This window comes from Rouxiella badensis (genome assembly GCF_002093665.1).
In the GTDB taxonomy this organism is placed as follows: domain Bacteria; phylum Pseudomonadota; class Gammaproteobacteria; order Enterobacterales; family Enterobacteriaceae; genus Rouxiella; species Rouxiella badensis.
The window spans coordinates 1-44,336 of record NZ_MRWE01000040.1; the positions used below are offsets into that span (position 1 = coordinate 1).

The 44,336-nt window shown below is 57.7% G+C and carries 14 protein-coding genes; 13 read left to right on the forward strand and 1 reads right to left on the reverse strand.

Annotated features, from left to right (window positions below; genetic code table 11):
* Window positions 1-666: 666 nt before the first annotated feature.
* From BS640_RS19050 to solL, 13 genes are all read left to right on the forward strand, one after another.
* Window positions 667-16,422: an SDR family NAD(P)-dependent oxidoreductase gene (locus BS640_RS19050; protein WP_084913149.1), complete on the forward strand. Its 15,756-nt coding sequence runs from the start codon at window positions 667-669 to the stop codon at window positions 16,420-16,422.
* Entirely contained in the window at window positions 16,419-17,438 is a 1,020-nt protein-coding gene (locus tag BS640_RS19055; RefSeq protein ID WP_017494073.1) for an NAD-dependent epimerase/dehydratase family protein, read from the forward strand. Before BS640_RS19050 ends, BS640_RS19055 begins: the two co-directional genes overlap by 4 nt.
* Before the next feature lie 21 nt (window positions 17,439-17,459).
* Window positions 17,460-18,704, forward strand: coding sequence for an aminotransferase class I/II-fold pyridoxal phosphate-dependent enzyme (locus BS640_RS19060; protein WP_084913150.1), 1,245 nt, complete (start codon window positions 17,460-17,462; stop codon window positions 18,702-18,704).
* 25 nt (window positions 18,705-18,729) lie between these two features.
* Window positions 18,730-18,996, forward strand: a complete 267-nt coding sequence (locus BS640_RS19065; protein WP_017494070.1) for an acyl carrier protein — start codon at window positions 18,730-18,732, stop codon at window positions 18,994-18,996.
* 38 nt (window positions 18,997-19,034) lie between these two features.
* Entirely contained in the window at window positions 19,035-20,906 is a 1,872-nt protein-coding gene (fabD, locus tag BS640_RS19070; RefSeq protein WP_084913151.1) for an ACP S-malonyltransferase, read from the forward strand.
* Between the two features lie 3 nt (window positions 20,907-20,909).
* Window positions 20,910-27,764 (forward strand): non-ribosomal peptide synthetase, encoded by a 6,855-nt coding sequence (locus BS640_RS19075; protein WP_084913152.1) that lies wholly within the window; start codon window positions 20,910-20,912, stop codon window positions 27,762-27,764.
* Window positions 27,765-27,867: 103 nt separating this feature from the next.
* Window positions 27,868-31,359: a solanimycin non-ribosomal peptide synthetase SolG gene (solG, locus tag BS640_RS19080; protein WP_084913153.1), complete on the forward strand. Its 3,492-nt coding sequence runs from the start codon at window positions 27,868-27,870 to the stop codon at window positions 31,357-31,359.
* Window positions 31,356-37,040 carry a non-ribosomal peptide synthetase gene (locus tag BS640_RS19085; RefSeq protein WP_084913154.1) on the forward strand — a complete coding sequence of 1,895 codons (5,685 nt, stop codon included), beginning with the start codon at window positions 31,356-31,358 and terminating at the stop codon, window positions 37,038-37,040. The genes solG and BS640_RS19085 overlap by 4 nt, the downstream gene beginning before the upstream one ends.
* A 31-nt stretch (window positions 37,041-37,071) precedes the next feature.
* Window positions 37,072-38,352 (forward strand): solanimycin biosynthesis cytochrome P450 SolI, encoded by a 1,281-nt coding sequence (solI, locus tag BS640_RS19090; protein ID WP_084913155.1) that lies wholly within the window; start codon window positions 37,072-37,074, stop codon window positions 38,350-38,352.
* Window positions 38,353-38,421: 69 nt separating this feature from the next.
* Window positions 38,422-39,687, forward strand: coding sequence for a glycosyltransferase (locus tag BS640_RS19095; RefSeq protein WP_084913156.1), 1,266 nt, complete (start codon window positions 38,422-38,424; stop codon window positions 39,685-39,687).
* Entirely contained in the window at window positions 39,684-40,382 is a 699-nt protein-coding gene (gene solJ / locus BS640_RS19100) for a solanimycin biosynthesis MBL-fold hydrolase SolJ (protein WP_084913157.1), read from the forward strand. The genes BS640_RS19095 and solJ overlap by 4 nt, the downstream gene beginning before the upstream one ends.
* An 85-nt stretch (window positions 40,383-40,467) precedes the next feature.
* Complete coding sequence (locus BS640_RS19105; protein ID WP_017491080.1) at window positions 40,468-41,010, forward strand: MaoC family dehydratase; 543 nt, start codon at window positions 40,468-40,470, stop codon at window positions 41,008-41,010.
* Between the two features lie 46 nt (window positions 41,011-41,056).
* Window positions 41,057-42,445, forward strand: a complete 1,389-nt coding sequence (gene solL / locus BS640_RS19110; RefSeq protein ID WP_084913158.1) for a solanimycin export family MATE transporter SolL — start codon at window positions 41,057-41,059, stop codon at window positions 42,443-42,445.
* Between the two features lie 67 nt (window positions 42,446-42,512).
* On the opposite strand, the gene BS640_RS19115 is transcribed toward solL, so the two are convergent.
* A complete protein-coding gene (locus BS640_RS19115) occupies window positions 42,513-44,282 on the reverse strand; it encodes a GMC family oxidoreductase (RefSeq protein ID WP_017491082.1) in 1,770 nt (589 codons plus the stop codon).
* Window positions 44,283-44,336: the final 54 nt, after the last annotated feature.

The window sequence follows — 44,336 nt, forward strand, 5'->3', positions numbered from 1 at the left end:
ATCTTAGTGACATTTAAACTACAAGCCTGCCTCTCCCAATCCAGACTTAGAGGTTGCGAAAAAACCGCTATCTTTGTGTGCCGGAGGGGTAAAAAAGCCATCACACTTCGATTTTATCTCTGTAATAAATAATTCTTTTTAGGAACATAATGGTCTCGCAAGGCATTGTCATTATGCTTCGTAGGGTAAAGTCATTGCTAAAACTTATGACGCAAGCGCGTCGGGCAATCCTTAGTACAATGTGAATAAAAATCAAATGTATATCTATTATTTGTCTGTACGCAAGCTGTCATAAATAACGGGAATGGCGCCAGGGGGAGTGAGTTTTTCTATGCAAAAAATGCAGTTTTGGTCAAAAGGAAATTCAATAAAAATACTGATAATCCCAGCCGTGGCGCGGCCCGTGGCGCATTTTCTCTTATTCGTTAAAGGCATTTCCCCGTATTGTCTAACCCTGCTCGCGAGTGTCTAAATGCAACTCATTTTCATCATGGCTCCCCTCAAAAAAATAAATTAATTTGTCAGCATAATTATGGTTGTGATAGAAACTCTAATATGTTTAATATTAATGAATTGTTGATTTCTATTTAACCTACCGATGTGCCAAGCGTTGAAGAAGCGATTTGGGAGTGATAGTTACATCAATTTTCGAGAAATTAAAAACATATGGATATTGCAATTATCGGCGTTTCCTGTCAGTTCCCTGATGCCAAAAATTACATCGAATTTTGGGGCAATATCGTTAATCACCGTAATTCGGTCACTAAAGTTGCCGCCGTTGATAAAGAAACGGCATCGCTGAGTCGAGAGTCATTACAGTGGCCTGATGCCAGTGAAAATCGATGGGCGGCCTTGGTTAATACCGTGGACGGTTTTGATAACCAATTTTTTGGCATTATTCCCAAAGTCGCTGAAACAATGGATCCGCAGCAGAGGATTATGCTGGAACTTACGTGGTCCTGTTTGGAAGATGCCGGGATAATGCCGTCGACCCTGCGCGGCAATAAAGTCGGCGTTATTATTGGTGTGTTCAATAACGATTATAAAGAACTCCAGGAAAATGCTAATAATCCAGTCGAGGCGCATCATTCGACAGGAACTGCGACCTCCATAATTGCCAACCGTATTTCACATTTCTTTGATTTTCATGGTCCTAGCATTGCTATTGATACCGCCTGTTCAAGTTCGCTAAATGCGATGCACGCGGCTATTCAGGCAATAAACCAAGGCGACTGTGAAATGGCCATTAGCGGTGGGGTTAATCTCATTTTGACCTCAACCCGGCATCAGTCTTTTGCCAAAATGGGCATGTTATCGCCTACCGGTGCCTGCCACTCGTTTGATAGCAACGCCGATGGTTATGTCCGTGGGGAAGGGGCCGGCGTTTTATTATTGAAGCCACTGGAAAAGGCCTTGGCCGACGGCGATGTCATTCACGGCGTGGTGAAAGGCAGTGCAATCAACCACTGCGGAACGTCGTATACGTTAACGTATCCCAGCGCCGACGCGCAGGCCGAAGTTATTGTGGCCGCCAATACGCAAGCCGGCGTACCGGTCAACTCCATTGGTTTGGTTGAAGCGCATGGGACAGGCACACCTAAGGGCGATCCGATTGAATTTGAAGGTCTTACCCAGGCATTTAACGCACTGGCGCAGCAGCAGGGCGTGACGTTGGATGACGCTTTTTGCGGCTTAACCTCGGTCAAAAGCAACATTGGTCACCTCGAAGCGGCGGCCGGTGTCGCGGGCGTTATTAAGATTTTGCAGGCCTTTAAGCACCGCAAGCTGCCCCCGCTGAGAAATTTTACCACCCTAAATCCGCGTATCGATGCCGCTTCAACGCCGTTCTATTTCGTTGAACAAGAAAAAGACTGGCAACGCATCGACGCCGCTACGCCGCGCCGCGCAGGCGTAAGCTCATTTGGCTTTGGCGGAACCAACGCTCACGTTGTGTTGGAGGAAGCGCCAGAACCTGTGCGCCGCAGGCCAGCAAAGGGCAAATCTGCCTCGCGCAACGGGTATTTTATTGCGCTTTCTGCCAAAAGCCCGGCGGCGCTGTTACAGCGTCAAAAAGATTTGATCCAATGGCTGCGCGAAAATCCTAAAGCCTCGCTCGGTGATGTGAGCGCGACACTGTTAACCCGTCGCGAACATTTTGCTTATCGTTATGGCTGCGTGGGTCAAGATATTCATAATATTATCAATGAGTTGGAAAAATCCGTCGCCGAGGGGCCGCTAAGTCTGGAACACCCTGCGGCGGCGGATCAGGCACAAAAAGCCGCAGCCGAAGCTGCCGTTCTGTTTGAGGCTATCAGTACCACGGACGCCTCTGCGGTAACCCCGCTGTTGCTCAAGATGAGTGAATGCTATGCCCGTGGCGCGACGTTGGATTGGTCGCCGCTATTCAAGGGTGCTGACCCGCAGTGTGTTGCGCTGCCGACCTATCCGTTTGTTCACGCACCTTTCTGGATAACCCCGAGGGATAATGCAGCCAGTCCGCAACCTGCACTGCGTGCCCAGCCGCAGCGGGTCGTAAACGTCGGCAGTTCGCGTTATAAGACCGTGCTGCAAAGCGATGAATTTTTTATTGCCGATCACCAGATTGACGGTCAGGCGATACTGCCGGGCGTGATGTCTCTGGAATGGGTTCGCGCGGCCTTCGCCGATGCGCTGACTCTCGCCGATGCCAGCGCATTAACCTTCTCTCAGGTGACCTGGTTGCGACCCTTTACCTGTCAGGGTAAGGCGGCGGATATCATTATCCAGCTCGACCCACACCCGTCGGAGGAGCAGCGGTTATTCCAGCTCCTCGGCAGCGATGACAAAATTTACTGCCACGGCACGGTGGGTCTTTCCTCAGAGGCGAGGCCCGCAGTGCCGGTGGCGACGATGGCTGACGACGCCCGCACGCTTGATGAAACGGCTTGCTATCAGCGGCTCGAAAGTTTGCAGATGTGCTATGGCGCAGGCATGAGGTCGATAAGCCATCTGACGTTTGATGAGCATGCCGGCGTCGCCAATTTGACGCTGCCTGCCGCACAGCCTGCCGACTTTATCATTCATCCTTCGATGGCAGACGGTGCCGTGCAGGCCGCCGTGGTTTGGGTGAGTGAAAAGCTGCGCAGCGGGCAACAGGCGACTGAGCAGGGGCCTTTAGTCATTCCTTTCTCACTGGAAGCACTGGCGTTGTTGCAGCCTTGCAGCGCAGCGATGACGGCGACCGTTACGCTGGCAGGCGAGACGACGCTGCGTGACGAGGTGATCAAAGTGGATATTCACCTGACAGAAGCCCACAACCCTGAAAATACCGCTTTGATATTCAAAGGTTTATGCCTGCGCGTGCTCAATGACGGTCTGGCCGCTAAAGAACCGACGAAAACCGTGCAGCGGTCAAACGTTCCCCCGCAGGGAGCCCACCTTTATCAGCCTCACTGGGTTGAAAAAGCGCTGCCAGAGGCCGATGCATCCGTCGAGCAAATTGTGCTGGTAGGCAGCGAGCAGGACGTTGAGCGGTTTGCCAGGCTTATCGCGCAGTCGCAGGCGGCGACGCGCATCCAGCGGATCCTGTTTGCCGCCGCGCCCCAGATCAACGCTGACCCACAAACTGCGCGCGTTCGTCCGGGCAACAGCGACGATTTCGTTGCCGCCGTGGACGCACTGCTGGCACAGGGTGCCACCTTCAGGCAGGTGCTTTGGGTGAGTGCGGAGCTGGCCAATGACGATTTCGCGCTTCGCCTCAGTACCGGTCCTTACAGCCTCTTTGCCCTGACCCAGGCGCTGATGCGCAAGGTCAAGAAAGTGAATTTTGTGCATTTCCACCAGGCCGACGCGAGCCTGCCAGACGTCGCTGCCATCAGCGGTTTTTACCGTACCCTGCGCGTCGAAAAGCCCGATTATATCGGCCGCGTGGTTCACTGCGATAATGACTTCAATCTTCACCCGCTGCCGGCGCTTATCTACCGTGAATTCGCCGATGTCTCGAAAGATGCCGACGTGCGCTATGTCAAGGGAACGCGTCAGGTGCGCCGATTTGTGGCGGCTGCGAACGCCGCCGGGCTCAACCTTTCAGGCTCAGCGCCTGCGGCTTTGCGTCCGCAGGGTATTTACCTCATCACCGGCGGAATGGGGGCGTTGGGGCTAATTTTTGCCCGCTTCCTCTGTTCAGCCTACGGCGCAACGGTTTACCTGAGCGGTCGTTCTGCACTGGATGAATCTCGTCAGCAGCAGCTTGATGCGCTAAGTGAACTGGGCGGTAAGGCGCTGTATGTCGCGTGTGACATTGGCGATGCCGCCAGCGTGCAGGCGTTGTTAGAAACTATTCGTGCAGCTGGCCATCGCCTGAACGGGATTATCCATTCCGCTGGCGTCATCGAAGATAACTTTATTCTGCGCAAGAGCCGCGAGGCCTTTGAGCGGGTCGTCACCCCGAAGACCCTCGGGACTTGGTTGCTGGATCAGGCGACGCGCGACCTGCCGCTTGACTTCTTCGTGCTGTTCTCCTCGGTTACCGGCGTACTGGGTAATATGGGGCAGTGCGATTATGCCTTTGGCAATGCGTTCGAAGATGATTTCTCCCGCGAGCGTAACGCGCGACAGCAGCGCGGCGAGCGTAGCGGCAAGGCGCTTTCGCTAAACTGGCCGTACTGGAAAGACGGCGGCATGCGTCTTACCGACAAAGAAGAAGGCTTCCTCAAGAACCAATTCGGGATTGTCCCCCTGCTGACCGACGACGGTATTGCCGTCTTTAACTATGCGTTGCAAAGCGGGGCGTCACAGATGGTGGTGATGCCGGGAGAGGCCGCCCGCATCAACGAGGTTCTGGGCGTTGTCGATATTACCCCGTCAGAAGAGGCTGTGCGCGCAGACAGCGGCCAGTCGCAGCAGGACATCGTGATTCGCTATTTGTCCGAGCTGTTCGCCAGAAAGTTACAAATCCCGGCGCATTTTGAACGCCATGGTTTCTTCCGTGATTACGGCTTCGATTCGGTGGTGGTGATTGAGCTGGTCAACGAGCTGAAGAAGACGTTCGGCAGCAGCTTGCCGATGACGTTGTTCTTCGAACATCAGACCATGGAGGAACTGAGCCGCTTCCTGCTGGAAAACTATGATGAGGTTTGTCGCGGGCTGGTGGGCGCACCTTTAGCGTCTTCTCGGGTTATACCGGCTCAGCGTGCCGCAACGCCTGCCGTTGATTTCGTGCGCGAAGTTTCTCCCGGCCAGTCGGGTGTGCAGAATAACGATGACGATATCGCGATTGTCGGTATCGCCGGACGTTATCCTGAAGCCGATAGCCTTGAACAGTTCTGGAATAATTTGGCGCAAGGGCGTGACTGCGTCATCGAGGTGCCTGCCGAGCGCTGGAACGCGCGTTGGTATAAAGAAGGGGCCGCAACGCCTGGGAAAAGCTACAGCCGTTGGGGAGGATTCCTTTCCGGCGTTGAACGTTTCGATCCGCGTTATTTCAATATTTCGCCGAAAGAGACGGAAATCATGGATCCCAACGAGTGGCTGTTCCTCGAGACGGTCACTCACGCGATTGAAGACGCTGGCTACACGGCAGACAAATTGACCCCCTCAACGGCCGGACGTGAAAATCGCGTCGGCGTGTATGTTGGCATGATGTGGGGAGACTATCAGCTCCACGCCCACGCCAGCCCTGAGGACCAATGGACAACCTCCCATTCATCCTATTGGTCGGTCGCCAACCGCGTTTCGCATTTCTTTAACTTCTCAGGCCCGAGCATGGCACTGGACACCGCCTGTTCATCCTCCCTGACGGCGATTCACGTTGCCTGTAACGCCATTCGTAGCGGCGATGTGCCGGTCGCTATCGCCGGTGGCGTCAATCTGTCGCTGCATCCTTACAAATACCACCTGTTATCGAATATGCACTTCCTCTCCTCGGACGGTCGCTGCCGCAGCTTTGGCGAGGGCGGAACCGGCTACGTACCGGGAGAGGGCGTGGGTGCCGTGGTGCTGAAGCCGCTTTCACAGGCGCGAAGGGACGGTGACCATATCTATGGCATTATTCGCGGCACCTCGGTCAACCACGGTGGAAAAACGTCAGGCTTTACCGTGCCCAACGCCAAGCGTCAGGCTGACCTCATTGTGGATGCGCTGACCACCGCCAAGGTTAATCCGCGTCACATTAGCTACGTTGAGGCGCACGGGACCGGCACCAAACTCGGCGACCCGATCGAAATCAGCGGCTTGAACAAGGCTTTCTCGATTGCCGGTGACAGCACCAAATACTGTGCCATCGGCTCGGTGAAAGCCAATATCGGTCATCTGGAGGCAGCGGCGGGCATGTCGGCCCTGACCAAAGTGCTGCTGCAAATGAAACACCAAACGCTGGTGCCGTCCATCCAGTCGAAGGCCGTGAACCCGTTTATTGACTTCCAGAGCGGACCGTTCCGCATTCAGCAATCGCTGGAGCCGTGGCCGCGTCCGGTTCTTGCCGTGACCGAGTCCAGCGGCTCGACGGTGACCAAAGAAATTCCTCGCATCGCGGGCATCAGTTCGTTCGGCGCGGGCGGGAGCAACGCGCACCTGATAGTCGAGGAGTACATTGAGCCGAAGGCCGACCCTGCCGACGAGGGAAAACCTGCGTTAATCGTGCTTTCTGCCCGTCGTGAAACGGCGCTGCGTACCATGGCCGAACAGCTGGCAGACTTTATGGCACAGCACGCCGACCTCTCGTTGCAGGACATTGCTTACACCCTACAGGTCGGGCGCGTGGCGCACGAATACCGCGTGGCCTTGGTCGCGGAAGTTGCCGCCGATGCCGTTAACCTGCTGCGGGCTTATGCCAGACAGCAGCTTTCCGGAATCATGACCGGCCATCGCGACAATGCCCGTCAGGCGACGGACACGCCTCCGCTGGCCGAATGGATCACGCTCGGCCGCCTCGGCGCGCTGGGCGAAGCCTGGGCCAATGGACACGGGGTTGACTGGGCTCAGCTGCATGCGGCACAGCTGCGCCGCCGCGTTTCATTGCCGGGCTATGCGTTTCAGCGTCAGGACTGCTGGGCACCGACCTTGCCCGCCGAACGTACTGATTCGTTTTTGCCGGGTGCCGCCGCGCTGCACCCGCTGATCGACAGCAATGTCTCCACGCTGGCCTCGCAGGCGTTTCGCAAATCATTACGCGCCAGCGAGTTTTTATTGAACGATCACCGTCTTGGCGATAATCGAATTCTGCCCGCTGCGGCCTTTATCGAGATGGCATTGAGCGCCAGCGAGCTTGCCCTGCTGGGGAATGTGCTGCCGCAGGCCGGTGCTAAACCTGTGCTGTCGCGAGTCCATGACCTGACATGGCGTCAGCCTATTCTGGTGAGCGGCGACGCGCTGGAGATTGAGATTGCGCTGACTCCGTCGCAGGGCGGTCTCGATTTTGACATCTACCGCCACGAGGGTGAGAAGCGTCATGTCTTCGGCAGCGGTCGCCTGTGTGAAGAGACCGCGCCATCACCAAAACCGGTCGAACTGCAACGCCTGCTCACGCGCGGTCAGCTTTACGAGCGTGACGATATTGAGGCGGCTTTTAAACAGCGTGGCTTTAGCTTCGGTCCGGCGTTTCAGGTGATTGAACGCTTGTATACGCAGGCCGATGAGGCACTCTCGGAGTTGAAATTCCCTGACTATCTGCAAATCACTCCGCTGGTTCAGCCCTTTATTCTGCCTCCGTCACTTCTCGACGGCGCATTCCGCACCGCGCTCGGCATCGGTGGTCTTGACGCTGGCGTGAAAACGCTCGAAGTCCCGGTCGCGTTGGCGGGCTTGCAGGTTTGCAAACCGGTGGCGGGTATCCGCTACGCCTATGCCCGTCGTAACGTCGAGCCTGGCGCGGCGGCGATGACCGCGAGCTACGATATCTGTCTGCTGGACAGCGTCGGTGACGTGGTGGTCAGCATCACCCGGCTACAAACTCAGGCGGTGCCTCAGTTAGGCATGAAAGTGAGCGCCGTGGCGCAGAGTGCCAAACCTGCGGCTCAGTTTACCGCCAGCCCGGTCTCTGCCCAGCCTCTCGCAATATCTTCACGCGAGGCGTTGATTAACACGCTGATTAGCCACGTTATTGATGTCACCAGGCTGGACGCGGGCGACGTCAGCGCTACCGCGCCGCTCGCGGAATATGGTCTTGATTCGATGATGATCCTGGCCCTAAACGAGCGGTTGTCGAGCGCCTTTGAAAACCTCTCTCAGACGCTGTTCTACGAGTATCAAGACCTCGCATCGCTGGCCGATTATTTGCTTGAACAACACCCGCAATATGACGCGCCTTTAACGGAGACAGCCTCGCTGCCGAGCAACGTTAATGCCCCAGTCAGCCGTTCGGTGCGTGACGGCGTGCTGGATTACTTGATTGCTGGCGTGATTGCGGTGACCCGACTCGACGAGGACGAGGTACAACCGGCCACCGAACTGGCGAATTACGGCCTCGACTCAATGATGATTTTAGCCCTCAACGAGAAGCTGGCAGCCACTTTTGGCGAGGTGTCGCAAACCCTGTTCTACGAATATCAGGATATCGACTCGTTGGCAGATTTCCTCTGCGAGAGCTATCCGCGGCAGGCCGCAGCCTTGCAGCCAGCGACGGTTGAGGTGATTGCAACGCCACCGTTGCTGCCAGATAGCGGCCAAGCTGCTACCAATATGGCGGATGCGCAAGAGGTGTCGGCAATCAGCGATAGGCTGTTCGACAGTCTGGTAACCGCCATCGGTGCGGCAGCGGCAAACTGCTCTGCGCTGATGCCGCTGCATCAATGGCCGCTGGATACCGTCAGCCAGATGCGTTTGCAGCACGAGCTGGACGCCCGTTTCAATGGCGTCAATGCCCGTTCGGTCTTCCTTTATAACACCCTGGTCGAGTGGGCCATGGCCCTTCAGGCAACGCAGGCACCTGCGGTGATGGCGCAGCACCCACAGCCGCCGGTGCAGCCAACGTTGGCGAGCCTGCTTAACGGGTCACGTCTCGATGCCGGTCAGCGCCGTCCCCAGGGGGCGTCGAATGCGGAAAATACGCAGCACGATATCGCCGTTATCGGGCTAAGCGGCCGTTATCCTGGTGCCAAAAACGTTGAAGAGTTTTGGGCCAATCTGACCGCGGGCGTAGACAGCGTCACCGAAATCCCGCTGTCCCGCTGGGACTACCGCAAACATTATTCCCCGCAGCGTGGGCCTAAAGACAAGGTTTACAGCAAGTGGGGCGGTTTTATCGATGATATCGAGCAGTTCGACAGCCAGTATTTTAATATTTCCCCGCGCGAAGCGGAGCTGCTCGACCCTCAGGAACGCCTGTTTTTACAGACCGCCTGGGAGTGCGTGTCTGACGCGAGCTATTCGCGCCACTCGCTGAGCCAGTCGCGGGTCGGGGTGTATGTCGGTGTGATGTGGGGTCAGTATCAGTTTATTGAAACCACCGCCGAGCAGTATCAAACCGGCTTCCCGATGTCGTTGCACTCCTCGGTGGCGAACCGGGTGTCATTCTATTTCAATCTGAATGGCCCGAGCGTTGCGCTCGACACCATGTGTTCGTCGTCACTCACCTCACTGCACATGGCCTGTCAGGCTATTCAGAGCGGCGACTGCAAGATGGCTATCGCCGGTGGCGTCAATCTTATTGTGCACCCGATGAAATACTATCAACTCGGGCAGAGCCAGTTCCTGTCGAGCGACGGTCGCTGCCGCGCCTTTGGTGAAGGCGGCGACGGCTATGTGCCGGGCGAGGGAATGGGCGCGGTGCTGCTTAAACCCCTGCAACAAGCCCTCGCTGACGGTGACCAAATCTATGGCGTTATCAAGGCGACCGCGATTAATCACGGCGGCAAAACCAGCGGCTTTACGGTGCCGAATCAAGCGGCGCAGAGCAACGTTATCAGCAACGCCTTCGAGCGCGCGGGCTGGGAGCCTGCCTCGGTCGATTACATCGAGGCGCACGGCACCGGCACCATGCTTGGCGATCCTATCGAGATTTCCGGCCTGTCCAAAGCCTTCGCACGCATCAACACCGAAAAGGGTATTCAGGGCTTTCCGACGCCGGGTCACTGCCGCATCGGGTCGGTGAAAAGCAACATCGGCCATCTTGAGTCTGCGGCAGGCATTGCCGGACTGACCAAGATTCTGCTGCAAATGCGCCATCGCCAGTTTGTGCCGTCACTGCATTCACAGACGCTAAACAGCCGAATCAACTTTGAGACCTCAACCTTCCGCGTGGTGCAATCGCTTGAAGACTGGGCCTCTGCACCGGGTACTCCCCGTCGTGCGGGCCTGAGTGCCTTTGGCGCGGGAGGTTCGAACGCCTCGGTCTTAATAGAAGAAGCGCCGACGTTATCCGCAAACGCGTTACCTACCGGCGAATCCTACCTGTGGGTTCTCTCGGCGGACAGCGAAACGCGTTTGTCGCGCTACGTGGAACATATGATTGTCTTCCTCGACAAGGCGGTGAATACCCCTGAGACGGCACCGAGTCTGGCCTCTCTGGCGTTCTCCTCGTTAATCGGCCGTGAGGCGATGACCGAACGTCTTGCGGTGGTGGCAAGCAGTCTGGGCGATCTGCTCGGCAAGCTTGAGCAATACCGCGACGAGGGAAGCGCGCAACAGCTTTTCCGTGGGCGCATCGCGGGCAGTCAAGACCGTCTGGATACTATTCTCGATGGCACGCAGCTCAATGAACTGGTGTCCGGGCTGGTGCAGCAACGCCAGCTGGTGCGTTTGGGGCGTTTGTGGACCACCACGCTGGATGTCAATTGGCAGCAGTTCGCCAGACCGCTCTGTGATAACCCGGAAACTGCGGGAAGCGTGCGTCGGGTTTCTTTCCCCCCTCTGCCGCTGATGACGCGGCGTCATTGGCTGGCGCAGCCTTCCGAACAGGCTTTGCAGGGCCGCGTTAACTCGCTGCATCCGTTGATTGACGAGAATATCTCAACGCTGTCTCAGCAGAAATTCAGCAAGCAGTTGACCGGTCAGGAAACCTATCTGCGCGACCACCTGATTGGCAGCGATAAAGCGCGCATGATTCTGCCAGGCTCTGCCTATGTTGAAATGATCCATGCGGCAGGGCAGTTAGCCATTGAAAACGATTGGAAAGTCGCCGCTATTCGCCACCTGATGTGGATGAACTCCGTCGAGGTGGACGCCGAACCGGTTGAGATAGCTATCGACTTGGTTCATCTGGACGGTGAAAGCGTCAAAGTCGCGGTAAACAACCTCAACACCGCCGTGCTGTCGGTCGAGGCAGAGTTGGTGTATCGCTCGCAACAGGTCGAGATTGCCGATGAATGGATCGATCTTGACGCGCTGCGCAGCCGGGGGCTGTTGGAAAACGATCGCGCCGCCCTGTATGCCGAGTTTGCGAAAATGGGCTTCGCCTATGGTCCAAGCTATCAGGTGACCCACGAACGCTATCGTTTTGCAGACGCCGCGCTGAGTTATCTGCGCCTGCCTGACTCCGTGTCATCGGCCGATGCGTTTTATCTGCATCCTTCACTGCTGGACGGCGCACTGCGCACCTGCCTGGCCGTGGGACTGACGCCGGTTGAATACGCGACCCCGATTGTGCCGTTTTATCTTGGCGAACTGGAATTCCGCCATCCGCTTGGCAGAGAGTGCTACGCCTACGTGACCCGAACGCAGTCGACGGTTACAGACAGCCATGTTCAAAAGCATGACATCACGCTGGTTGATACCGACGGACGGGTGCTGGCACGCCTGAAAGAGTTTGCGGCACGCCGTCTTGAAAAGGAAACGACTGCAACCCCACGCCCGGCGCAGCAGGACGTACAGTATTATGGCTATGACTGGCAGCCGTCACCGTTAGCGGCTTCGACGCCGCTCGTTGAGGCGGCGCGGGTTCTGGTACTGGCCGATGATAGCGAACTGGCCGACGCCCTGCGCGAGCTTTACGGCGAGCGGGGCAGTGTGATTACCGTGACCCACGGCGCTGCCTTTGAGCAGCATGACGTCAGTCGTTTTAGCGTCGATACTCAGTCTCCGTCGAGCCTTGAGGCACTGTGCGCACAGCTGAAGTCCCAGCAAACGTGGCCGACGCATATCGTGCATGCGGTGGGCGCTGACCTGCATTTTGACCATTTGGTGGAGTCTGGGATCCCTTCCATACTGCACGCTGGTTTACAGTCGTTACGCCATCTGTTTGTGGCGTTGGAAAAAGCGCAGCCGAGGCAGGTGATGCGCTGTGTGAACGTCTATCGCGCACAGTCCTCTCAGGTTGAGCCACAGCATGACGCTATCAGTGGCTATGCGCGTTCGCTGTTGACCATCAATCACCGGTTTGAACTCTTCACGCTGCGCAGCGATGCCGATACTGCGGCGGCGCTCGCGACGCAAGTCTATCAGGAATTTGTACAGCGTCTGGCCTCGCTCCCTGGACTTGAGCTGGCTTACCGGCAGGGTCAACGCCACCAGCGCCAGCTCACCGAAATCGTGCCGCCGAAAGCCGAGGGCTTGGGGTCTGTCGAACCACTGCCTCTGGTACGCGGCGGGCATTATTTAATTACCGGCGGTGCGGGCAAGTTGGGGCTGCTGATGGCGCACTATCTGGCGTCTCGTTATCAGGCCCGGGTGGTATTGAGTGGTCGTTCAGCCCAGATAAACCATGAGGTTCAACAGCAGATTGCCACGATGCGTGAGCAAGGCGCTGAGGTGTTGTATGTCGCGGCGGACGTCGCGCTGTACGGGCAGGCAGAGTCCCTGCTGGCTGAGGCGAAAGCGGCATTTGGTGCGTTGAACGGCGTGCTGCACTGCGCCGGTGTTGCCAGCGATACGCCGATGACCGAGCTGCAAGAGGCTGAATTCAATGCACTGATTGGCCCTAAAATCGACGGACTGGTGGCGCTTGACCGCGCCACGGCGCAGGAGCCACTGGCGGTATTTATCAACTTCTCCTCCGTTTCTGCGGTGCTCGGAGATTTGGGTTCAGGGGCTTACGCGGCGGGCAATCGCTTTATGGATAGCCATGCGCTGTGGCGTAATCAACAAGTCAGCAAAGGGCGGCGGTCCGGTCAGAGCCTCTCCGTTAACTGGCCGCTGTGGGCCAGCGGCCAAATGAATATTGCCGCAGAGGACGCTTCGCTGTTTGAGTTCTCGGGCATGGCGGCCTTGCAGCAAGAGGCGGGGATTATTGCCCTGGAGCGCGCTCTGCTCGAACAGCGCCCCGAATTGCTGGTGGCGGTGGGAGACCGTAATAAGGTGGCCCGCGCGCTGCGCATCCCGTTCAACGACGTGGTCGACGTTGCGCCATCGTTGCCCGTGAACAGCGCGCCCGCTCGCGTTGAGCCAACAAAAAACAATGACAGTGCCTATCTGCACAGCGAGAACGCGCTGAGGCAACACATCTCTACCGTCACCAAAATCCCGGCGTCTGATATCGCCGTGGATGCCACCTTTGAGCAACTCGGTATGGACTCCATCATGCTGATGGAGCTGCGTGCGTTGCTTGAGAAGGAGTACCCGGGACTGTCGAAAACGGCACCGTTCGAGTACAACACGACCGCCAAGCTTGCCGGATACCTGTGCGAGCGTTACGGTGTCACGCAGTCGACGCCTTCGGTGGCCACGGTCAATCACCGTCCGGCTAGCGCAACAGCGGCACCGGCATTCAAACGCGCACTCACCGCTGCGACAGTTAACGTCTCGGGTTCGCCTTTTGCTCGTGCGGCCTCGCTTTCTTCAACGCCCGCCGATGCAGACAGCGACGCCGTGGCGATTATCGGTCTGGCGGGCGAGTTCCCCGGCGTCGACAATTTGACCGACTTCTGGGCAACGCTTCAGGCTGGCAAAGAGAATCTGACCGCTATTCCGCCCGCGCGCTGGGCCGCTGTCGAGGACGACAACGGCAATCCACGCTACGTCAATCGCGGTGGGTTCCTCAACAAGGCAAACGTCTTCGATCCTGACATGTTCCGCATGAGCAGCGAGGAGGCAAGCCGCCTCGATCCCCAGGTGCGCGTGCTGCTGCGTTCCGCCTGGCACGCGCTGGAAGATGCAGGATATACGCCGTCGGCGCTCAAATCCCAGCAGGTTGGCGTCTACGTCGGCGCGATGAATGAAGACTTCACCTGGGTGATGTCCGAATACTATGCCCGCACTGGGAATTATCCGGGCGCAGGCTCGGTGGTCAGCGAGCTCGCCAACCGTATTTCTTTCCTGATGGACCTGCATGGCCCGAGTTTTAGCGTAGCGACCACCTGTGCTTCATCGCTGACCAGCGTACATATCGCGCGCAAAGCCATTCTCGGCGGCGAGTGCGATATGGCGTTGGCCGGTGGCATCAACCTGAGCCTGCACCCCAGCAAATACATGCTGCTGCAGGACATGAAAGTGCTGTCTTCCGATGGCAAAGAACACACCTTTGACGAGCGCGCCAGCGGCCTGATCCCGAGTGAAGGCAGCGGAATTGTGGTGCTAAAACGCCTGAGCGCGGCGCTGGCCGACGGTGACACCGTCTATGGCGTGCTGCGCGGTTCAAGCATCGGTCATGCGGGAACCGGCGCGGGGCAATATCTGCCCAATCTGGCGGTGATGGAAGAAACCGCCGCGCGGGCGCTGAAAGAATCGCGCATTGATGTCAATGAGCTGACCTATATCGAGAGCCATGGTGCGGCGACCGAGTTGGGGGACCCTATTGAGCTGAAGGCGTTGTCCAACGCGCTGCGCCGCCAAACCGAGGCGCAACAATTCTGCGCACTGGGGACCAAGGCTAACCTCGGGCATATGGAAGCAGCATCGGGTATCTGTTCATTAATCAAGGTGTTGTTGAGCATGCAGCATGGCCGCCTGTCGCCGTGCGTCAACCTTAAAAACGTCAATGCTTCGTTCGAGCACCAGACCTCACCGTTCCTGTTCCCGCACGAGGCGCGGGCTTGGGACACCAACGGTCGCGGCACGCGTATCGCCGGGATCAACTCCTACGGTATGGGAGGCTCAACGGCGTTTGTGGTGGTCGAGTCTGCGGAGCAGGTGTTGATGCAAAGCCCTCGTCCGACGCCCGCCGAGAATGCGCCGCAAATAGTGGTGTTGTCTGCCCAGCGCGCCGAGCGTCTGCTGGCCTACGCCGCCGAGATGCACGACTTTGTCGAGCGACAGGGCAGTACGCTGCGTCTCGCCGACCTTGCCTATACCAGTCAGGTTGGACGCATCATGCTTGAAAATCGCCTGGCGATTGTGGCCGTCGACGCCGCCGACCTGCTGGCGAAGCTTGAGCGTTTTATTGCGCATCCTGAGGCCACGCACGGTGATGCAGACATTCACAGCGGCAACGTTCACGACGCTAAAGAAGTCTCGCAGCTTGTTGCCGGTGAGGCCGGTAAGCATTTCATCACGGCGCTGCTGCAAAGCCAGCAGCTTGGCCGAGTGGCCACTCTGTGGTGCCGTGGCTGCGAGGTTGACTGGAGCCTGCTGCACCTCAACGCCTCACGCCGCCGCGTGGCCTTCCCAGGCTATCCGTTCGCCAATCAACCTTGTGACCTCAACGCCGCGCTGGCGCTCGATATCTCGCGCCGTAAAGCCCGCAACAGTGAGTTGGAGGCCATGAAACGTGCCGCAGAGAACGTACTCCCAGCGGTACCGCAGGCGTGGTTTGCCAGCACGATTGCCGAGTGCCAGGCCTCCGCGCTTGACGACGAGGCGCTGCACGCTTTCTGGGCTGAACAACTCCACGCCGAAGATGATGTGGGTTCGCTGATTGCCCCGGCACTGTTGGGTGGCGCAGAGGCGTTGGACGCCGAGGACGCAGAGCAGCCTCTCATTAACGTCGAGAGACAAATCAGCCAGGACACGGTTGATGCGCTGCAAATCTGTACCCAACGCCTACAGGTAACTCTCGAAACGCTGGTGGTTGCGGGCTGGGCGCTGCTCGCTAACCGACACGTGCGCGTCAAGCTCTCTCAGTTTGGCGTGATCCGCGGTTTCAACAATGAGGCGCTGCGGGTCATCCCTGCACGCGTTCAGGTAGTAGGACGCCACAAGGTCGGGCCATGGCTCGGCAGCGTTGAGCAGCAGCTGGAGAAATATCTTGAGCATGCGGCCGCCACCCTTGGGCAGATAGAGCACTGGGTTGATGACGCGCCGCTGTTTGACAGCGCGGTGGCCATCCTCGACGACAGCGCGACTGTCAACGTGAACGATGCCGTCGCCGTGCTCTTTGCCGTGCAGCCGGATTTGCATTTGGCGCTGTTGGTCAGCGTCGAGGCGCACAGCCTGAGTCTGCGTATTGACTGTCGTGGGTTAGACACCACGGAAGATAATCTGAATCAACTGCTCGAACAGTGGGTCACTCTGCTTGAGGGCTTAGCCACTCACCTGGACAAAAATCCTGCCGCACTCCCGATGCGCAGCAAAGGCGAAGGACGCAAGGCCTTCTGGAAAACGCTTGAACAACTTAACCAGCAAGAGCAACTGTCATGAAAGTATTGATCACCGGCGCAAACGGATTCGTTGGCCTTAACGTGGTAAAAGCATTAGTCGCCGCACAGCATCAGGTGACCGCCTATGTTCGAGCGTCCTCCAACGTGAGTTTTCTGGTGCCTTTCGGCGTCACTCTGGTACGCGGCGAGCTGCACGACAGTGCGGCGTTACGCGCGGCAATGGCTGGGCAGGACGCCGTCATTCATACGGCGGGCAATACCAGCAGCAATCCCCGCGACTGGCCGCTTCTCGAGGCGGTAAATATCGAAGGGACTCGCCGGGTGACTGACGCAGCGCTGGAAACCGGGATAGCTCGCCTGGTGTTCACCAGCACCACCTCGACGATAGGGGCGCGCAACAATCCTCAGGTCGAGTCGACCGAGGAAACCCCGTTGCGCGGTTTTCGCGTCAATAATCCCTATGCCAAAAGCAAATTACAGGCCGAGGAGTGCGTCTATCGCGCCTGCGATCGCGGTCTGTCCGCCGTCATTCTCAATCCTGCCGAAGTGCTGGGCGCCTACGACTACTCTATGCAGTGGGGCCGTATGGTGCTGGCGGTGACCTACAATCAGTTGCCGTTTATGCCTCCGGGCGGGGCCAGCTTCTGTGGCGCAGCAGCCGTCGCCGAAGCACACGTCAGCGCATTGACCCAAGGGACCGCAGGCGAGCGTTACATCATCGCCGGTGTGAATGTGCGTTATACCGAGCTCATCAAGACGATTGAGGCGGTCACCCAGTGTCAGGTCTCTCTCCCCCAGACCCCGTATTCGTATTTCTATCTCAAAACGTGGCTGCAGGAAAAATTCCCGCGACTGATCCCCGGCGAACCGGTGTTAGACGCCTATCGCCTGCGGGTGTTCAAAGGAAGCTATTACTTCAGCAGCGCCAAAGCAGAACGTGAACTGGGCTATCAGCCTGCTTCCCTGAGTCAGATGGTGGAGGAGTGCGCCACCTGGTACAGGGCTAACGGTTTTATTGCTTCCGCGCCGTCGGAATCTCTCGCAGTGACAGAATAGACAACCAAGGGGGTTTTTATAATGGATTTCCATGAGCTGATAGAACTGGAACGTAAGCCTTTCAAAGAGCGCGTGAAATTGCGCTACAGCGCCTATCTGAAAGAGCTAGAGAAAGGCTTTATGTTTGGACGTCAGGGCGACGGACCCGTCGATGCGCAGATGTACTACAAGGATTTGCACAGCGACACCTTCAACAACGTGCTGGTGTTTGGCTCAAACAGCTATCTGGGACTGGCCAACCATCCTTACGTGAAAAACAAGGTGGTCGAGGCGGTAGAGAAATTCGGTATTGGCACCGGCGGTTCACCGGCTTTTTCGGGCTATACCCGACAGCACAAAGAGTTGGAAAAGCGTCTGGCGGCGTTAGCTGGCCATGAAGATGCCGTGCTGTTGCCGAGCGGATACATGGCCAACCTGTGCTGGGTCAATGGCCTGATGAATCGCAACGATATCATCGTCTACGACCAGAACAGTCATGCCAGCGTAATCAACGCCATCAAAATGACCAGCGTGCCGTTCTACACCTTTGACCCGGAACGTCTGGAGGATTTCGACCAGATGCTGCACAAGATTCGTGAGCGCACCAAGCCGGGCACGCAGATTTTCTCGACGGTGGAAGGCGTGCGCTCGACCGACGGATCGATCATCGACCTCCGGCGTTACATCGAAATCTGCCGCGCGCACGACATTATCACTATCCTCGATGACGCGCACGGTCTGGGCACCGTGGGGCCAACCGGCAAGGGAACGCTTGAGCATCTGGATCTGCTGGGTCAGGTTGACCTGCGTATGTCCACCTGTAGCAAATCGCTCGGCGCACAGGGTGCCTTCGTTTCCGGCAAAAGCGAGTACATCTTTATGCTGCGCCACTTTGCTTATCCTTACCTGTTTACCTCCGGCCTGGCCCAGCCGACGATCGCGGCGATTTCCGCTGCGCTGGACGTGATGGAAAAAGAGCCGGAGCGCATTGAGCGTCTGCATGACAACGTGCGCTACATGCAGGACCAGCTCGAAGCGAAAGGCTTCAACATCCTTCGCGGGCAGTCCGGGATCATTCCTGTTTTCTTCGAAAAAATCTCCGTGGTGGGCAACATCAATCGCCGTCTTTTTGAACGCGGTGTCTTTGCCAACATCATGGAATACCCGATGGTGCCGCCCGACAAAGAACGCCTGCGTATTTCCGTCATGTCTTCTCATACCCGTGACGAGATAGACAGGGCTGTCGAGATTATTGCCGAAGTTGCGCGCGAATTTGACGCGCTGTAATCGAGTGGATTGGGAGACAAAAACAGTGGATCAAAAAGACATTCTGAGCGTGGTTCTCGACACAATTAACGATATCAAGAACACCGGTTTTACCCCTGACGTCGTGGATTTAGAGGCATTTCTTGGGGGGGAATTGGGCGTGGATTCCGTCGAGATGCTCGAGTCCTGGTACGAGATTGAGAAGAAGCTGAACATCAAGGTTAACGACAGCGAAAAGCGGGCGATTTACACGCTCGGTGACCTGATTGGCAAGATTGAAGCGCATCTTCCTGCCGAAGCCGTCAAATCCTGAACGAAATGACAATCCTGGGAAACAGTAATAGGCGACTTATGTCTTCTTCAATTTGGGTATTTCCTGGTCAAGGATCGCAGCACAAAGGGATGGGAGAGGCGCTGTTTGCGCGCTTCCCAGACCTGGTCAACGAGGCTGATGAGGTTCTCGGTTATTCGATTCGCGAGCTGTGCCTCGAGGATCTCAACGGGGTGTTGGGCGAAACGGAATTCACCCAGCCCGCGCTGTTCGTGGTTTCAGCGCTCTGCCTGCTGGCCCAACGTGAGGACGGGTTGGCGGCTCCGCAGTGCTATGCGGGCCATAGCCTGGGAGAGTTTGCCGCGCTGTTTGCCGCCGGGGCGTTTGACTTCGCCACCGGTGTCGCGCTGGTGAAAGAGCGCGGCAGGTTGATGTCGACGGCACCGAGGGGGGCGATGGCGGCCGTGGTCGGTCTCACGCAGGCGCGGGTGGCCGAACTGATCGCCGGATCGGCATTTAACGGTATCGACATCGCCAACGTCAACTGTGCGCAGCAAATCGTGATTTCCGGGCTTTATGACGACATCGTTGCCTGCGAAACGCTTTTTACGCAGGCGGGAGCGCGCTACGTGAAGCTGAACGTGAGTGCAGCATTCCACTCTCGCTACATGCGCGATATCGAACAACAGTTTAAGCAGTTTGCACAAAGCTTCACTTTCAACCCGCTTAATGCGCGGGTTATTTCAAACTACACGGCGCTCGACTATCCACAGACCGATTATCTCTCTCTGTTAACCCGGCAGATAAGTCATCCGGTTCGCTGGTACGAGAGTATTTCTCGCCTGCTGGCGCAGGGCGAGGTCAGTCAGCAGGAGATTGGGCCGGGGCAGGTATTGACCAGCCTGTTCGCCAAAATAAAGGCCCAGCCGATGACGCTGTCGGCAGAGCCAAAGGGGCTAAACGCGGCCAGCGCCGCCAAACCGCGCGTGGTGTTTATGTACGGCGGGCAGGGCGCGCAGTATTACGGCATGGGCGCTGAACTTTACCGACGCAACGCTGCTTTCCGCAGCCAGATGGACCAGTGCGATGCACTTTATCGCCAGCACACGGGGCACAGCCTGCTGGAGCCGCTGTATGACGAGACGCGCCGCCACCTGCCGCTCACCGATGTCGTCTTGTCGAATGCGGCGCTGCTGAGCGTGGGCGTCAGCCTGACCCGCGTGCTTGGCGCGGAAGGGGTTGAACCCGGCGCAGTGGTGGGCTACAGCCTCGGTGAGTGCATCTCGGCGGTGGTTGCGGGCGTTTTGACGCTGGACGACGCCATGAAACTGCTGGTGAATCAGGCGCGCCTGCTGAGCGAAAAAACCGCCGGCGGCGGCATGATGAGTGTGCTCGCGCCGGTGGATCACTTCCACGCCCATTCTGCGCTGTACCAGCACACCGAATTAGCCAGCATCAACTTCCAGAAAAATTTTGTGGTCAGCGGGGAGCTCCAGCGTCTTGCTGCACTGAAGGAACAGCTGACCCAACAACAGATTATCTCGATGCTGCTGCCGGTCGAGCAGCCTTTCCACTCCGCCGGGATAGCCGCCATCGAACAAGATTTCCGCGCGCTGGTGGGGACGTTAGCCATACAGACATCGTCCCTGCCGGTGTACTCCGCCATGTCAGGAACGTCGGTGGCGCGGTGGGACGACGAGTATTTCTGGCGAGTCCTGCGGGACAGGGTCGATTTCTTCAGTTTGATGAAGGTTTTGAGCGAGAACAGCGACGCATTTTTTGTCGATCTCAGCCCGAGCGGCACCTTGTCAACCTTCCTCAAATACGGTTTTCCAACGCTTATTCAGCACGGTACGGCTATCAATCAATTCGGCAGGAACGTCGAAAGCGTATCTAACTTACTGAATGAGCTTAAAAAACATTCCGAGCAAGCTGTCACGGAGGGAGCGTAATCAATGACTATGGTGCAGGATAATATGCTCTTGCCGCGCGAAGAGACGGCGTTGGCGTACTGGGAACAGTACCTGAGCGGCGCGCAAAGAACAGCGAACGCCAATCTGGCAAATGCCGCCGACACTGAGGCGGCAAACGCGGCCTCTTCGTCGCCGCAGGCGCGCGTCAGTGTGCTTGTTGCGCCGGTTCCGGCGGCGCTGAGCACCGCGCTTCTGTCGCAGGTTCAGCGTGAGTCACTGTCGCTGGAGGTTCTGCTGTCGGCCGCATGGGGTCTGCTGCTGAGCAAGTACAGCGGCGAAGAGGACGTGCTGTTTGGCATACAGCTTTCAGATGCTGAAGCGCAGGCGAGCCAGGCGTTTCCCGTGCGGATGCACCTCGATGCCGACCTCGCCCTGAGCGACTGGTTTAATGATATTGCCGACATGTTCGAGCAGCATCAGCGTCATGCCGACGCCTTGCCTGCCGGTGTGCAGGCCAACGAAGCGCTTTTCGAATCGCTGATCAGTGTGCATCGCGCCGCGTCTACAGAATACGTCTCCGCGCCGTTGCAGCTGATTTTGCATGCCGGTAGCGAACTGTCGCTGGAGCTGCGTTATGGGGCGAGCGACTTCGGCGATGCCGATGCACAGAATCTTCTCTATCGCGTACAGCAGCTATTGACCTGCTTTACGCAGGGCGAAAAGCGCACCCTTGGCGAACAGTCTCTGCTCGGCCGCGATGAAATCGACCGCGTTATTGAACAGTGGAATGCCACCGAGCTGGACGTGGCGCTGGACCGCTCACTCTACACGCTGTTTGCCGAGCAAGTCGCGGCCAGAAACGAGGCAACGGCGCTGGTGGCGGACGATGTGCGTCTCAGCTATCGGCAGCTGGCCGACCGAGCCAGACAGATTGCCGCCGGGCTGCGCCACGTGGGTGTCGCTCAGGGCGATCGCCTGGTGCTGAGCATGGACAAGTCGCCGGAGCTGATCGCTGCCATGCTGGGGATTATCAAACTCGGAGCGGCCTATGTCCCGATTGCTCTGGACGCCCCGAGCGAGCGCCGTGCGTTTATCATCAACGACGCGCAGGTACGCTGGACGCTGACGACGCGGGCGGATGCTCCCCGCTTCGCCGAGCAAGAGAGCAGCACTTTGCTGTTCGTCGATGATTATCTCGTTCAGGTCGAGGACCAGGATGAACCTGTTGACGCCATCGATTCACGCACCATTGCCTACATCATCTATACCTCGGGCACCACCGGTACGCCGAAAGGCGTCGAGATTGCGCAGCGCAGCCTGATCAACTTCTGCGCCTGGTGCGAACACCTGGGCATTTTCAGCGCCGGGCAGCCCATTACTCAGTTTGCGCCTTATACCTTCGATGCGTCAGCAGGGGAGATTTTTGGCACGCTAACGCGTGGCTGCGAACTGCACCTCCTGTCGAATGCGCTTATCCAAAATCCTCCCGCGTTGACGGCGTATATGGTTGAAAACGACATTGGTTTTTCGGCCTTCCCGCCTCCTTATCTGGCGCATCTCGACCCGGCGCAGGTACCAGAGGGCATGACGCTGCTCACTGCCGGTTCAGCCCCCACTCTGGCGCTGATTGAGCGCTGGAGCGAGCGTTGTCGCTATATCAACGGCTACGGTCCGACCGAAACCACTATTATGTCCTCGGCATGGATGCGGGGCTTTGAGCAGACTCAGGAGAGTCGTCTGAGCATCGGGCGACCGATTGCCAATACCCGGATGTACGTCGTCGATAACTTCGGGCAGCTTTGTGCACCGGGGATGGCGGGCGAAATCTGGATAGGCGGCGAGGGTGTCGCGGTGGGCTACGTTAATCGCCCTGAGCTGACGGCCCAGCAGTTTATTGCCGACCCCTGGGTGGCGGGCGCTAGGGTCTATCGCACCGGGGATATTGGGCGCTGGTTTGAAGACGGCCGCATCGAGTTCCTCGGGCGTCGTGACCACCAGATCAAGCTGAGCGGTTACCGTATCGAGCTCGGTGAAATCGAGTCGCGCATTGCGGCGCTGGCGCAAATCAAGGAAGCCACCGTGATAGGTCTGTTGCCAGAGTCGGGCGAGGCGCGTCTGGTGGCCTATGTCGTCGCGGAAAAACCTTGCGGGAATGAGGTGATTGCGCAGTGGCGTGAGGTGCTCGCCACCCAGCTGCCTGGTTATATGATCCCGGCGGCGTTCGTGGTGATGGACTCGTTACCGCTGACCGCCAACGGCAAGATTGACCGTAAAGCGCTGCCGTTGCCGGATAACAGCGCTTACCTTCAGCGTGACTTCGACGCGCCACGCGCCGGAACGGAAACCGTACTGGCAAAGCTGTGGCAGACCTTGCTCGGCGTTAATCAGGTGGGTCGTCAGGACAACTTCTTCGAGCTAGGTGGCCATTCGCTGCTGGCGATGCAGCTGAAGGCGAAACTGCTTGAGCAGAACCTGTATACCGATGTACCGACGGTCTTCGCGTATCCGGTGCTGGCCGAGCTTGCGGTACACATCAGGCGGGAAGAGGATGCCGCATCGACGTTTGCCGTCCCGGCAAATCTGATTGCGCCGTCGACTACCGCGCTGCATCCCGAGCATTTTCCGTTGGTCTCGCTTACGCAATCGCAGATAGACCACATCGTGGCGCGGGTCGCGGGAGGCGTCGCCAATATTCAGGATATCTATGCGCTGGCACCGCTACAGGAAGGCATTCTCTTCCACCACCTGCTCGAGGAGCAGGGCGATCCTTATCTACAGCGTGGACATTTGTCGTTTACCCATCGTGAGACGCTGGATAATTATCTTGCGGCGCTTCAACGGGTGATTGAACGCCATGACATCCTGCGCACCGCCTTCATCTGGGAAGGGCTGGAGAAGCCGGTGCAGGTCGTCCTGCGTCAGGCGCGTTTGCATGTGCAGGAGCTTCAGCTGGATGCCGATGCCGTCGTAGAGCAGATGAAGGCGCGTCTTGACCCTGACGTCCACCGCATTGACCTGACCCAACCGCCGTTACTGCATATATTAGTGGCTTATGATGAAACGCAGGCGCGTTGGCAAGCCTTGATGTATATCCACCATCTGGTGGAAGACCTCGCCTCGTTGCAGATTATCCTCGGTGATATTCAGGCGTTTCTCAGCGGTAGCGGCGTAAGCCTGCCTCCGGCGACCGCATTCCGTCAACACGTGGCGCAGCTGCGCCTGCACGCCGACGGCCAACAGCAGCGGGCCTTTTTTGCCGAGATGCTGGCGGACATTGAAGAACCGACGATGCCGTTTAATCTCAAAACCGGTCACCTTCACGGGCAGCGCATCACCGAAACCCGTAAACCGCTTGCGGCACCGTTGGCAGAGCGTTTACGTCATCAGGCTCGCCGTCTCGGGGTCAGCCTGAGCAGCCTGTGTCATCTAAGCTGGGCGCGCGTGCTGGGCGCAGCCAGTGGACGCGACACGGTGGTGCTGGGCACGGTGCTTTCAGGGCGGATGCAGGGCAAGGACAGCGATAAGATTCTGGGTCCTTGCATCAATACGCTGCCGCTGCGTCTTGAGGTGGGTGGCATCGGGGCCGTCGATGCCGTTCGCCAGACGCATAAGCGCCTCACCGCGCTTATCAAACACGAGCACGCGACGTTGTCGCTGGCGCAGCAAGGCAGTGGGATAGCGCCTCCGACGCCGATGTTCAGCTCGGTATTCAACTACCGTCACAACCGTCCTACCGAGGTGGATGTGCTGGGGGATATCGAATTCGACGGCGTGGTTTGGCACGGCTTTGAGGAGCGGACAAACTATCCGATCACCGCCTCGGTAGATGATTTTGGCGAGGCGATGGACATCAGCGTGCAGACTCTGCCGTCACTCTCCAGCGAACGCCTGTTTGGCTACTTCCAGCAAAGCCTGCTGAGTCTGGTGGCGGCGCTTGAGGCCGATATTCCGCCTTCCCCGGCGCAAATACCGCTGTATGAGCTCGAGATTCTGCCGTCGCAAGAACGTCAGCATCTGCTCAAAACCGGCAACGATACGGCGGTCTCTTTCCCGACCACGGCGTCCATACATCAGCTGTTCGAGCAGCAGGTCACGCTGCAACCGCAGGCGCTGGCGCTCCAGGCGGGCGAGGTGAGTCTCAGCTATACCGAGCTGAACCAGCGCGCCAATCGCCTGGCCCATTATCTCGTCGCATTAGGGATTACGCCGGATACGCGGGTGGGCGTGTGCACCGAACGTGGCGCAACAATGCTTATCGCGCTGTTGGCCACGCTTAAGGCTGGCGGCGCTTACGTGCCGCTCGACCCGGAATATCCGACGGCACGATTAGCCTACATTCTCGACGATGCCAGTCCGAAAGTGCTGTTGGTGGACGGGCGCGGGCGTGAGCTGTTTGGCGAGCAGCCGGGCAACACTCTCACGGTGGTCAATCTGGACGTCGACGGGCCGCACTGGGAGGCGTTGCCGGTCAGCAATCCTGCGGTCGTCACCCTGAATCCACGCCATCTGGCTTACGTGATTTACACCTCGGGGTCAACCGGCAAGCCGAAGGGTGTGATGGTTGAGCATCGTCAGGTGGTTAATTTCCTGAGCGGAATGCAGGCGTTGTTCAATCTGACCGCGAAGGACCGCCTGCTGTCGGTCACCAGTATCTCCTTTGATATCGCCGGACTTGAGCTCTATTTGCCGCTGATGACCGGCGCGTCGATTGTGCTGGCGAGCCGCAGTCAGGCCATGGATCCTCATGCGCTGCTCAAGCTGTTGCACACTCACCCGATCACCCTGATGCAGGCGACACCGACTACCTGGCGATCGCTGGTGGATGCCGATACAACGCCTCATCCGCAGTTGAAAATTCTCTGCGGCGGCGAAGCGTTGCCAAGGGATTTGGCTCAGCGTCTGCACGTTTTTGGTGAGTCGCTGTGGAACCTGTACGGACCAACCGAAACCACTATTTGGTCAACCTGTCATCGCGTCGAGGCAGAGGACGTCACGCACTACAACCAGGCGATTGGCCGCCCGATTGCCAACACGCAGGTGTATCTGCTGGACGCACACGGCAACCCGGTGCCGATGGGGGCGATGGGTGAGCTGTACATTGGCGGTGAGGGGGTTGCACGGGGCTATCACGCGCGTCCCGAACTGACCGCCGAGCGTTTTATTGCCGACCCGTTTTCAAGTGACTCTGCCGCGCGCCTCTATCGCACCGGCGATTTCGCACAGTTTTTGGCCGACGGACGCCTGGTTTACCTTGGCCGTACCGACAGCCAGCTCAAACTGCGCGGGCATCGGATTGAGTTGCAGGAAATCGAGGCGCATTTAGTGAGCCATTCGCTGGTGCGTGAGGCCGTGGTCGTTGCACGCGAGGACATGGCCGGTGAGGCGCGTCTGGTGGCCTATGTGGTGCCACGTTCCCGTGAAGAAAGAGCAGAAGACGTTCCGGTTGAAAGCACCAGCCTTGATTTTAGCCTGTTCTTCTTTGGTGCCCATACCGATGCCCAGCGCGGATATCGCGATTACGCCGAGGCGGCAGAGTTTGGTGATAAACACGGCTTCACCGCCGTGTGGACGCCGGAGCGACACTTCCACAGCGTCGGCGGACTGTATGCCAATCCGGCGTTATTACAGGCCTCGCTGGCGGCCAGAACCCGCAACATCAAGCTGCGTGCCGGCAGCGTGGTGTTGCCGCTGCACGACCCCGTTTCCATCGCAGAAAACTGGTCGATAGTCGACAACCTGTCGAACGGTCGCGTCGGGATTGGCATTGCTTCAGGCTGGAACCAGAAGGACTTCGTGCTGGCTCCGCAAAACTACGGCCCCCGTCGGGACGTGATGCGTCAGGGCATTGAAGAGCTGAAAACACTGTGGCAGGGCGGCAGCGTGACGCGGCAGGACAGCCAAGGCCACGACGTCTCGGTGGCGATTTATCCCGTGCCGGTCCAGAAGGAGCTGCCGATTTGGTTAACCGCCGCCGGTACGCCGGAAACCTTCGAGTATGCGGGCAGCAGCGGGGCGAACGTGCTCACTCATCTGCTCACTCAAAGTATCGATGGGCTCGCTGACCATATCGCGCTTTACCGTGCCGCACGAGAAAAAGCCGGATTTGACCCTCGCAGCGGCAAGGTGACGGTGATGGTCCACACCTATCTTGGGGCACATCTCGACGCCGTGCTAAGCCAGGCTAAGCAGCCGTTCTTCGACTACCTGGAGGGGCATCTGAGCCTGCTTTCTGGCTGGCTGAGGGAGCAGAACATCAATCTCGAATCGCTGCCGGGCGAAGACAAACGCAGCATGCTGGAATTCGCGTTCAAGCGTTATACCCGCGAGCTGTCGTTTATCGGTACGCCGGAGTCTGCGCTGTCAGTGGCAGAGCAGTTGCAGGAGATTGGGGTGAACGAGGTGGCCTGCCTGATTGACTGGATTGAGCCACAAGATCCGCTGTCGGCGCTGGAGCATCTGGCGAAGCTGAAAGGCATGGTTCAGACGCTGTTTGGCCGCAAGGCGTTACGTAAGCATCTACAGGACGCGTTGCCGGACTACATGGTTCCCGCGGCCTTCGTGATGCTTGAGGCTTTACCGCTGACGCCGAACGGCAAGATTGACCGCAATGCGCTGGTGCCACCGGATGAGATGTCCTTCACCCGTCGCGCCTATGCGGCACCGCAGGGCACGCTGGAAATCACCATGGCGGCCATTTGGGAAGAGTTGCTGGGCATTGAGCACATTGGCCGTCAGGACAACTTTTTCGAACTCGGCGGCTATTCGCTGTTGGCGGTACGCCTGATTGAACAGCTGCGCCGCAGAGGGCTCAGCATCGAAATACGCACACTATTTGATACGCCTGTTTTGGCCGACCTCGCGGCCAAAACCATCGAGCTCGCGGAGACCCGACTGTGAAGACGTTATTCCCGATATTTTTGCAAAACGACAGTGCCTGTTGCATCACCTTGCATTACGCAAAACACCCTCGCATAGAAGCTATTATCATGGAGAACAAATAATGAGCGATTTCGACCAGTTACTGCTGACTCTGGAAGAGGCAAAAATCTCGATCTCGCTGGATAACGAGGATTTGGTTATCACGGCAGCCAAGGGTGCGCTTACCAGTGAGATTAAAAGTGCGCTTCGTGAGCACAAGACAACGATGGTGACCGCGCTGCGCAACGGCAAACGCCTGTCCAACGCCTTTGAGGTGGTGGTTCCGGCGAACAAGATTACCCCCGAGACGACCACTATCACGCCTGAGCTGCTGCCATTGATTGATTTTACGCAGAAGGACATCGATCAGGTGGTCGATCAGGTGCCGGGCGGCGTCAGCAATATTCAGGACATCTATTCGCTGGCCCCGTTGCAGGAAGGGATCTTGTTCCACCACATGCTGGCGAGCAAGGGTGACCCGTATCTGCAAACCGGTCAGATGACCTTCGATAGCCGCGAAAAAGTTGATAACTATCTGGCGGCGGTGCAGCAGGTTATCGACCGTCACGACATCATGCGTACCGGTTTTTACTGGGAAGGCGTCTCCACGCCGTGTCAGGTGGTGCAACGCCGCGCAAAACTGCACGTGCTGGACGTTGAGCTGGACCCGGCGAACGGCCCGATTGCCGAGCAGTTGGCCGCGCGTTTCGACCCCTCACACTACAGCATCGATTTGGCTAAACCGCCGCTGCTGCACGCCTTCGTGGCTTACGACAGGCGCAATGAGCGCTGGGAAATGTTCCGCGTTCTGCATCACCTGATTGATGACATCACTTCGGTACTGATCCTGTCTGCCGAAATCCACACCTTCCTGGCAGGGCGCGGCCATACGCTGCCAGAGGCGCAGCCGTTCCGTCGTCTGATTGCCCAGGTCCGTTTGGGCAAAAGCCCGGAAGAGCACGAGCGTTATTTCCGCTCGACCTTAGGTGATATCGATGAGCCGACCGCACTCTATGGTCTAGTCAATCTGCTCGATGACTCCGAAATTATTGAGGTCACGCGCAAGGTGCCACAGCGTCTCAACGACGTGCTGCGCGGCTATGCGCGTCGTCTGGGCGTTAGCCTCGGCAGTATCTGCCATCTGGCGTGGGGGCAGGTGCTGGCCTGCATCAGCGGTCAGGACTCGGTGGTATTCGGGACCATTTTGTTTGGCCGTATGCACGCCGGTGAAGGCGCAGACCAGATCATGGGGCCTTTCATCAACACCCTGCCACTGCGTCTGGATATGTACGGCGCGAGCGTTGAGGAAAGTGTGCGTGCAACGCATAAACGTTTGGCCGAACTGCTCAGCCACGAGCATGCGTCATTGGCGCTGGCACTGCGTTGCAGCGGCATCACCGGCTCAACGCCGCTGTTCAATACGCTGTTCAACTATCGCCATAACCGCGAATCAGAGAGTAAATCGCTGGATTTCGTGGTCCCTGAGGCAGACCAGTGGGACGGCTTTGAAGAGCGTACCACCTATCCGATAACGCTCTCCGTTGACGACTATGGCACAGCGCTCGGCCTGAATATTCAGGTGGTCGATTCACTGGATCCCGAGTTGCTGTTTGCCTATATGCAGCACGCGCTTGAAAATATCGCCAAAGCGCTGGACGAAGCCCCCAACACGCCGATGCAGCAGATCAATATTCTGCCTGCCGCAGAACGCCATCTGTTGCTGAATGAATGGAACGACACTGCCAAGGTTTATCCTGAGGTTGCCTATACCCACCAGATGTTCGAGGAGCAGGTAAAACGCACGCCTTCCGCGGTTGCGTTGCGCTTTGGGAATCGCAAACTGAGCTACGCCGAGCTGGATGCCTTGTCCAACCAACTGGCGCACTTCTTACACCAAAAAGGGGTAAAACCGGACGATCGCGTGGCTATCTGTCTGGACCGCAGCATCGAGATGGTGGTTGGCCTGATGGGGATTATCAAGGCCGGGGGCGCCTATGTGCCGCTTGACCCTGATTACCCGGTAGACCGCCTATCCTATATCCTGCAAGACTCCGCGCCGAAGCTGCTGTTGCTCGACAAACGCGGGCGCGAAATCACCGCCGGGCTAGATACGACCGGTGTTGTGACCTTTGACCTTGACGCCGAGTCTCTGGCAACCTCTTCGCTGCCCATCGAGCCGTTATCGCCTGCCGAACTGGGCCTGACGTCGCACAATCTTGCCTACGTTATTTACACCTCTGGCTCGACCGGTAAGCCAAAGGGTGTGGAAAACGAACACCGTGGTCTGATCAACCGCCTGCAGTGGATGCAGGATGCCTATCAGCTCGACAGCAGCGATGCGGTATTGCAGAAAACCACCTTCAGCTTTGACGTTTCGGTGTGGGAGTTCTTCTGGCCGCTTTCCGTCGGGGCAACGCTGGTGGTAGCCCCTCCGGGCGCGCACAAAGATACGCAGGCGCTCGCACAGGTTATTCAGGCGAACAACATCACCACCATCCACTTTGTTCCGTCGATGCTGAATCTGTTCCTGGCCAGCGACGGCGCGACGGCCTGCCGCTATCTGCGCCGCATCGTGTGCAGCGGTGAGGCCCTGAGTTCGGCAAGCGTTGCCACCTGCCACCGCGTGCTGCCTGATACGGCGGTGCACAACCTTTATGGGCCGACCGAAGCGGCTATCGACGTGACGGCCTGGACCTGCCCCAAAGATTTACCGGCGACGGCGATTGTGCCGATTGGGCGTCCTATCGCCAACCTGCGTATTTACTTGCTCGACCAGCACCAGCGCCCGGTTCCACTCGGCGTGGCGGGTGAGCTGTATATCGGCGGCGTAGGCGTAGCGCGTGGCTATCTCAACCGTCCGGACCTGACGGCTGAGCGCTTTATCAGAGACCCGTTTGCCTCGGATGCCAACGCTCGTATGTACCGCACCGGTGACCTGGCGCGCTACCTGCATAACGGTGACATCGAGTATCTCGGACGTAACGACAATCAGGTCAAGATCCGCGGTTTCCGCATCGAACTGGGCGAGATTGACGCCGCGTTGCAGAAACAGCCGGCCATTCGTGAAGCCGTGGTGGTAGCCCGTGATGATGCGCAAGGCGACCTGCGTCTGGTGGCTTATGTGGTGCTCGACGCCCGCGCAGACGCAGAAGGCCTGAGTACGTCTGAGCGCATCGCACAGTGGCGAAACAGCCTGGCCGCCCAGTTGCCGGATTACATGGTGCCCGCCGCCTTCGTCAAACTTGATCAACTTCCGCTCACCGCTAACGGCAAGCTGGACCGCAAAGCGTTGCCATTGCCCGATGACTCCTCTTTCTTCCGCCGCACCTACGCCGCGCCGCAGGGCGATGTCGAGATTGCTATGGCAGAGCTGTGGCAGGCGCTGCTGGGCGTGGAGCGTATCGGTCGTCACGACAATTTCTTCGAACTGGGGGGACATTCTCTGTTGGCCGTGCAGCTGATGGAGCATCTGCGCCAGCGCGATTTAAGTATCGAGATCCGCGCGTTGTTCGAAAGCCCGACCCTGGCAGAGCTGTCTGAGCGTACCGTTGAACTCGATGAGATGAGAATATGATGGATTTTGATGACCTTTTGCAGGCACTTGACGAGGCCAACATTGCCTTGTCGCTTGATGGCGAATCTCTGGTCATCAAGGCAGCCAAGGGGTCTCTGACCCCTGATATCAAGACGGCACTGCGAGAGCACAAACCGGCTCTTGTCGATGCCCTGCAACAGGGGAGAGATTTCTCCTCTCAGGGGGGAGGTGGCGGTTCACACGTGCCGGTGAATGTGATAACTCCACAGACGACCCACCTGACGCCGGATATGCTGCCGCTGATTGACCTGACGCCGGACGATATCGCGCACATTGTCGCCCAGATTCCAGGCGGCGTAGCGAACGTGCAGGATATTTACGCCCTGACGCCGTTGCAGGAGGGCATTCTCTTCCTGCATCGGCTGAGCGGTAAAGGGGATCCCTATCTCCAGTTCGCCAAGGTCTCGCTGGCAAACCGTGAGGTGCTGGTGCAGTACGTCGAGGCCGTTCAGCAGACCATTAATCGACACGATATTCTGCGTACCGCGTTTCTCTGGCAGGGACTGTCGACCTCGGCGCAGGTGGTGTTGCGTCATGCGCCCGTGCAGTTAACCGAGGTTGAGCTCGACCCGGCCAATGGCCCAGTGATGGACCAGTTGGTCAAGCGCTATGACCCGGCGCACTACCGTGTTGATTTGACTCAGGCACCGCTGCTGAGCCTATTTACCGCCCAGGACCCGCACAGCGGGCGCTGGGAAATGATCATGTTGCAACACCACCTGATCGACGATATCGCCTCGTTGCAGATAATGATCCAGGATATCCGCGCCTTTATGCTCGGGCGTGGGCAGTTGTTACCTGCGCCACCGCCGTTCCGCCGCCTGATTGCCAAAATACGGTCATCGGCCTCCGAGGCCCAGCACGAGCAGTTCTTTCGCGCGATGCTGAGCGATATTGACGCGCCTACGCTGCCGTTTGGCGTCGCGAACGTGGCGGTAGACAACGCGACGGTGGTCGAACTTCGCCGCAATGTCGACGCGACCCTGGTTGACCGCCTGCGTGCCCACGCGCGCCGTCTTGGCGTCAGCATGGGCAGCCTCTGTCATCTGGTTTGGGGACAGGTCATGGCGCGCGCCAGCGACAGCGATACGGTGGTAATGGGTACCATCCTGCTGGGCCGTTTGCAGGCGGGCGAGGGGGCCAATCAGATTATGGGGCCGTTCATCAATACGCTGCCCCTCCGTCTTGACCTCGGCAACGTGGGCGTCGAAGAAAGCGTGCGCGAAACGCATAAACGTTTGGCTGCCTTGCTGGAGTGTGAGCATGCGTCGCTCGGTTTGGCCCAGCGCTGTAGCGGGATTGCGCCGCCAACGCCTTTGTTCAACGTGCTGTTTAACTATCGCCACAACCAGCAGGCGGAGGATGAGTACGTCGATACGACCGGCGAACGCGATGCGGTGGAGTGGCACGGCTTCGAGGAGCGGACCGATTATCCGCTGACGGTCTCGGTGGATGACTTTGGCGATACGCTGCGACTCAACGTGCTCGCGGTGCCAGAGTTCTCCGCCGAACGCATCATGGGCTATCTCCAGCAGACTATGAAAAGTCTGGCGCAGGCGTTGGACAGCAGCCCGGCGCTGCCGATGTCGGCGCTGGAAATCCTGCCTGCCGGTGAGCGCCGTAAACTGCTGGTCGACTGGAATAATACCGCGGCGTCTTATCCGTCGAATGAGACCGTGCATCGCCTGTTCGAGCAGCAGGCTGCCCGTACCCCTGCGGCCGTTGCGGTGATTGACGGTGACACGCAGCTAAGCTACTTCGAACTGAACCAGCAGGCTAACCGCCTGGCCTCAACGTTAATTGCCCGAGGCGTCAAACCGGGGGAGAGTGTGGCCCTGCTGCTGCCGCGCGGCAGCGCCTTGCTGGCTGCGACGCTGGCCATTCTCAAGGCGGGCGCGACCTACGTACCGCTGGACCCGCTTGCCCCGCAGGAGCGTCTGAACTGGATGATTGATGACTGCGCGGCGCGACTGGTGATAAGCGATGCCCGTCAGCCGCTGGCTGCGGGCCTGCGCCTGCCGGTGATTGACGTTGAAAGCGATGAAGTTGCGCGTGCCAGTAGCACGCCTGTCGTGGTCCCGAGTTCTGCCAGCCAGGCGGCTTATATCATCTACACCTCCGGCTCGACCGGGTTACCCAAGGGCGTCATGGTGCCGCACCGTGCGGTGAATCGTTTGGTGATTAATAGCGGCGTGGGCGTTTTCGAGCCGGGCAACCGTATGGCGCTGGCGGCCAACACCGCCTTTGACGCCAGTACGCTGGAGATTTGGGCACCGCTCCTGACCGGCGGGGCCTGCGTGGTTATCCCGCAGGATACCTTGCTGTCTCCGGCCGCGCTGGTGCGCGTGCTCAGGCAGCATGACGTGAACCAGATGTGGTTGACGGTGGGCTTGTTCAACCAGCTTTATAGCGAGCTGGCACCGGTTATCCCGCAGTTCACCTCGCTGTTTGTCGGCGGAGACGCACTCGACCCGACGATTATCGCTCAGGTACTGCGTGCGTCTCCTGCAGCGAAGCTGGTTAACGGCTATGGCCCGACCGAAACCACCACCTTCGCGACGACCTACCCGATTGATGCGGCCTCCGCCAATTCTACCGGTATTCCCATTGGGCGTCCTATTGGCAACACCCGCACCTATGTGCTGGATAAACACCAGCAGCCGGTGCCATTAGGTGCGGTCGGCGAGTTGTACATTGGCGGCGACGGCGTCGCACTGGGGTATCTCAATCGTGAGGAGCTGACCGCTGAACGCTTCGTGGCTGACCCGTTTGTTGCCGACGATGGGGCGCGCCTGTATCGCACCGGCGACCTGGTGCGTTATCGGGAAGACGGCAATTTGCTGTTCGTGGGGCGCAACGATCAGCAGGTCAAGCTGCGTGGTTTTCGCATCGAACTGGGAGAGATCGAGGCGCGTCTGGCCGAGCATCCTCAGGTTGAGAAAGCGCGGGTGCTGGCGCTCGATAGTGGCAGCGGCAAGCGCCTGGTCGCTTACGCGGTCAGCGCTGTGCCTGAGGCGGAGTTACAGGATTATTTGGGCGAGCGTCTGCCGGATTATATGCTGCCTGCCCGTATCGTCACGCTTGAGCAGTTCCCGTTGACGCCGAACGGCAAGGTGGATCGCAAGGCGCTGCCTGCGGTGGAGTTTAGCGAAACCACGGCCTATCGTGCACCGCGTAACCCGCAGGAAGAGACACTCTGCACACTGTTCGCCGAGCTACTCCAGCAGCCGCGTATTGGCATTGATGATGATTTCTTTGCGATGGGCGGCCATTCGATTCTCGCTACCGGTTTGATTGCGCGCATCCGTACCCGTCTGGGCGTCGAGCTGCCGGTAAGGGTTCTGTTTGAGAATCCAACGGTGGCGAGTCTGTCCAGGCATCTCGATACGCCAGGCAGAATTCGTCAACCGTTAACCCAGATTAAGCCCCGTCCTGCGCCGCTGCCGGTATCCTACAGCCAGCAGCTGATGTGGGTCGGTCAGAACACTCGCGGGGATAACTCCTCGCTCAACACGCCGATCGTCGTCTCGCTGGAAGGTGACCTGAATCTGGCGGCGTTAAGGGCCGCGCTGTACGATCTGGTGGAACGCCATGAAACGCTGCGCACCCGTTTTGCGGTAGTGAATGGTCAGCCGGTGCAGGTGGTCTCACCCCTTGCTGACGTTCAACTCGACGTCCCTTGCATCGATGTCGGCGTTGAGCAGGTGAATCACACCGTTTTTGAGGCGATTAGGCGAGTTTTCGACCTCGCCGTTGATTTCCCCTTCCGTCCCTCGATTTTACGCGTCGGTCTACGGCAGCATATTTTGGTGATGCTGTTCCACCATATTGCCTGTGACGCATTTTCACTTGCGCCGTTGACACGCGATCTGACGCAGGCCTATAAGGCACGCATCGCCGGTCAAGCACCGTCATTCATTCCGTTGCCGGTTCAGTATGCCGACTACGCGGTGTGGCATCGTGAGCTGCTCGGCGATCCTAACCAGCCGGACAGCCTGTATGCCGAACAGTTGGCCTACTGGAAGAAAACGCTCAACGGCGTGCCTGCTACGCTGGCCCTGCCGCAAGACTTTCCGCGTCCGGAAAAGCCGAGCTATCGTGGGGAAGTCTTGCCGCTGCAAATCAACGCCGGTCTGCACCAGCGTTTAAGCGGACTGGCGCGCGAGCGCAACATGACGCTATCGATGGTGCTTCAGGCGGCTCTGGGTATCTTCTATACCCGTCTGGGTGCGGGCGAGGATATTCCGCTGGGGGCCATTTTGGCGGGACGCAGTGACGAGGCACTGAACGAGCTGGTGGGATGTTTCCTGACACAGTGGGTGATGCGCGTCGATACCTCGGGTAATCCGCGCGTCAACGAGGTGCTTGAGCGGGTGCGTACGCAGGCGTTAACCTCCTACGATCATCAGGATATTCCCTATCTCAAGCTGGTCAGCGAGCTTATGCCGGTGCGTTCACCGTCGCACTATCCGCTGTTCCAGACGATGATGATTCTGCAAAACACGCCTGCGGAAATGTTCGATGTGCCTGGCCTCGACGCCCGCGTGTTTCCGGCCCACAGCGGCAACACCAAGTGGGACCTCTACTACATGCTGTACGAGAATTACGGCGATGAGGGCACGCCACTGGGCATGGACGGCATACTGGAATACGCCGTCGACTTGTTTAGCCGTGAAACCGCCGAACGTCTGGTGACAGGCTATCTCGCCACGCTTGAGGCGATGGTGGCGGCTCCGGATGCTCGGGTCAGCGAGCTGAAAGTCGGCAATGCGCAGACGGAAATTCGCCAGTCGTCAGCGTCTTCAGCCGCGGTTGCGCTAGCCGATTTTAATCCGCTGTTAGTGCTGCAAAAAGGGGCGGCCAGCGCGGCGTCTCTCTTCTGTGTTCCTGGCGCTGGCGCAACGGTTACCGACTTCTTGCCTTTCATTCAGGCATTACCCGCTCACTGGCCGGTCTACGGCCTGCTGCACAAGGGTATCGATGGCATGCATGAACCAGAGCGTTCGGTTGAAGCCGCTGCGGCCCGCAACTTGCTCGCGCTTCATGAGGCCGGATTTGGCGCCGAGACACCGATTCATCTATTGGGTCACTCTTTCGGCGGGCAGGTGGCATTCGAGATGGCAAGGCAATGGCAGGCGCAAGGTTATCGCGTGGCGTCGTTGACTCTGCTCGATAGCGAAGCGCCCCGGAGCGCGGAAGACCCCGTTATAACGCGCACGTTGACGGCGTGTATGCGCGAATACGTCGAAAGCATCGGCTTTAATCTCGACGCCGAGCTGGATATCGACAGCGCGCTTTACGCCAACGGCGACGTTGAACAGATGCTGCACGTTGTGCACCAGCATCTTCAGCGTCTGGGGAAAATCCCGGCCAACGCCTCTGCCCGGCTGTTGAAAGGTCCGTGGCAAACCTTCTATGCCGCGCGGCAAACGCATTATATCCCGACATCGCACTACCCGAATCCGCTTTATCTGATTCAGGTGCGTGACCCGTGGATGACCCTCGAGGAGTGTCTCAAGCGTCGTGACGAAGATGCCGCGGGCTGGGCGCGTTGGGCAGAAAAACTTGAGACCCTGACGGGACCGGCTCAGCACTTTACCCTGTTGAAAACGCCTCACGTCAGCGAGCTTGTGCAAAGGTGGCTTCAGTTCGTGCTGTAGCACTATCGAAAAATATAATGAGTGAGTGGAAATGACTGAGCTGTCACACGTTGTTTTTGAAGATATTAATGCGGTCCCGTTAGAACAGCTTAACCCTGCGCGCAGGGATCGTTTCGCGAATGCGACCGAGCTGCCGGTATTTGAACGTCTGAGACGTGAGGATCCGGTGCATTACACCCCGGAAAGTGAATTTGGGCCTTACTGGTCACTGACGTTGTGGGACGATATTCGCGCCGTGGGCAGTAACCATCGCGATTTTACCTCGACGGAGAACATCGACCTCAAATCGATTGAAGAAAAGATAAATCTTGAAGCCGCGTTGCAGGCGCTCGGCCATAAACGCCGTAAAAACGTCGGCTTCATTACCATGGACCCGCCGGAGCATACCAAACATCGCAAGGCGGTCACGCCGGGCATGGGGCCGGCCAGCCTGGCGCGAATGGAGCCTGTCTTGCGCGAGCGTGCGGGCATTATTCTCGACGGCCTGCCGATTGGCGCACCTTTTGACTGGGTGGATAAAGTCTCCAAGGAGCTGACCGCGACCGTGCTGGCGACGCTGTTCGATTTTCCGTTTGAAGAGCGCCGCAAGCTGACGTTTTGGTCAGACATGCTGATGTGCGAGCCGGGACGCGGGCCGGTGAAGAGCTGGGAACACAAGGCCGAGGAGACCATAAAGTGTTATCAGGCTTTTGAAGCGCTGTGGGAGAAACGCCGCAACGAGCCGCCAACCCATGACCTTATCTCGATGCTCGCGCACCATCCTGAGACCTGTGACATGACGCTCGACGAGTTTCGCGGCACCATAGTGCTGCTGATCATCGGCGGTAATGACACCACGCGTAACACTATCTCGGGCAGCCTCTACTGGCTGGACAAATACCCGCAGGAGTTTGCCAAGCTCAAGGCCAATCCGAAACTGGTGATGTCGATGGTTTCCGAAACGCTTCGTTTCCAGACGCCTATCAGCTTTATGAGCCGCGTGGCCAATCGCGACGTGGAGATCCGCGGCAAGAATATCCGTCAGGGGGATCGCGTCCTGATGTGGTACCTGTCCGGCAACCGCGACGCCTCGGCGATTGAAGACCCTGATACCTTCTGCATTGACCGCGACCGCGCGCGTCGGCATCTCTCCTTCGGGGTGGGCGTCCACGCCTGTATCGGCAGCCGGGTGGCAGAAATGCAGCTCTCGGTTATCTGGGAAGAGATCCTCAAACGCTTTTCCAGAATCAACGTGCTGGGCGAACCGGAGCGAAACTACTCCAACTTTTTGCACGGCTTTGAAAATCTTAACGTCATTATTCCAAAAGGATGAGCCCATGCGAGTCAGGAGGCTGAAGTTAAGGACATCAAGGGATTGCCGCGCCAGTGAGGGAGTGAGTTGATGAAAATATCCATTTTCACCGCCGGCTCGATGGGCGACATTCGCCCGTTTATCGTGCTCGGCAAACGACTTCAACAGATGGGGCATCAGTGCTCCATCATGTCGGGCGAGAGGAATGAAAAAATCGTCACCGAGGAGGGGCTGGGTTACGACCGATGGGATCTCGATCTTCCAGAAGCTCGCCAGGTGGAGCAGGGGCTGATGGACGGTGACTCGGCTCGCAAGGCGGCGAAAAAGATGTCGGGCGTGGTCGAGAAACTGATGTCGCTGTGGGTAGAACAAGCCGTGACGGCGGCTAAGGACAGCCGCTTGATCATCGCCGCCAATCAGGCGGTTCCGCTGGCTATGTCCGTCGGCGAGAAGTTCGATATTCCGGTGGTGACCACCTATTTCGCGCCCCTGACGCCGTCGAGCTCGATACCGCCGTTTTTCCTGAAAAAAATCGTCAGGCTGCCGGGGTTTATCAATCTCGCGGTCTGGAAACTGCTGCGCCTGGTGATGTGGCGTTTTGTGGCGAAATCCTTTACCGCCTGTCGTGCCAGCCTTGAGCTCCCCGACTGGCGTTGGAGCGGTCCGTGGTCCGATAAAAGCAACGGTTCGAGAAAGATACTCTATGCCTTTAGCCGGCATCTGGTGCCAAGGCCGAAGGAATGGCCCGAAGAGACTATCAAGATAACCGGCAACTGGTTCGGGGAGGTCAGCAGTACGCAGACAGTTTCACCCGAACTGGAGCGCTTTATCGCCGAAGGGGAGTCGCCTATCTACGTGGGTTTCGGCAGCATGGCCAGCTCTGATCCTGAGGGGCTGACGCAAAAAATTATCAACGTCATCAAACGTTCAGGTGTGCGTGCTGTCATCATGAGCGGCGGTGGGGCCATCAGCGCGGAAATGATCGCGTCGGCTCGTCTGCCGGGCGTGCTTTGCGTAGACAGCGTGTCCCATGAATGGTTATTTCCTCGGGTAAAAACCGTGTTCCACCACGGCGGCGGCGGCACTGTTGCCGCCGCGGCGCGAGCGGGAACGCCCCAGGTGATCATGCCGTTTATCTATGACCAGTTTTATTGGGCATGGCAGCTTGAAGAGCTTGGCGTGAGCGGCGGCAGCCTCGACATGAAGCGCGTCGGAGAGGATGACATTGAAAACGCGTTGAACAAGAGTTTCTCGACCGAGGTGGTAAACCGGGCTAAAAAGCTCTGGCAGCAGGTCAATCAGGAAAATGGGGTAGATAACACGATTTCTGAATTACAGCACTGGGGTTTTCTTTGAATCAGCACCTTGCGGCTTTAACAGACAACGTCGCGGTAACGGCGCTGAAAGTCAGCGGCGGCCGCTTTATCAATAACAACTATCTGGTGCTTAATCGGCGGACCGGGCAGGCGCTGCTTGTCGACCCAGCGTGGGAAAGGGAGACAGTCGACTCCGCGCTAAAGGCGGCTAACGCCCAGTTGGCGGGGATTCTGTTAACCCATGCTCATGCCGACCACATCGACCTTGCCGACACGTTGGCAAATGAGCATGGCTGCCCGGTGTGGATATCTCGTCGGGAGGCCGCGTCATCCGGCTTCAGCATTGCCGCTCTGCGTACCTTCGATGAGCAGCCGTGGGAAGCCGCAGGCATGCTTGTCCGCCCGATAATCACTCCAGGCCATACGCCGGGCAGTGCCTGCTACTGGATAGGTAACCATCTGTTCACGGGCGATACGTTGTTCATCGAAGGGTGCGGCCTTTGCCCTGACAGTGACGCGGCAAGCCGTATGTATTCTAGTATTCAACGTCTTAAGGCGATGTTGCCCGGTAAGGTACAGATTTATCCCGGCCACAGTTATGTTCAGCCGCCTGGATTAACGTTTGAGAGGCTATTTCGCTATAACGTCTATTTATCGTTCGACAACGTGGAAGCATTTATCAAGTTTCGACTGCGGCCTGGTCAGGCCAAGAGCCGATGGATGGCCTTTTCCTAGCAGGTTTTGTCTCTAATTTTTAATTGACGGCGGGCAGGGAAACGAAGCTGTTACCCGCCGGAGAATAAAAGGGGTACTTGTGAATATGTATAATGAAAGTTCTTCAAACAATCATTTTGATAGCGCCGACAAATACTCTACAGGAACGGAGGTCGCGGACATTGCCGCGCCTAAATTACATTTAGACGGCCTTAAGGTCGGGCAGGTTTTTCACAGCGCGGAATATTATGTCAGTGCGGATGAAATCACCGAGTTCTCGGCCAAATATGACCCGCAACCCTTCCATATGGACGACGAACTGGCGAAAGACTCCATCTTTAAGGGCCTGGCCGCGAGCGGTTGGCATACGGTCAGTATCACCATGAATCTGTTGGTGAAAAGCCTGCCTCTGGCGCATGGGATTATTGGCACCGGCGTGGAGAAAATTAACTGGCTCAGACCGACGCGACCGGGAGATATATTGCGAATCAATGCCAAAATTACCGAAATCACAATATCCCCCGCAAGGCCGGACAGAGCCAGGGTGAATATTCATATATCTACGGTCGGTCAGGATAATAAAGTACGTCAAGAGCTCGTCGGTAAGCTGCTTATCTTTCGGGTAAGTCAATCCTCTGGGGCTTTTTGAACATAACAATAAGCGTTGCGTCACTATTTGAAGAAGGGATCAATTCTTGGCCACTGATATTTCCGACAACACAGCAAATATTCTGCTGCAAGGTTCGATATTACGTTCACTGACTAAAATTGGCGTGCCCGTTATTTTGGCTAACCTCTTGCAGTCAGGTTACATCATGGTGGACGCCTTTTGGGTAGGGCGTTTAGGCGACAAGGCCGTGGCGGCGATATCGGTAAGTCAGCCCATCGTTTTTCTCGTTTTTGCGTTGGGCATCGGGCTTAGCGTCGCGGGGACAACGCTGGTTGCGCAGTGTATCGGGGCTCGCCTGCATCGCGAGGCGAGTAACATTGCGTCACAGGTGTTTATGCTGGCGCTGCTGTTCGGCCTACCGATTTCAGTAGGCGCCTATTGGCTGTCGCCCTGGATGCTGCGAACGCTCGGCACTCAGGAAGAGGTATTTCCTCTGGCGCTCAGCTTCCTGCGGGTCATCGTCAGCGGCATGATATTTACCTTCGGTTTTTCCATGCTACAGTCCCTGATGAGGGGCTCTGGCGAAGTCCGCATCCCGCTGATGATAACGCTGGGCACACTGATTCTTAACGCTGTCATGGATCCGCTGCTAATTTATGGCTGGGGAATTATCCCGGCATTTGGCGTGACCGGTGCGGCCATCGCAACGCTTATCAATCAGGGTATTGCCGTGGTAGCGGGGCTGCTGGTCTTGCATTCGCGTCACGTGGTGCTGAAGGTAAGTTTTCGGGCGATGAAACCTCGCCTGGATATTTTTAAGTCGGTGGTTCAACTCGGGGTGCCCTCGTCAATCGAACTGTGCGCCCATGCGTTGAGTGCAAGCGGCATGATGTCGCTGGTGGCGGTGCTTGGAACGGCGGTCACGGCGGCTTATGGGGTGGTCAACAACATCAATGCGCTGGTGATTGTTCCGGCCATTGGTGTGTCGATAGCCACCGCGACGCTGGTTGGGCAGAATATTGGCGCGGGAAATTTTGAACGTGCGAGGGCGATTGGGCGTTTAAGCGCGCTGATATCATTTTTCGCGTTGACGTTGGTGGGCGTCTTCGCCTTCACTTTTGCCCCTGATATTGTGGCCTTCTTTGCCCCTAATCAGACGCCGGTCATTGGTCATGGGGAAAGGTTCCTGCATATTATCGCGCCTAGCTACGGCTTGATTGGCTTACAGATGGCACTCAGCGGGGCTTTTCGCGCGACGGGGCGCACCATGACCACGATGACGCTGGCGCTGGTTTCGCAATGGCTGGTGCAGATCCCGCTGGCATGGGGGCTGTCCCACTATACTTCCCTCGCCGTTTCCGGCCTGTGGTATGCGTTTCCTGTCACCAGCCTGTTAATGGCGGTGGTGACGGTCATTTTGTTTGAGCGTATCGATTGGCAAAGCTCGAGGCTGGTAGAAAAAAGTCAGGGATAGCGGCGCAATCACACCCACGGGGTTGTAAAGTCAGGGATGAACCGGTTGCCGGTTCATCCCTTTTTTCTTAAACCAGTGAACCTGGTGATTTAATATAGCGTTCAATAATGGCGCGTGCAGTGCGGATAGTCAGCGCACCAATGGTGACGGTAGGGTTATAGCCGCCATTGTTGGGGAAGGAAGATGCGCCGGTAACGAAGAGGTTGTGTGCGTCCCAGTGCTGCTGAAAACGGTTAAGGACCGACGTTTTCGGGTCCAGCCCCATTACCGCACCGCCCATAGTATGCGAGCTGTCAAACGGGCGATAAGGTGAGTAATGATCGTCGGCGAAAGAAACGGCGCGAATGTTTTTGCCCCCCACGGCTTCGGCAATCTCACGACAGCGGTCACGAATATAGGCACCCGAACGACGGTCATTGAGGTTGTAATCGTAGGTCAGACGCAGCAAAGGTTGCCCGTGGCGGTCTTTATAGGTCGGGTCGAGATCGAGGAACTGTTCGCGATGTGAATAGCTGGTTCCTTGACCCTGCACCATCGCCCAGTTTTGATACCCTGACTGAAAATCTTTTTTCCAACTTGAGCCCCACTGGCGATGCCCGGCCGGTATCTGGTCAGAGAGGCTGATAGGCAAGCCGGTGTTTGACAGCGCCTGTATCCCCGCACCTCCGATAAAGCCGAGCCCGGTGTGGTCAAAGTTATCGCCGTTAAAATCGTCAATCTGGGTGGCTAATGCGCCGGTATTCATAAATGGATTCAGGAATTCATTTTCAAGATTCAGAAACGCATAGGAAAGCGTCTGGAAATTAAAAGCGCGCCCCAGCGTGCCCTCGCCAGTTTTAGGATTATACATCTGACCAAATTTGGAGAGCATCAGCAGGCGCACGTTATCGAGCTGATAGGCCGAGATAACGACGATATCGGCGGGCTGGAAGCCGTAATTTCCGTCAGAATCGATGAAGGTTGCACCGGCAGCCGTTTTACCATCCGCGCTCTTCTCAACGCGCAGGACTTCGCATTCGGTGAGCATAGTAAAGTTTTTACGCTGCATCAGTGCCGGCATAACACAGGCGTTTGGCGAAGACTTGGACCAGTTACCGCAACCGTAAAGCTGGCAGTAGCCGCAGTAGGTACAGGGTGCCAGCTCGATATCTAGCGCATTTTTATAGGCTGCGCCTATTGTTCCTGCGGGCACGGGAAACGGGTGATAGCCCATTTTGGTGGTAGTTTGGTCGAAAATGTCGTTCCAGCGGGAGCGCACCAGTGAAGGGGTCGGATAGGGATGGCTGCGGCTCCCTTCGAAAGGGTTACCGCCCGGCTGTTTAACGCCATTAATAACCCCGGCAGTGCCTGACGTGCCGGCTATTTTCTCAAACCGATCGTAGAAGGGTTCCAGCTCGTTATAAGTCACCCCAAAATCCTGCACGATAAGCCCATCGACCAGCTGCTTGAGCCCGTAGCGTTCTTTGACGGTGCTAGCAACCTGCAAATCGTACGGCAGGAAGCGCCACGAGGCGGCTGCCCAGTGCGTGCCAGCCCCTCCTACGTTCATCCCTAACGTCCAGTTATTCCACTCACGTCCGGGTAAGGCGGTTTGATTAACATTATTTCGGATGGTGTATGTTTCAACCGATGCAGGTTGAAGGATCTCCTTGCGTACGGAATAGCGTAATTCATCAGGATCGCTGGTCGTCGGGAAGTCTGCACTGGTTTCGCGATAGGCTCCGCGTTCAATGGCAACCACGTTAAGCCCGGCTCGGGTCAGCTCCTCGGCCATCACTGAACCTGACCAGCCAAGTCCGACAATAACCACATCTGCTTTAGGTCTTTTATATTCCATGCTCATATTTCCAAAAAATAAAAATTCAAAAAAAATATCAAATCATAATCAGGC

Coding starts and splice junctions, on each gene's coding strand:
- BS640_RS19105 (WP_017491080.1), top strand. CDS start 40,468: ATGTATAATGAAAGTTCTTCAAACAATCATTTTGATAGCGCCGACAAA.
- BS640_RS19055 (WP_017494073.1), top strand. CDS start 16,419: ATGAAAGTATTGATCACCGGCGCAAACGGATTCGTTGGCCTTAACGTG.
- BS640_RS19115 (WP_017491082.1), bottom strand. CDS start 44,282: ATGGAATATAAAAGACCTAAAGCAGATGTGGTTATTGTCGGACTTGGC.
- solG (WP_084913153.1), top strand. CDS start 27,868: ATGAGCGATTTCGACCAGTTACTGCTGACTCTGGAAGAGGCAAAAATC.
- BS640_RS19050 (WP_084913149.1), top strand. CDS start 667: ATGGATATTGCAATTATCGGCGTTTCCTGTCAGTTCCCTGATGCCAAA.
- fabD (WP_084913151.1), top strand. CDS start 19,035: ATGTCTTCTTCAATTTGGGTATTTCCTGGTCAAGGATCGCAGCACAAA.
- BS640_RS19060 (WP_084913150.1), top strand. CDS start 17,460: ATGGATTTCCATGAGCTGATAGAACTGGAACGTAAGCCTTTCAAAGAG.
- BS640_RS19075 (WP_084913152.1), top strand. CDS start 20,910: ATGACTATGGTGCAGGATAATATGCTCTTGCCGCGCGAAGAGACGGCG.
- solI (WP_084913155.1), top strand. CDS start 37,072: ATGACTGAGCTGTCACACGTTGTTTTTGAAGATATTAATGCGGTCCCG.
- BS640_RS19095 (WP_084913156.1), top strand. CDS start 38,422: ATGAAAATATCCATTTTCACCGCCGGCTCGATGGGCGACATTCGCCCG.
- BS640_RS19085 (WP_084913154.1), top strand. CDS start 31,356: ATGATGGATTTTGATGACCTTTTGCAGGCACTTGACGAGGCCAACATT.